Consider the following 45,535-nt stretch of genomic DNA (forward strand, 5'->3'; position numbering starts at 1 on the left):
AAAAGTGACAGGAATATCATTATATCACATTCCTTATATTCTATCAATCATTATTTTTTCAATTATGATTGACTTCCGCGCTCCTTTTTAAAAGCGACTCTAATATAATATCACGTTGTGCATGATAAAACAAGAGAAAGTTTTTTCTAATTATTTGCTTATCCACTCTTTTAAAGAGCAACTTTGTTATTGTAACACCGTCGGTGTTCACTTGCAACAGATTTTTTTATTCTACAATAATCATTTGTACATCGTTCACATCGTTTTCCGATTTGAATTTAATCGCTCCCCCCATCATTGATCCATTAACGGGGTACCGTCAGGAAAACGCGGATTTACAACGTTAAGCGTACAATGTCAAATACTTTTTTCAAGTTTTAAGGCAACTCAAATTTCCGTTTATACAACTATCCATGCTCTGTCCCTACCGCTGATTTTCACTTCTTTCCCCTGTATATCCAGGATTTTTAGACTGTATATGCCTAATGACTCTCAGGTCAGTATCCTGGGCATAATACAGGTTATATGCATTTGAGAGGGGGATAGTATGAGGCTAAGAAATGGAGATTTTTATACAAATGTTTTTACCAATAAGTTATATAGGTTAAATGAAGATAAAGATAGCAGTTGGTACTTGAGTTTGAGTGATGAAGAAGGTTATCACGAAACAGAAAAGATATCAGGGCGTGATATGATTAGATTGGTAGAAGGTAGGTATAAAAAAAAATAAAAAAGCTACCCCATTCCTGTCATAGTACCAGTAATCAGATTTTTTTAGTGGAAAGTAGGTAAAACATGAAACAATATAAGATGTTCCAAGGAAAAAATCTCCTTTATGTCGAATATAGTAGATAAAGGGGATTATCCAATGAATAAAGTTGAGTTATTAAAAAAATTACTAAATAGTAGTCGAGGTAATTTGTTTTCACTAGAGATTCCTACTACAAAAGAAAATGAAAAAAAGATTCAAGAATTGGTTAGAGTATTAGAAACAGAAAAAAGAATTAAATTAAGAGAATATGTACAGAGAGAATACTCAGTTTACTTACATGGAATAATTAAGTATGCATCCGAATAATCGGATGCTTTTTTAATGGAGTGATTCACCATAGGATTCTTCAAGTTATACAGTAAGCCAAGATGGGCATAGAATTTTTATGAGATTTTAGAAATTGTGAACCTTCATAACCCATAGAGCCAATAAATCCCTTGGGCATCTATTTTCTTAAATTAACCCGCTTCGTTAGTCGAATAAGAAAAAGGATCGCTGCAGCAATGCCCGTTGTTCAACTCCTGCACCCGTTAGCCATCCATGAAGCGCAAAAATCAGCGCTTCACCACAGAGAATGAAAATGGTATGGAAGGGTCAATACTGATACAGACCTTAATCCAGTCAACCAATTCATAGACTTATTCATTACGCTCTACTCTTTTTTTTAACGATTGAGCAGGGTCTTCTTAAATATTGTCATCCATTAGGCAGTTGGCAAGCCATCCCGATCCACGAGGACCCCTCCATTTACTTTTTATAACACAAAAAGAGAAATAATTTACATAAGAAAAAAACCAAAATTAGATGAAAGGGGGTTGACTAAATCATCCTAATCGAATTAACGATTTCTTTATGTTGCTATTTCATTCCTGCATATCTCTCGTGTCCTTCTATAAAGTGAACCCAGCCAAAAAGGTGTTTATGTTTTACTTCATTAAAAAAGCATCAATTTATTCGGATGCATAGTGAAATAGTTGTTTAAGCTAATCAACATCAAGGACTATCCTAAAAATCCACTAAATTAAATACAGTAATACCGCAAAGAAATGAGCTGTTGAACCGGCAATCACGAAAATGTGCCATACAACATGATGATACCTAAAACCTCTCCAAACATAAAAAACGGATCCTAATGTATAGAAAGTACCACCTGATACTAAAAGGATTATTCCTTCTGGTTGGATTGCCCGTGTAATGGGGTCCCAAACAATTACAATGAGCCAGCCCATGATGACATATAGAATTGTAGATGTTACTAAAAATTTTTTAACAAAGAAGCACTTAAGGACTGTACCAATAATCGCCAATCCCCATACCACTCCAAATAAAGTCCAACATTCCCATCCTTTTATCACTATAAACAAATAGGGGGTATAGGATCCTGCAATAAAAAAGTAAATGGCGGAATAATCAAGAATTTCAAAAATATCTTTTGCTTTACCAGGTGGAGGTGCATGTACTAGTGTAGAACAAATATATAGATGTAACATGGTTGTTCCTGAAAACTAACGATTTGCTATGCATTTCCATGAAAAGAGGATAAAGTAATTAATATAACCAATACTGTAACACTTAAGAGTGCAGCTATCCCATGGCTATTCGTATTCGCATTCTCTTCGCTTGGAGAATGTATGAGTGTTTACCAAAAAACATATTCCTTATTAAAGAACTTTAAAGTCAGAAGCATTTTTAGGTCACATTAAAAAAGCACTCATCCAACCCTTTTGTTTAACAAATCATTTGCCTGATTTTCAGTGATCCCTCTAATTATGCCCAATTCACTAATGAAAATCTTCCGTGCGCTGTCTAGCATTTGCTTTTCGCTTGAATTAAGAGCTTTCTTTTTGTGTAAGCGCATTAAATCACGTACAACTTCTGCACCCTCTTGAATATTGCCTGTTCTCAACTTTTCCGTATTAATCTTGTATCTTTCTTTCATTGAAAGAGTTGTATCCGTTTGACCATATTGAAAAACGTCCAATACTTGTTCAAGTGTAAGTACATCTGCAACTAAGCGAATGCGTGATTTTAGCACTTTGTCAATAGGAATCATTACTTGCATTCCCATAATCGGCATTTTTATCATATAATACCTATGTTTCTCACCTAGAATTTCCTTTTCTTCTATTGCTTCAATAACACCTGCTCCTTGCATTGGATAAACAATGGAATCACCCACATGAAACATCTAGAACACCTCCAAATTTTAATCCTTCTTAAGGATAACACACATGCTATTTTTTGAAAAAATTATATTATAACATCAATCAATAGTTAATATCAATATTTTTGTTGTAGGAAATTATAATTATTTTGGAACCATTAAAGAAGTATCTTCTTCAACTTAAGCCCCCTTTCAAGGATTGTACTCAACTAAGAAAAATGCTATCCATTTATTGGGTAGTATTTTCTTAGTTCAAGTGAAAAAGAACGGCTTTTCAGCAACTCTAATTAGAAGAATTAGGAGATTCCCTAATTGTATGTTACACTTTGTTTACCATTTGATTTACTGTTTTCATGTCCCCTACTCATTCGTGAGTGGGGGTTTTTTGTTTTTTAAGAAAAATAAAAAACAGACTCTAATATTAGAGCCTGTTTAATGGATTCTATAATTAAGCTTTGTGTACGTTAGATGCTTGAGGTCCACGTTGACCTTTTTCAACGTCAAAAGTCACTTCTTGACCTTCTTCTAATGTTTTGTACCCTTCGCCTTGAATCGCTGAGAAATGAACGAATACGTCTTCTCCACCTTCACGTTCGATGAATCCGAAGCCTTTTTCGCCGTTAAACCATTTTACTTTACCTTTTTCCATTTTTGTTGCCTCCTAGTGTGTAAACACACACAATGTATTACTATCCTTGCTCTCAGTGATCATCAAGACGAAAAGTTAAAACTTATAATCCTTTACACCGAACAAAAATAATTCAATATTTATAATAACATTTTTTTGTAAGTATTTGCAAGGAACCCTAATTCTTTAACTATAGCACCCGTTACTTTTAATAAGCTATAATGGTTTCCAATTAGGATCTTTCACATCATTTTCATTAGGCTTTCTTACAAACTCAATACATCTTTCCTCGCAAGCTCCAAATAAAATATAGTTCTTCTGTGCTTGCCTTAAAGATGGGATATTGGCACCACCATCATAATCAGTGTCATCATATTGAACCCCATCATCTTCCCAAAAACAGATACTGCATATATCATAAGTTCCAGGAGGTTCTTCATCTAATGTTTTATATCCGCAACAAGGACAAGAATATTTCATATTATCACCCCAATAATAGCATACCTCTTATTCAACTCTTCTGCCATTTAGTTCAAGAAAAAAGCTGCCATTTTATTAGCAGCCAGCTTCGTTATTATTCTATTTCATCTTGAACTATCTCCAAAAGAAAATCACCACAATCATCAGCAATCACTTCAAATGGTTGCTCACCCCAGTCCACTCCTAAGTAAACCGAAACAACTGCTGGTTCCTTTTCATCATTAAGATTATTAAAATCCAAACAATATACATCATCCATACTAGATAAATAATAAGAAATTTATCCGGTAAACCAGTTTCCTTTCTATCAGTCAAAGTATACCAAATTGTGTCTGGAACGGAAGAATTTTCAAAGTCATCTTGAAGAACGCCATATATTTCTTGCGAACCGAAATTCCCTGCCCCGCGATGCGTTTGCTTTACACGATTTTGGCCTTTTACGAGAAAAGTCTGTTATGGCGCATTGCAATTTCTTAAGTGATGATGATGCGGATTTATTTGTGGAAACAGGCACTGCGGTTTGCCATTGCCCTATTTCCAATGCCTATTTTGCGAACAGCGTCATTCCGATTGCTCATTTACATTCAAAAGGGGTTGAGATTGGTCTTGGGTCCGATATTTCTGGAGACTTTTCACCAAGCATTTTCGACAATTCCCGGCAGGCAGTAATATCATCGAGAATGTTGGAAGATGGTGTGAGGACAGGGCTTCCTGCAGAAGAACGCGGTGTGCCTGATTCACGGATTACGATTAACCATGCGTTCTATTTGGCTACGGCTAGCGGCGGTGAAAGTTTGAGTTTACCTATTGGCCGCATAGAAGAAAACTATGCTTGGGATGTTCAAAGCATTGATACTACATTGCCTACTGCAAAGCTGCCGATTTATGATGCCAAGGAAGATTTACATGATGATTTTCAAAAAATCATGTATTTGTCTCGGCCAGAAAACATTCGTGAGGTCTGGGTGCAAGGGGAAAGGGTTCATTCGGGATAAATGTGCTAGATTCGCGGATAAACTCCTCAGAAACGCGGATAAAGTAAAACTTTACACTTCGCAAAGTCTTTTTAGGAATAACAGTCGTTAATAACAACGAAAGCTGCTTCATTTTTCTTATTTTTTCAAAAGTAAAACCCTACTTCATGTTTATTTAATAAACGATTAACAGGTTCATAACATCTATGTCATAATCTATTAACATTATACCTCTATAGTATAGAGTAGTGGGGATAGCATGCGTGGCTATCATAGTATTAGGCGTAGGTGGAGCCGATACTTGCGAGCGGGTCGAAAAGGATTTTAAAAACTAAAATAAAAATATATGAATAAATGTATATGAAAAGAACAGGCAGACTGACCATTTCAGGTGTCAATCGCCTGTTCTTTGTTAATTCTCTCTAACATCTCATCTGATGTTTTAATTCCGCAACTTCACCCGGTAATGCCGCATTGACTTGGGAATTCCTTTTAACTCCAATGTCCCATTATAAATTAAATGCCTAATCCTATACTCTAAAAAAGAATCACTGATTACCCCATCAAGCTTGCCATAGATTTCGGCAATTATCATACCTGGCCTAATGAAATCTTTCGTTTCATGCTTGCTATGTAGTTCTTCTATCGTATTAATAATAATATCATCATAATAATCTTCCGCGACGCTTACAATTCTCCCATTTTCCCATACTCGAAGAACTTCTTTAGATTGTGCCAGCTGTTCCCACTCTATTTGATAGTGGAGCCGCTCGTCACAAGATAACGGTTTCGCCATTTTATTTTCATTAAATAGAACACTTAATTGATCTGGATGAAGCCAAGCCGAATGGGTTACAGATTGTTCTTCACCTTGAAAATGGTCAACCGCATTGATAAGAATAATATCGTTTTCTTTATTACGTAAAAGGTACAATATAAACCAAAGCCCCGTTTGCTCGTCAGCATTATTTGCAGTCCAAAGATAAATAGGAACTTCCCTCTGTATATCCTCTATTTCTAATAGCGTTTTGTTAAAATTGTTTTCTAGTACATAATCATCCATTTCAAAATTGATATTTTCATTTAACCACTCAAAACGATGGTCCTGTCCTTTTTGACAATCAAGGTTCCACACGGGGCCGATTGAAAAAAATCCTTGGAAACTGATTACCTTCCTAGGTCTGTCCAAACCCACTCTTAATGCACCCGCTGTAGATTCGGAAGAAACCAGATGAATTGAACCGCTTTGGATAGATTGCTGCAATTTTCGTTGTTTCTGAATGAGCTCATTAATTTTTCCAACCATGATATTTAATGGGTCCTGTTGAATAGAATAACCACGTTCAACTAGTGGTGTACATGTTTCATGATTAAAGGCTTCAAATTCAACTGGGCGATTAAGCTCATATGTTTCCCATTCACCACACTCCGATAGCTCCGACATTGTAACATAATCATCCGTTAAAATTTTATAAACAAAGACAATATGAGGTTCATTGAAAAAATAGATAAATGGATAATTTTCTTTTATTACCACGACATCCATCCCCTCCTTACAATTATGCTTCGTTCTCTCCTTTTTAAAATCCTGCCCTATATACAAAATTCCCAAGAGTTCTTCTTCATGTAAAGCACCTGTCAATAACAACCATTTAACTTTTCATTATGATATACTTTAGAAAGTGTATTTTTAGAAAGGAGTAAATAAATGGAATTAACAAAATCAAAGGCACAGACGAAATCAAAATCGAAATCGTCTTATATATTTTTACTCGTTATCGGGATCATTCTTGTTGCTTTTAATTTGCGGCCGGCGATTACCTCCGTTGGGCCATTAATTGCCATGATTCAAAAAGATGTCGGGCTTGCCCATTGGAGCGCTGGCCTTTTAATGAGTCTGCCATTAGTCGTATTTGCAGTCATGTCACCGATTGTTCCGAAGGTAGCCAATCGATTTTCAAACGAAAAGACTTTGCTCATTGGAATGGTTTCCCTTTTAATCGGGATTAGTATTCGGGTGATCCCCGTGACGTTTTTTCTCTTCGCCGGAACCCTGTTAGCCGGGATGGGAATAGCGATTGGAAATGTGCTCTTGCCAGCTGTTGCAAAGGATAAGTTTCCGGAAAAATTCGGACTGATGACAAGTGTTTATTCCACTTCCATGGGTTTCGTTGCATCATTAGCATCCGGAGTAAGTGTCCCATTGGCAACAGGATTAAACCTTGGCTGGCAGGGAGCTTTAATTGTTTGGGGAATTCCATCGGTTGTGGCCATCTTGGTTTGGAGCTTTCTTGCCCGATTAAATCAGAGAAGTCAGAATACCGTTAGAAAAGTAACCCCAAGTTCAAATCAAATCTGGCGTTCAAAACTCGCCTGGCAAATTGCCATTTTTATGGGATTTCAATCCTTCTTATTTTATGTAACGATTTCTTGGCTGCCTGAGATCCTGCATAGTCACGGCATAAGTGTGGAAACAGCAGGCTGGCTTTTGTCATTTACCCAAATCGTGGGATTACCGTCCAGTTTCTTTATCCCTGTTATGGCAGGACGGTTTCGTTCACAAGTTGGGATTTCCTTCGGGTTAAGTCTTTGTGCTTTAGGAGGATTTACAGGATTGCTCTTAGGCTCATCCTATCCCATTTTAATCATCAGTATCATTCTAATCGGTATTGCCTTGGGAGGATGTTTTCCATTAGCCCTTAGCTATATTGGGCTTCGTGCCCGGAGTGCCGCTCAAGCCGCTGATTTATCGGGGATGGCACAATCAACCGGCTATATTTTGGCCGCAATCGGACCATTATTTATTGGTTATTTATTTGACCAGACCCATATGTGGACCATTCCATTGATTACTCTTATCATCGTTTCGATCATTCAAATGATTTTTGGAATGCTATCAGGCCGTAATCGGTATGTATAAGGGCAAATCTTATTATAAGTAAATTTTTATAAAAAAAATGTAAAAGGTATCTCCTTTTTATTTGGGGATACCTTTTAATCATTATAAATTGAAACTGGTCCCTTACCTCATTCTTCTTTATAAAATCGCTCACCGGTTTCCGGGTTAAAGTAAACAACTAATCTTTTATTTGTGGTTGGATCAATCGAGACTTCATTTGTCCGGACGAAACCTTTAGGAACTTGTTGTCCATGCTTCGTTTTAAAGCGGCGGTCCCAGATAAACCAGGAACCGATGATTAAAATAATAAGAATGACGAGTTGGATACCGTAATAACCCAAAATCCATTTCATCGTCTATTCCTTTTCCGCAATAACAGCTGTTCCATAAGCAACAATTTCACTCATATTTTGACCGATTTCACCAGAGTCAAAACGCATCATAATAATAGCGTTTGCCCCCATCGCCTGAGCGTTTTTCACCATGCGGTCCATTGCCTGCTTTCTGGCATCTTCCAGCATTTCTGTATACTGATTAATTTCTCCACCTACGAGCCCTTTTAGAGACGCAACGATATCCTTACCAATCCCTCTTGCCCTTACGGTTAAGCCAAATACCGGACCTACTACTTCTGTAATTCTATGATTCGCAATATTTTCGGTTGTTACGATGACCATATGAAATCCGCTCCCTTATTAAAATTAGTCCTACAAGATTATTTTACTTTGCTAAGTATAGAAAATGCCATTACTTTTACAATGTCTTGGTAAATTTATCCTAAACGAGGAAAGTTACCCCATTATTTATAGGCAAAAGGCTTGTTAAATATTAGAAATTATTTCCTTATAATGAAGTTAGGAAAATAATATCCTTCTTAGTGAATATGGATGGAGAAATTTTATGGATAATGAGATCTCAAAATAGTTCTTGTAACTAAGGGTATTAGCTATAATCCCTATAATCTCCCTCCTGTTAAAGATCCTTATATATATCATGGAGAACGGCGCTTGTAATCTCTTTATTCTTAAGGAAAAATCTAATCAATTTTTTTAATACAAGATAAATCCTTCTCAAACATCACCATATCCAATGCTCTTATCCCATTTTCATAAATGGGGGTGGGATACTTTTTAAAGAAATCCTTTTTTATTTCAACCATTCTAAACCCAACTTTTTGATAAAAAGCAATGTTGGCTATACTGGAATTGGCGGTTCCGACTAACATTTTCTTCATTCCCTTTGATCGGTATTTTTTAATAGCCTCCATAACAACTTGTTTACCAATCCCGCTTCCTCGGAATTCTTCAACGATCGCAATATTCTTAAGTTCGACCATATCATTTGCATGAAATATAAATAAGGTAACCCCAACAGGAATTCCATCCCAGCAAATTACGAACATCTCACCATCATAAATATACTCCTTAACCGCCTCTTCGCTCTCATCAGCTAAAATAAGATAATCGAAATATAGGATTCTTTTTTCTTGTCCAACTGGCTCTAGTGCAACACTTTTCATGGGTTCCTCCATATAAGCAGATTTACTCTTCCTCATTTATCTATAAAATTGACTACTTAAAATCAATTGACGGACATTAATTAGCAGAGACCATTCCCTCTGTTCCTTGTTATTAATTTTAAAATTTCTTGATCTATCCTTCCACTTTTCTGATCCATCCATTTGTTTATCAACTCCCCAATATCTATATACAGATAAAAGCTAAAAAGAGACAGGGTCAAAAAAGATTTTTTTGAAAAAGCTCTTTCTTCAAAGCTTTGTTGTTGTTTGCATTAATATCTTAAAAATTTTCGAGAACAGCAGAGTTTTTTCTCTGTTGTAATCTATGAAGTAATCTATGTAGTAATCTCTGGTATTGCTTGTATCATACCGAACTCCTCTATTGCTCATCCACAAACGATGCGCAGCCCATATTGAGCTTAGGATTGGTTCATTTTTCACCTTAAAAGACAGAGTGGTCTATCCATCTACTCAAATTGGCTTGTTGCAGTTGCTCACAGGCCTTTCACTCTTCCTATTTAAGAATGGTATCATAATAATTGAAAAATGATTTGGAGGGTTAGAATGAAAAAACTAGTAAAAGTCGTTGCCGCTATTATTGAAAATGAGCAGGGTGAAATCTTATGTGCTCTTCGTTCCCCCGAAATGTCCACCCCCAATATGTGGGAGCTTCCAGGTGGGAAGGTGGAAGTAAACGAGGAAATTAGTACCGCATTAAAAAGAGAAATAGACGAGGAATTGGATTGCAGAATTGAAACAGCAAAAGAAGTTTTTAATGACAGCACCCATGAATATGAAACAATTATCGTAAATCTGCTATCGATTAAGTGCAAAGTTGTGGAGGGGTCCCCTGCACCAAGAGAGCATTCCAAACTCATTTGGCTGAAAAGAGAAAATTTAAATTCACTGAAATGGGCACCTGCTGATATTCCCGCCGTACAGCAATTGATCCATGAAAAATAGTCTTCTTGTATTCGAAGACTATTTTTCATATTAAATGCCCTTTAACTAAACGTTTAATTAGTATATGCTAATTCGGGCAAAATCCTTATTCTATAGGATTAGCTGCTTTTAACCAAACGATTGATTAGAATATCCTAATCCTTCCTAATCCTCCGCGGCCGTTTAACTAGTTCCCCGCCACAATTCGGGCAATTGCTGCTCATCTCTTCCGTACAAACTGGACAAAAGGTACATTCATAACTGCAGATATAGGCTTCACCGTCCTGCCGTAGTGATTGATTGCATTTTTCACAGATACTCTTCATTTCTAACGCCACGACTTATCCCCCTAATTGTACAAGGTTAAGAAACCTTGACCATGATACATTTTGGCCGGTAACAACAACCGCTACCTTATGCCCCTTTATCTCCGTTCCCAATTGCTTCAAAGCTGCAAACCCTGCTGCCCCTGAAGGTTCAACAATATATTGATGCTTCAACATCGATTTCATTGCATCCACAATCTCTTCATCGGTAACAGTTAGAATTCCATCAATATGTTCATGGATTATCGGAAACGTAATTGTCTCCAGCTCAATCGGCCCGCTCAGTCCTTCTGCAATCGAAGGCTGTAAATCGACCGGAACGGCTTTACCATTTTGATGCCATACAGCAAATGTTGGGCTATTCTTGGGTTGAACACCCAAAATCTTTATCTTTGGATTTACTGACTTAAGAGCAATGCACAAACCGGCAGTGAGACCACCGCCGCCCAAACAGGTAATCACGGTATCAACATCGGTTAGATCTTTTAAAATCTCTAAACCAATCGTCCCTCCCGCTTCAATCATGCTCCGGTTATTGTAAGCCGAAAGGAAAGTATAACCAGTTTCTTTGGCAGCTTTTAAAGCCGACAACCTTGCTTCTTCAATCGAATCAAAGTAAGTAATCGAGGCACCATAGCTTTCCAGTACTTTTACTTTGCTCTCATCTGCATCAAACGGTAAATACACAAACGCGGGAACGTTTAACTGACTAGCAGAATAGGCCAATCCAATTCCATGATTGCCGGCTGATGGGGCAATCACTCCACGTTCACGCTGATTTTTTTCCATAGTTAATAGCTTATTTAAGGCTCCCCTCGCCTTAAAACTCCCGGTTATCTGGAGGTTTTCCAGCTTTAAATGAATATCTGAATCATATAAACGGCTCAGTTCCCCAGTGTATTCCAATGGCGTATGGCGGATGTAAGGTTTAATCCGCCCGTGAGCCTGGATAATATCCTGTAAGGTAATATGTTCAGAATGCATAACGGTCAGCTCCCTTGGTAATAACGTTATGAACATTCTACTCCTTTACGTAATCCCAGAGATAATACCGTTAAGTTATAGAGTCATAACCTTTCGTTATGACCCTAGTTTTCATTTAAACATTGAAATGAAATGTAATACACTATAAATACCAATACCTAACAAGGATTTGATCGAATGTTTAAACTTGCCCAACTTCATTACTTTGTTACCACAGTAGAAGCCGGTAGTGTGACCCAAGCAGCTAAAACTCTCTTTATCTCGCAGCCTGCCCTCTCAAAACAATTATCCTTACTTGAAAAAGAACTAAATTGTGAGTTGTTCCAGCGGAAAACGACGGGCATCGAGCTCACGAAGGCAGGCAAATTTTTTTATGATAAGGCCGGTGTCATCATGAGAGAGGCAGAAAGTCTGGCCAAATCTATGGAAGCTTTCTCCCAGAAAGACAAAATAAAAATTGGGGCACTTCCCAGTATCGGAAGCTATTTTCTGCCTAGCGTCATCAGTAAAATCGGTCCTTCCTTTAAGGTGGAGTTAACTATTAAAGGCACTACACAGGAATTAATTGACCTATTGGAATCCGATGTTATCGATTTTGCCTATGTTCAAGACACTAGTAATCTTAAAAGTAATATAAAGTGTAAGACACTATTCTCGGAGCCATACGATGCTATCCTCCCTCTATCACAGACCAATGAATCAACTATTACTCTGGCAGATTTTCTACAGCAGAACTTGATTCTACAAAAACAACCGTGTGATATCCGCGTATACTTTGAGAAATATTGCAGTCAACAGAACTTGAATCCTAATGTATCCATTGATCTGGAAGCCAATGAATCCATTATCCCTTTTGTCAGCAAAGGAATTGGTTCATCTATCTTACCAAGGATGGTGACCAGCCAAGTCCAAGACCATTCAACTAAAATCGTTCTGCTTGAAGAGGAGAAACTAAAAAGGCGTGTGGATTTTTTATATAAGCCGATGTTAAAAGAGATTGCGTTGGTACTGATAGCTTACTCGCTTGAATCTTACAGCATTTAACTAAATGAATCCGTTAGTAAATACCAATTATTCCAACTACTATTATAATATTTTCTCCTAAAAAAACACGAATTAAAAGAGGGATAATGAAATGATAAAAGGTTTATATGAAGCTCATTTACCTGTTAGTAATTTACAACAATCAATTGATTTTTATCAAACATTAGGTCTAAAACTTTATAAAAGATATGATAATGTTGCTTTCTTTTGGATTGAGGAAGGGAAAAGTTGGATTGGATTATGGGAAGGTCCAGAATCAAAAATTCCTTATCATGTATCGTTGAGACATATAGCATTTTATGTTGATTTAGAAGATATAAAGCAAGCCAAGAATTGGTTAGAGGAACGCGGAATTAAGGTAAAGGCGGAATTTGGTATAGAACCAAAAGAACCTACTGTTGTTCCTAACCAGGCTCACGCAATGATTTACTTTGATGACCCCGATGGGAATAGTTTAGAGTTTATTACAAAATTACCGAAAGAAATTGACCAATCGCAAAAAATATATTTAAGTGAGTGGGAGAAGTTCTATTCATAACTCTCTTCAACTACTATTGATTAAATAATCCTTTTTTCATATGGAAAATATTTAAATTGAACCATATTCAAACTAAATTATAATTTCAATTTTTGATACTAGCGAATTTTTATAAAAAAGCCGACAACCCAGAAAAACTCCTATGTTATTATTAGATATATTATTTAATAAGGTAAAAATAAAATAGGAAAAACAAGAAAAAGAAATCAAAACGCAAACAAAAGGAAGCTTCGGCAGTGTAGAATTCACTGCTCTAAATGTAATCACAGGTTTGAAGCCCCTTGGGAAACCATCTGGGATATCCAGGAGCTCACTCATGGATATGTGGGCGATCATTTGTACAGTACATATATTAGCTGCGAAAAATGCGGTGAAATTTGTACAGGTGAAGAAAATGAGGAAGTACACAAGCCCATTGGATCCATCACCGATGATGACCTACCATTCTAAATCTATCAGGCAGTATTGGTAATCATTTAACACTCCATGACGGCATCATGTTGGATACATCACTTTATAGGAGGAGGAACTATCCATGTACGTTCACCGTGACTTTCCTGAATTTTCATGGTCTAATTCACGGCATAAAACATTCCTGGAATGTTCGCGAAAATATTTCCACCAATACTATGAATCACATAATGGCTGGTTATATGAAGCGCCGGAAGAAAATAAGTCCGCATACCGGCTTAAAAATATCAAAAACCTTCCCATCCTCTTGGGAGATTTAATCCACAAAGCGATTGATTGGCAGCTTAAAAATTTCCTTAATGGCAAAAGCCTGTTTACGGAAGATGAAATGACCGTTTTGGTCACGCGAAGTCTAAATAAAGCCTACCTGGATTCAACCAAGCATCGACAACACTGGTTCCATAAGCCAAAAAGGTACCAAATGCTCAACGAAATCTATTATGGAAACGGGCTTAGCAAAGATGCCATTGCCGCTACAAAAATGAAGCTCGAGCTGTGCGTGAAAAACTTTTTTACCAGCAAGACCTACCAGGATATTCTGACAAAACTGGAGATGCAGGTGCTGCATTCGGAGGATTTTCAAACATTTGAGGCCAATGGTGTCGAGGTGTTCGTTGTATTGGACTTTGTTTACAAAGATGTAAGTCAGGAAAAATGGATTGTCGTTGACTGGAAAACAGGGAAAGAATCCGAGGATGACCGTAAACAGCTCGCCTTTTATGCTCTTTTTCTATCAAAACAACACAATATCCCGATTGAGGATATCATCCTTCGCAATGAATATTTGCTTTCGGGCAAATGCCAGGAATATAAATTAACCGAGTTTGAAATCGAGTCTGCTCAAGAATTAATGAATGATAGTATCTATCATATGTTGAAATACCTTGAAGACCCTGTGAAAAATAAGCCGCTAAGTATTGAGCAGTTTGGAATGAACCCTTCGAAAAAGTGTCAGAACTGTAATTTTAGGGAGAAATGTTTGGTTACTCATAATTCAATTGAAAAAGCCTAAACCAGATGGAACAAATTCCTCCATGGTTCAGGCTTTTTTGTTATGTAAAATAAAGATTTGTTTTTTATCCTGGAATAATGATCTCCACTTTCCCTTCCTGATTGATAATTTCAACCGCCTCGTCCGCAAACAAATAAGGAGTATCAAATCGATCCTGTTTCTTGATTTCCAAATAACTATTATTAGTAGTCAGAACAGGAAAAACCGCGTTCGTTTTCTTGAATAGATTTTGAGTAACCTCAATTTCCGCCATTAAAATAATTTGTTTATTGGAAACAGAGAAAAATAGTTTACCAATTTCACTTTCGTTTTCATCCAAGATTTTGATCTGCTGGAGGATGGAAATCAGGCAGGTGACAAAGTCGTTTACATTCTCGATAGCTAAACCAGGTAACTGGACCTCCGCAAAAGCTTTATTCAGTCCGGTTTTGATTTCCTTAAAGGAAAACACATCTTCGATTCGGATCGCTGCTTTTGTTTTTCCGATATTTTCAAACTTCTTTCTTGTTTCAAAAAGGTATTCCTTGATATGGCCGGTATAATGCTCCCGCTGCACAGCCAAATCTGTCACTTCCTGAATCCAGCGAATCTCTTTACTGCGGTTTCGGATCAATAACAAAAACGCATATACATCCTTTTCATCAAATGTATGATTGACTAGCTTCTCATAATAATAGTTCAATAACAATTGTTCTTTTTTATCCATTGGTTTGCTCCTAGAAGAATTATTTCTATCCTATTGTAAACTTATCCTTTTAAAAGGACAAACCTTCTAATGAACTAGATAAATAGGAAAAACTGAGAAAGAGTTGGGGGACGATTATTTAAGGAATCCCCCAAAGAAATTAATCTTAAGAACCTATTCCTTTACTGCACTGGTTCCAACACATCGTTTTTTAGATGGGCAGAAGCTGCTTTTTTTGTTATCAGACTAACAATCACTAGAACTACGACATTCACAAATAAGGCGATGATTCCGTCGTTCAAGTCTTTAATGGCTTGAGGGAGATGCGGGAATAGCTCACCAATTTTTATATTCCCTAAGTCCATAAAAGACACTAATATACCGCCTATGATAATTCCAGCAAACGCCCCCTGTTTCGTCACATAATTCTTTTTCATCAAGCTGGCAAAAAACGCAGGTGCGAGTTGGGTAATAAAATTGTAAGCAATGATAGCGATACTAAAAAGGCTATTTCCACCTTTAAAAGTCAAGTAAACGGCCACGAGAGAAATAAACGGAACAAGATACTTTACTAGCTTTGCAATCTGATTGTCCGCTGTCGCTGGAGCGAATACCTGATAGATATTTTTGGTAAACAAAGTTGAAATGGTCATCAATAGCAAAGAACTTGGTACTAAAGCAGCTAACACACCGGCTCCGCCAATCAGCCCGACAAACCATGGGTCAAATGCCTGTTTGGAAAACTTGAGTAAGATTAAATCGCCTGCACTGCCTTTTAATCCTGGCGTCTGCAAGATGGCAGCAAATCCTACAAAAAAGGCAAACAACAAAATCAATTGGTAGATGGGCATAAGGGCTGCATTTTTTCTTAATGCCTTTTCGCTGGAGGCAGCAAAAACGGGAGAAAACCCATGGGGCCACATATAGAATCCAATGGAACTTAAGATAACGGTCGAGATATACCACGATACGCTCATTCCGTGTTCCGGAAGTACAGGAAAATTTGGTTTTGCCTGATTAATCGCCTCGAACATTGGTTGAATCCCGCCGTAATAATGAAGAGGGAAATAAACTCCTAAAAATACAACAATGCCAAGAATGAGTATATCTTTTAGAATCGATGTCAGGGCCGAACCATGAATACCGGAAATCATTACAAAAATGGTTACACCAAGGGCTCCAATCCAAATGGCTGCTTTAGAAGAGATAACCCCATAGGAAGTGGCCGCCACAATATAGCCTAATCCTTTGAATTGGAGAACTAAGTAACAAGTACACGCGACAATCCCAATCACAGCAACAAGGACTCCAAGATACGGACTTTGATATTTTTTTACAAAGAAGTCAGATTGGGATACTAATCGGTGTTGCTTCGCATACCTCCATATGGCAGGAAACACAAAGTAGGAGATTACCGTAGCCAGGCAGCCGTATGTGACGATACTAAAAATAGAACCCCCGTCCCGGTAAGCAGAACCGCTTGCTCCTAAAAAGGTAAAGGTCGTATACATTTCACCGGCTGATAAAAGGAAAATCAATAGGGTTCCCATTCCGCGTCCTCCTACCGACCACTGTTCCAAGTTCATCTCCTTCCCTTTTTTTGCCCAAATTCCAATGGCAACAGAAATGACGAAAAATGACAGGATGAAAAGTACGGCAATATTCATTTCGCATCTCCCTCCCGATTAGCAGGATCAAAAATATAGATAATTCCCAGTATTGCTGTCGTTAAAAAAGACCAGAGTACAATCCAAAAGTGAAAGAACGGCATCCCTAGAACATAGGGAGTCATTCGATTTGTAAATAAAGCTCCTAAAACAAGGCCGAGAAACGGGATTACAGCAAGCCAATAAATCGATTTCATCCTCTCATCTCCCTAATATGTTTGATTTAATAGTTTCAGTGTTCCGTGAACCAATAGCTTCGTTCCATCATCTAAAGCTTGTTCGTCGATTGTAAATTTGGGGTGATGATGAGGATAAATGATCCCTTTTTCTTCATTACCGGCCCCAATGGAAACATAAGATCCCGGTACTACATTTTGATAGGCAGAAAAGTCCTCACTTGCCATCATCGGCTTGACCTGCTCCCGGCTTTCTTCTCCAAAAACTTCGCATACTGTTTCGTCTATTACTCGAGTAACTTCCTCATCATTGATAACAGGAGCATAACCGAACTGATAATTGAATTGATAGGCAGCTCCATGTGCCTCCGTAATTCCCTCGACAATGCGTTCAATAAAGTTCGGAATTTTCTCCCGCATTTCCGGGTTAAAGCTTCGAACAGACCCCCCAATTGTTACCGTGCTTGGAATTACATTAATCGCACTTCCAGCATGAAACTGGGTTACTGAAATTACTGAAGTTTCCTGGGGATCCTGATACCTTGAAACAATATGCTGAAGATTCGTTACCACTTGAGCTCCAATCGCAATCGGATCAATCGTTTGATCAGGTTGTGAGGCATGTCCTCCCTTCCCTAAAACGGTAATTTTAAACGTATCTGCCCCGGCCATCATCGGACCATAACTCAAACCAATTTTCCCTAAAGGAAGGGTAGAGACCAGATGGGCACCAAGGATTAAATCCACTCCGTCAAGGACACCTGCGTTCACCATTTCTTGGGCACCACCGGGCGGCAGTTCTTCGGCATGCTGAAATAAAAAGCGAACCTCCCCGCTTATTTGGTCCTTTAATTTTGTCAGAATCTTTGCTGCACCAAGCAGCATGGCCGTATGCCCGTCATGCCCGCAAGCATGCATGACACCTGAATTTTGTGAGACAAACGCGAAGTCATTCTCTTCTTCAATTGGAAGCGCATCCATATCTGCCCGCAGTGCAATCACTTTTCCTGGATGCTGACCAATCAACCGTGCCATCACACTGGTTTTTGTCGGACGTGAAATTTCCAAATCACCAAAAGATTGCAGTGTTTCATAAACAAATTGGGCTGTTTTTACTTCCTGAAAAGATAGCTCCGGATACCTATGTAAATGTCTCCGCCAGCTAATCACTTCCTCTTTAACCTCTAAAAATAAATCATCCATTGTTATCATTGGGAACACCTCCATAAACCTCCTTTTTGATTTTATTTTTGGTTAGTTTAAGGAAAAAATTCCTTAAATAAAGTATATAGGTTTATAAGGTGAGTTTCAATAGTTTTTCGAATTTTATGAATATGGGAATCTTTGCTAAAAAAGCCAAAATAAATAAGCACCCATTAGCATGGATGCTTATAGCAATCGATATATTTTACTTGGCCTTCCCCTTGTAGCATAGGCCTCTTGGCCAACGCATTGCGCCAACTCCACTTCACACATATCCGTTACAATCCGGCGCACATTACGCTCTGTCATCTCAAGATGTGCCGCTAAATCCTTGGTTGTAAAATCACGCCACCCCATTTTTTGAATGAGGGCAACAATTTTCTTATATGTTTTTACACTGATATTAGCTTTTTTTAATTTTTCAATAAGGATTTCATTTTGGGAACGGCTTTCAAATTGCAATTCATTGTTTTGGCCGGGCGATTCGACAATTTTTCCATCATCTTGAACCATGACAATTTCACGCTTTTTCATTTCCTTTGAATGTTGAATGGCCCGAAACGCATTGATTTCTGCAGCGTAGGCAGTTTCACCGAAACCAATTCCCACCGCAACAGTTGTTTCAGCTTCAAAAGCCAATTTTTGAATGGTTTCTTCAAGCGCTGCGATTTCTCGTTCAATGGCGCCGCGGGAGCTAAAAATCATGTATCTGCCATTTCCCTTTTCTGAAAAAGAACCATTTATTTTTTCGCCCAGTTGGATCAACATTTCTTTCAGTCTGAGCTCTAAGTATTGTAAATGATAAGGAGTCTTCATTTCCTCTGCTACCCTGTTAAAATATTCTACTTCGATGATTTCAACGCCAATCTGGGTATCTTTAAAATACGAGGTTTTTACTTTTTCGGCAAGAATTCTAAGGGTTTGACGTATCTCCATATAGGTCATTGACATTCGGTAGGCGGGAATTCCCTTTTCCCTTAACGCTTCACATACGGATGGGAAACAGGTTAAAGCTCCTTCTGTTTTTCCTTTATTCCATAAATCCAGGTGAAATTGCAACAATTCGTCGGTATCAACATCCAACTCAAACTCTTTTGTATAAACTTTTGGCTGTTTTATACTTAGCTGAGATAAAGCTTCTTCGCTTACATTGTTTACCGTCATCGTATCGATACTAAGCCTGGCAATCATTTTCCCTTGTTCATGAATCAATTCTAAAAAGGCTTTAAAAAAGCCTGATTCCGTTGCAGGAACATAGACCATGATTTTATCTGTACCCAATGTTTTTTTCGCAATTTCATAGGGGAGTGGTCCTGAAAAAAGCCATGCATGTACGTGAAAATGATGTTCTTTTACAATTTTCTCTACTTCATTTACTTCTTCATAGGGGAAAGCGATGAAGTCCAATTCCTGCATATATTCTTTAGCCAAATCTAAAATCTGTTTGATAGAAGTTTCCAGGCCGACTAATCCAATTTTAAACATTGCGTATTCCGACTTCCTTTATGATCTGTAATCAATTCCATTCCTTGTTACATTCAATTTCAAAATATACAAAAAGTACCTGCCCCAACATTATACCAGTTAGAGGCAGGTACTATAAATCAGCATTATTGAGATTTGGCTATTTTTTAATAGGGAGATCTTGCACCCAAGTATCTCGTTTTCCAATACGATACTGTCATGTCGGAGATGACAACACCTTGGTCTGCTGCACTAATGAATTTATTGTTGCCTAAGTAGATACCAACATGTGATGGTCCTGCTTTGTAGGTTTCAAAAAAGACTAGGTCCCCTACGCTTGGCGAACTAACTGGTGTTGTTGCACTCCATTGTGTACCGGTTGTTCTAGGCAATGAAATTCCTACATTATTAAATACGTATTTCGTGAAACCACTGCAATCAAAACCACTAGGAGTATTTCCTCCCCAGCTGTATGGTGTGCCAATGTATTTTTGGGCCTCTGCAATTACTTCTTGGACCTTTGATGCAGAATTAACAGCAGGTTTTTGGGTAACCTCTGCTTGTGGTTTCTCTACTGGTTTTTGAGCTACATTTGTTTGTGGTTTTTCAACTGGTTTTTGGACCGCATTTGTTTCGGACTTTTGGACAGTTGAAGTCGATGGTGCTGCCGGTTTTTCAGCTTCTTTTGAATAAGTTTTCGCCTCGGATTTTTGCTTCACGGTTGAACTGGACTTAACTGCTGGTTTTTCTGCCACTTTTGTCTCTGAAGATACGGCACGTTTTTCAGCAGTTGCTGATTCGGATTTTGCCACTACACTTTTAATGATCTCTAATCTGTTCACTGCCGCTTTCGCTTTGGTTTGGGCAGTTTTCCTAGTTGGAATTGCAGAAACTTTGTACGAAGCAGTTGTTGATTTGGCACCACTCACATGTAAGGTCTGTCCTACATGAATGCAGTCTGATGCTAAGTGGTTGTTATTTTTAAGCTGTGAAACGGATACATTAAAACGAGCCCCAATCTCAGATAACGTGTCCCCTTTTTGGACCACATATTTTTGGTTAACAAAAGTTGTCCGAGCAGAAACTTGAGTACTAGTTTTTGAATTTGGTAATTTTAATTGCTGGCCAATTCGAATCAAATCGGATGATAGGCCATTTAAGCTTTTAATTTCACTAACAGTTGTTCCATTAGCTCTGGCTAGCTTCCATAGACTATCACCAGGTTTTACAGTATATGATAGTGATAATTTTTGATTTACATATATTTTATCGCTTGAAAGATCGTTCCATTCTTTTATGCGATTGATCGAAACATTTTGTAAATGAGAGATTTTCCAAAGACTATCGCCAGGATGAACCTTGTATGTATTTTCTTGTGCACTGGCAGTGGCTCCAAATGCAGTAAGTACAAGCCCGGCCGTTGCAGCTGCTGTTACTAGATTTTTTTTCAACTATAGCACTCCTTCTTTTCATTATTAATACATAGATATATTAATGAAAAGTAAGTAAATGCACATCCACACAAAGTGGTAATATAGTAAATTTATAGGATATATGGTTGTGTAAACGCTTTCTATTACAAACTATAGAAATAGCGGTAAATATTATCACATCGGGGTTTTACCGCTATTTTCCCCATCTGTAACTTGACCGCCGTAACATATTTGTAAACAATATTTAATCTGTTAGAATATTTTTTCATAAATACTATTAGCCTAGTAAGAAAGAACTGATGTTGATGTGAGATAGATATTTTGGCCTGTTTTTAGATGATTCGGATGCCTAGCCCGTTATCCAACTGGATTTAGCTTTTCAATCAACTTCATCACTAACGGGCTTGTCCCATCTGGTAATTCTTGTATCGGAAAGAATCCAGCATCAAGCGATTCCGTTCCATCCACTTTGATGTTGCTGCTTTTAATATCATTTGAAGTATATACAATCGTGACCGGATAGAATTCATCCCCATTTTCGAGTTTTCTGAAATACTGCTTTCCAGAAAAAACATCCATCAGCTCAAGCCGGCCAACTTCGACTCCTGTTTCTTCAAATACTTCCCTTCTTCCCGCATCTTCCACAGACTCTCCCAATTCTAAAAGGCCGCCCGGAAGCGCCCAGATTCCCTCCGGGCGTTTTTGTAATAGAATTTCTCCTTGTTCATTGATAACGCCCACTACAGCACCAACTAAAATTACAGGGCGGGTGCCGATGACTTTTCGTAAATCTTCGATATAGCCCATCATAAACCTCCAAAAATAATTTGGTTCTATCATATCATTATTTGTTATAACTTGTGGCAGGACGTTTTAGTCTCCTGTATAATGGCTAACTAGAGTAGTAGACGGAATTTTGGAGAGAATTAAGATGAACCAGCAAAAGGGCTATACACGTTTTTTTACAAATAAATATTGGGTTATTGTGATTGCTGTTTTCTGTTCAGTTTTATGGGGGAGCGCTTTTCCAGTTTTAAAGGTCAGTTATGATGAGCTTGGAATGGCTGAGGACGATTTGTCCGCAAAAATTGTTTTTGCGGGGATCCGTTTCATGATGTCATCCTTATTGCTGCTAGCTTTCATGTTCTTCGTTGATCGAAAGGCGCTCAAAGTGAATCCGCGGCAATGGCCTGCCATAATTAGTTTAGGTCTGTTTACAACGAGTTTAAGTTATTTCTTTTTCTATAACGGATTGGCCCATACGTCAGGTATGAAGGCATCCATTTTAAACTCGAGCGGTGTATTTTTCGTTGTTTTTCTTGCGCATTTTGTTTATAAAGATGACCGCCTGGATTGGCGTAAGGTTCTTGGATTGATTACAGGGTTTGGGGGGATTGTGCTTTCCAACTGGGGACAGGATGCCTCTCTTAACTTTTCTTTTTTCGGAGAAGGGTTTATGCTGCTTTCCGGATTAGCCAGTACGTTCGGCACATTTTTATCCAAGCGCCTGTCTGCAAATCTTCATCCGTTTGCCTTAACCGGGTGGCAAATGTTCATTGGTTCTGCGATTATGCTCATGGTCGGAACTCCAAATCTGAAGCCCCATGCCATGACATTTACACCGAATGCCTGGCTGTTATTGGGGTATGCAGTATTTTTATCTGCGGCAGCTTTCGCGTTGTGGACCGCTTTGCTGAAGTATAACAAGGCAGGAGAGGTTTCTCTTTATAAGTTTGTCGTACCTGTTTCCGGTACTATTTTATCTGCTGTATTTCTCCCAGATGAACATATAACGCTTCATACAATTGTGGCGCTTATTCTTGTGGCCATAGGTTTAACGGCTGTGAATCAGAAGGGGAAAAAAGGTTTGTTTGGTTTTAAAAAATGGCGGCAAACTGAGGAGCAAGTATATAAGTAAGAAAAGCGTAAGCGCCTTGATCAGCCACGACAAGTGCTTTAAGTCCTGGCGGTGAAGTCGTTCTTTGACTTCATCGACAGGACCTAAGCAACCTAGGAAAAAAGCAGTTCATTTTTTCCTAGAGGGGCAGGACGCTTGCGCTGGACAATTCTCAAAGACGAAATTTTATAATTTCTTATCTAGTAAAATGGAGCTTGGGGCATATGCCAAGCTCCTTTTCGTTGTTAAACGGATAATTCTTTTATTTTATCAATCCAATCTTTGAAACTTGAAAATTCATTGGAATCGAATCCGAAGTGTTCCTTAATTTTTTTGATGGATTCACTCTCTTGATTATGAAACACACCGTCTGCATAGATTAGTTGAAACAGTTCAGTTAAGACGATATTTTTAGCCCGTTCCGATTTGAATTTCTTGAGAATTTCCTCCAAGGTGAGATCTTTTAATTGATATTCCTTAAGGTCCATTTCCTTTTGATATTTATTTAAAATAGAATCTTCAAATACCGATCGATTCCCGTCAATTGCGGCTATTAAGTTAGCTAATTCGAGAAAAGCTTCCCTTTCCTCCAGGGCAAGTTCTGCTAGGAACAATCCAGACATCTCCTTATATTCTTTGTTTAATTATACGATGGAAAAACGTAGTTGGTTTCAATTTTTTAGGGAAAAGGCCATTGGAACTTTTTCAAAGTAATGTGTTTCCAGTTTAATTTGGGTATAAAGGACGTTTGCAGCGTGCCTTACATTTGTCCGTTATCCGCCTTAATAGCCATGGAACGCCCAGGTTCTAAATTTCCTATCCAAAAAATACAATAGTTTTGGTCTTTATTATCGTATAGGAGGTCACACAATGAAAATCCAGCGCCTTGGCCATGCCATGTATGTCTTAAAGAGTAAGGAAGGGAAAAACTATTTGATTGATCCCTTCTTTGATTTAAATCCCGGTTTTCCCCTGCATTTAGATACCTCTGAGTTCTATCAATCTCTTGACTGCGTTTTCCTTACCCACGGTCATTTTGATCATACGAGCGGTCTGACTAAGATCGTTGAATATAAACCTGAAATTATGGTTGTTGCACAATATGATTTAGCTTTGATTCTTCTCCAGAAAGGGATTAAAAACGTACTGCCAATCAATTTAGGAGGTTCCGTTTCCTTCGAGGAAGTTACGGTAACAATGGTTCAAGCTAAACACACTTCTTCTTATAGCGAAACAGAGGGCATACCTGTGTACGCTGGAGAGGCAGCCGGATATATTTTTGATTTCAAAGATGACTATACTGTTTACCACTCGGGGGATACTGCGTTAATGTCTGATATGAAACTCATTCAAGACGTCTATCAACCTGAGATCGCCATATTATCCTCATCCGGGCATTTCACGATGGGACCGAGAGAAGCAGCCTATGCGGTGAAACATTTATTAGATGTTCACTATTGTATACCAAGCCATACCTTCCCAACCAAAGAAACTGCAGCTGCTCCCGATTCCTTAATCCAATTGCTAAATGCGTTTCCAGTGGTTGAATTTATGATTGACAAAGATAAAGAGTTAGAAAAGCTTTTAAAGGATTACCAAAAAACAGCCGTCATCTCCCTTGGCTATGGAGAAGAAAAGACATTTGAAAAATAAAAAAGAGTAATTCTGTAAAAATCGGGTGGTGACTAGGCACCACCCGATTTTTGTCGAATACATCCCATCCCCCAAAAAATACCTAATAGGTTTTAATCCCTTGTATGATAGAATTTAGAAAAAAGGTCGATAAGGAAAGCAGAGGGGGTCACGGGGATGGGAAAAGAAAAAATTTTGTCGATTTTAAAGAGAGAATTAGTGGTTGCTCTTGGCTGTACAGAGCCAGTTGCGATTGCTTTGGCTGCGGCAACAGCAAGAAGCCATACGAGCGGACAAATTGAAAAGATTCATGTGAATGCGAGCGGAAATATTATTAAGAATGCGAAATCGGTCGGAATTCCAGGTATGTCGGGTAAAGGTCTTGATTTTGCCGCGGCACTTGGTGCAGCAGCAGGAGATCCTGATAAGAAACTGGAAGTTCTCGATGGACTTACGGCAGAAGATGAGCGCTCTGCATTAAAACTGATTGAAGCCGGGAGAGTGACTACCGGTCAGGCGGTTACACCAAAAAGACTTTATATCGAGGTAACGTTACAAACAAACCAGCAGACTGCAAAAGTCGTTATTTCCGATAACCACAGTAATATCACCCTTATCGAGGTGGATGGAAAAGCGGTATTCCTTGGCGGGTGTGAAAATATCGGTATTCAAACGGTTGAAGAGGAATTAGAAGAACTCACCATTGATGAAATCTATGATTGGCTTCTAACTGCAGACCTTCATGACTTAGGTCTTGTAAAAAAGAGTATTGAATTAAATAGGCAAATTGGGATTGAAGGACTTACAGGAGAGTACGGACTGAATGTTGGAAGAACCATTAAGGAAAATGTGAAAAAAGGATATCTCTCTGATGATTTGGCTACTGCCGCGATGTCACTAGCCGCTGCTGGTTCTGATGCCAGGATGGCAGGCTCCATTCTTCCTGTGATGGCCAATACGGGAAGTGGCAATCAAGGGATTGCCGTCACCCTTCCAGTAGTTGCTGTTGCAGAAAAATTGAAGGTATCAGAGGAAAAAATGATTCGCGCCGTTGCCCTTAGCCATCTTATTACGATTCATATTAAATCAAAGTTTGGCCGTCTGTCCGCCTTATGCGGTGTCACCGCCGCCGGAATGGGAGCAAGTGCCGCGATTGTCTACCTGCTTGATGGCGGTCTTCCACAGATTAAAGCAGCGGTTCAAAACACGATTGGAAATGTCTCGGGAATGATCTGTGACGGGGCAAAAGCAGGCTGTGCGATGAAAGTCTCAACCTGTTCCAATGTTGCCGTTCAATCCGCCCTGCTCGCTTTAAACAACCGAGCAATCCAATCAACTGACGGCTTCATTCACGATGACGTAGAAAAAAGTATTGAAAGCTTCTGCAAACTCGGAAACGAAGGAACCCGGCAAACGGATCAACTCATCTTACAATTAATGCTTGAAAAATAAATCAATACGAAAAAGCCGGCTTCCAGGTCATAAAAACACCTTTTCTCGCCCATTTTAGGTTAGGACTAGGTGTTTTTATTTTTATACAGGCTCAAAAGTTCATACTTCTTAATATTGTGAATATATATAAATATGGTTTAAAACATTCTCACCGGAAAGGGGCATCTGAACTATGGATATTTGCATTTCGTGTGGAATGGAATTATCAATTTTGGAAAGGACTCGTGCTGAGTGCTGGGATTGCAGGGATACGACAACGGAGGCTTATACCGAAGAGGAGTAATGTTTGTCGTTATAGATGAGAAATACTAGAGAAAGCTGTCCTTATCTTGGGCGGCTTTTTCATATTGAACGGATAAATGTATTTTTATGATTATTAAGGTGAAAATATTGAAACCAAATTGGGCTTTTTTCGTATAACATATTGGCATCATACAAGGAATAGAATGTTTAAAAATTTTTCATAGATTGGAGAATTAAAATTGGGCTCTACTATTTTTCTTATTGGGCAATATGTTTTTGAAGCATACCATTGGCTGATCTTAATATCCATATTTGGTTCCTGGTTTCCTGCATTTCACTCATCAAAAATTGGTATGTGGATTCACAAACTGGTCGAACCATATTTAAGCTTTTTTAGAAGGTTTATCCCTCCGCTAGGTCCAATCGATTTTTCACCAATTATTGCATTATTTGCTTTTCGATATTTAAGTGGATTTGCTTTGGAAGGCCTTCGACATTCTTTGAATTTCATGGGTGTATAAGAATGCAAAAATCGGGTGGTGCCAGGCACCGCCCGATTTTTGACGAAATTATTTTATTGGCAATTTGCCCGTAGTTTTTATTTATATTCCCTTTGTATAATCATAATATTTTCCTCATGGCAGTTTTTTGTGAAATTCGAAGGAAAGGCCATTTCTTTCTCCAATGTATCCATTGCCTCTAAGTCCTCATTTTTCACAGCCTTAATTAATCTCTCAAGATAATCTTCTGCCAGGTGAATTCTTCGCTTGATTTCCTCTTGACTTGCCGTTGCTTGTCCGTGGCCGGGAACCAGAACAGAAACCTGATGCCACGCGATGATTCGCTCCGCCTTTCGAAGTGTTTCTTCATATGCTTTTACGCTGTCATAGATAAATGGCAGCTCAAAATCGGATAAATAATCACCGGCAATCCAAATGCCCAATGGCTCGATGACCGTGAATAACCCGTCATGAGTATGCCCCGGCGAGAGATAGAATGTAATCGTGGTATCCCCAATCACTAGCTGCTGCCCGTCTTCTTTGATGACAATGTCGACTTCCGGAAAAACAATCGGATATGGAGCTTGAATGTAATTTTCATTGTAAAATTGCTGAATCAATTCTACTTTTTGCTCTTTGTTAGGGTGCTCCTGCAGTCCTTTGCTTCCAATTACCTTTGCACCTGGGAAAGCCTTGTACCCCATTACATGGTCGAAATCACCATGTGTAAACAACAGGTACAGTTCCTTTTCTCCTTTAATTTGTGCTACATGACGCTTGATCTCCTCTATTTCATGCGGAAGCCAGTTTGGGTCTACTAAAAGAACAAAATCTTTTGCATCCACTACTGTACAGGTTGTTTGAAATAATGCACTTTGAAACACAGTTATGCATTCATTTTGAAATTGGATCATGCCTTCTCCTTCTTCCTAAGGGATTAATAATATTTTCCCCGTGCTCTTGCGGCTTTCTAAGTACTTATGTGCTTCTTGTCCATCCCTTAATGCAAACAGAGCCGGATCAGTTACCTTAACTTTCCCCTCTTCCATCCACCGGAATAGCTCGCCTGAACGTGTTATCCGTTCTTCACGGGATGTAAGTACATTCCATAAATCCCCGCCGGTTAACGTTTTGGACGTATCCATGAGCATTCTCGGATCAACTGGAGCAGGGTCTCCCCCTGCCATGCCGTAAAAAACGACCGTACCCCCTATACGAGTTGCTGTAAAGCTGTCTTGAAGCGTAGAGCCTACCGATTCATAGACCACATTCACACCTTTACCATTTGTTTCTTCAAGTACATGCCTCTTCCAATCATCCTTGTACAAGAAAACCTTTGTAGCACCAGCTTCTTTCGCTGCCGCTGCTTTTTCGTCTGATGAAGTAAGTCCAATTACCTTGCCGCCGAGCAGTTTTACAATTTGGACAAGGAGCTGTCCAACACCGCCAGCCGCTGCATGAACAAGAACAACATCATTCTTTTTTACCGCATAGCTGTCATGCGTTAGATAATGCGCAGTCAAGCCTTGCAGTAATACGGATGCAGCCTCAGTAAATGAGATTGTTTCCGGCAATATAATCGCCTTTTCAATTGGAACAGCTGCGAGCTCTGCATTCGCATATGGGACATCAGCAAACGCAATACGGTCACCTATCCTGATACCTCGGACATTGGCTCCCATTTCTTCGACAATTCCAGCCCCTTCATAGCCTAAAATATAGGGAGGCTCGCCTGCGAGATGATAATTTCCTTTTCTTCTATAGATATCCGCATAGTTTAATCCAATCGCTTGCATTCGAACCAAAATTTCATCTGGACCGATAACGGGAGCAGCAACTTCCCCATACTCGAGGACTTCAGGTCCTCCAAATTTTCTAAACATAAGTGCTTTCAAGTGAAAAACCTCATTCTAAATAAATTTTATGATACCACTTAATTTAATAAAATTGATTCGACAAAAGCAACCAAATAAAGTGGTCATGATTCCAATTCCTTCACTTCACGCATAAGACCAGCTTCCAATAAATATGATAACAATAATCGATCCTAAATAAAGGAGTGATAACAAATGGCTGTCTTTAATAAAATCGCGTTATTTTTTGTTGTTTTATATTCTGTCATCATCATTTTAAACACGTATTTAGGAGAAACTGAACGGATTCAATCGAATGTCATTTACTTCCTTATGAACGGATTTGCTTATATTGTAACAGCACTGGAAGTTGAAAAAGAAAAACAGATTTTAGAGGATGTTGAAGTTTAAATTATATCATCCATAGTAAAAGACACCTTCAAGAAGAAAGGTGTCCTTTACTATTACATTCGACTGTCCCAAAAACACTGTCCACCTGAGACATACAAAATAATAATTTTGTCCACGTGCAGTGCCTGTCACTTTTAAAATGACACTTTTTGTTTTAGAATCCTGTGAATCCGATTGATGGGGCTGTTGGTTCTTCCCATGATTTTTTTTGTTGTTTTTGTTGTGCGTTTTTTAGGTCTGCACATATCCGCGTTACATCCACAGTTTGGTCGTAATGCCATTCAAGCGCAATTGATGTATACAATTCATTCAGTTGAGCATAAGAAAACTCTTTTGTTGCTTCTACAACTTGTTGAATCTCTACCTCATCAAGAATTTGATCAATTTTTTTATTGATTAGATACTTATACCGGAGCTCCTTATTCGGCACCTTTATCTCGTATGCCCTGTCAAACCGACCTGAACGATTCATTAAGGCTGGGTCAATTTTTTCAGGATAATTCGTTGTACCGATCAAGAAAATCCCTTCCCTTGAGGTGGCACCATCCAAAACATTTAAAAAGACAGACCGGACATTGGATGGCATGGAGTCAATATCTTCAATCACCAATACCATTGGTGTCAGTTTTAACACAGATGTAAATACTTCTTTAATGGTATAACTTGAAGTGAATTCGGTAATCTGCCAATAGGCAACCGGCGCATGAATACTACTGGCAATTGATTTTACAAGCGTTGTCTTCCCGTTTCCGGGTTTACCATATAAGAGAATCCCTCTTTTATATGGAATATCATATGTTTTAAAAAAGGATCCGCTTTCCGAGAAAAATTGATCAATGGAGCGATAAATCTCCTTTTTTAACGATTCCTCTAAAAAAACATCCTCTCTGCTAACCATGCTAGTGATGCTTTCAATTTCTGTTTCTACCCCATCATCCGTATCCGTAAAAACAGTAACATAGTTTTTAATGTATTCTCTTTTTCTTTTAAGAACATATTGAAGAAAGGATACAAGACTGGCATCATTTTGGGCAAAAATAAAATCACGGTCTCTTTCCCCATCACTTTGAAAAATAACTACCCTCGACAACGCGACACCGTAAGCAGGATAGTAATATAGGCCATTGGTAATACGCGGTTTGATGATCAGTTCCATTGCCTTATCCGTATGGATGGATGAAATCGTTTTGGTTTCCCCTTCTTTATAAATGTAACTGATTAATTGTACCTCTTGAGATTTTTCTTTTAAGTCTTCCTCAAGGATATCCCAAATCTCGTTCGATGTATCTTCATCGGAATACAGTTGAAAATCAATGTCCAATTCATCAAAAAGTTTCTTTTGGATGGAAGAGATCATCTTGCCATAGTCATAATAATACGGCAGGTTTTTTCGTTCTATTTCATCTATTTCAAAAAGAAAGTTTTTATTTTTCATATAGTTCCCCTTTTCAAGTCTTTCAACTTATATTCTATCAGCTTTCCTTCGTTTCCTTTTAATTTTATTGCATCCCATCAATTGGTAAGTACCCCCATTTGATTCATATTAAATAAAAAATAATAAAGAGCGGTCCGAATTCTTTTGGACCGCTCTTTATATTAGTCTTTTAAATCATTGATTACTTCTTTCGCAGCCCTTTCCCCCGTTTCAACGGCGCCATTTAAAAAACCCTGGTGTTGAATGGAGGTATGTTCTCCGGCAAAGTAAATATTGCCTTCCCGTTCCCCTTCAATCCCGGCAAATTTCGTATACTGGCCAACCTTCCAAAACGAATAGGATCCTTTGGACCATTGATTACTCAGCCAATGGTCAAGAGTGGATAAACTATTCCAATTCATCACACTTCCGGGTAAAACAAGTTCAAGCTGGTCCAAGAATTTTTTTGTAAGCTCCCTAATTCGATCATCCGTTGATCCAACATGCTTAGCTGCGTTCTCCCCTCCTGTATAGTTTACAAGAATCCCGGCATCACCAAGCTGCGCACGCGTTGACTCGAATGTCTGCTGATAGCCCATATTGGCCAATGTTTCGCCGTTATTTCCAAGCTCACACCAGTACCGTTTGGCAAATTGGGCATGCAGCTTCGTGTTAACTCCCATCCCCAGTTCTTGAATCGCTATTTTTTTCAAGGGTTGAAATCTTGCATTCTTAAAATCTATATTCCTCAATATGTTAAAAGGAATACAAAGAATCACCTTATCCGCAAGAACCTCCCATTCATTTTCCTTATTTTTAAAAACAAGCCTTACCATCTCATTTTGTTCAATTTTTATCAGTTCGGAATTAAATCTAATTTGTCCATTTAGATTTTTAGCTAATAGCATGGGGAGCTGATCATTCCCGCCTCTGATATGATACCGTTCATCCGATTCTCCATACATGAAATACGAATGAGCAAATCCCAATAGATAAAGTAGATTTAATGCGCTTTGTAAATGAGCATCCGCCCCATATTCAATCGTATAAGCAATAGTCAATAATTGACCGAACCTTGAGCCGGTTCCACCGGGTACGGTTTCGTTAATATAATCGACAATGGACATATGATCAAGCTCGTACCCTCGCGTGGTATAATGATTATATCGAGTTGTCTCTCCTGCTTCTTTAAGGTCCTTTTGAAGTTTTGGATAAATTTCCATGAAATCATTTGCTGCTTCTTTATAGGTATATGGTTGTCCATCAAAAAAGTAAACGGGTTCCGTCCCTTTTGTTTCGGCTTCATATAAATCATCGATCTCTAATCCCAGTTCTTTCGCAAGCTCTTGAATCTCCTGGTGATTTGTATCAATTAGCTCTCCGCCTTGCTCTACGATTTGACCATCTTTGAAATAGCCTCTCCTTGTCCGGCAGCGGCCGCCAACTCGGTCCGTTGCCTCATAAATCATAGTTGATATCCCTGCCTGCTTTAGGCGGTAGGCACAAGTAAGCCCAGCCAACCCTGCTCCAATAATCACGATCCTTGGAGTACCATGATTTCCCTTACATTCATTCGAAGGCTGATCTTTTTCGCTATTTGAATGAATTTGAACACTTTTTGGGATCGTTGTTTCCTGCACAATAGCTTGTCCGTCATGAATCCGTTTTTCCATTTCAGCGTGAACCATCATATAGGCCTTCTTCATAAGTTTTGCCAGCGGTGTACGTGCCAAAGAAAACCCAACTCCTTTTAAACTTTACTACGATAATATCTTTTTACAAAATATGTAAGGGTGGTGGATTTGCTGTAGGCAAGCAGGTGGAAAAATTAAAATTTGGTTAAAAGTGGGTAATTTATTTCCTTTGACTTAACGAAAAAAGAGTGGAAATCCTCCATTTGGGGGATTTCCACTCTTTTTTGCTGGTTATAAAACGTTTAAGGTTTACTCAAATAACTTTACAAATTGCCCGTATCCCTCTTCCTCCAGGTTGTTTTTAGGAACAAACCTTAGGGCAGCAGAATTAATGCAATATCGTGCCCGATCTGGTCCCGGTCCATCATCAAAAACATGACCAAGATGAGAATCAGAAGTTTTACTACGAACCTCAATTCTTCTTAAACCGTGAGAGGTATCAAACTTTTCCTCCAGTTCATTCCTGCGTAATGGCTTCGTAAAGCTCGGCCAGCCGCAGCCTGCATCATATTTGTCAGTGGAGCTAAACAACGGTTCACCAGAAATAATATCTACATAAATTCCTTCTTCATCATGATTCCAAAATTCATTTTGGAACGGCGGCTCGGTTGCATTATTCCTTGTTACATCATATTGAAGCGGCGTTAGTTCCTTCCGCAGCTCCTCATCACTTTTACGGACCTTCCAGTTTTCACGGATGAAACGCACCCTCCCGGAGCCTTCCCGATAAAGATTATAGTGAAATGGGAAATTTTTATAATAATATTGATGCTTTTCCTCCGCCCTGTAAAAAGGCCCTGCCGGAAGGATTTCTGTTACAATCGGATTTTGAAAACGGCCGCTGGCAGCAAGCTCAGCTTTTGAAGCTTCTGCAAGTTCCCTTTGCTTTTCGTTATGATAAAAAATAGCCGTCCGATAGGAGGATCCCCGATCATTGAATTGCCCTTTTGCATCAGTCGGGTCGATTTGCTGCCAAAACAGCTCGAGCAGTTTTTCATAAGAAAAGACTGCAGGATCAAACGTAATTTGAACCGCCTCATAATGCCCTGTTGTATTCGAACAGACTTCTTGGTAGGTGGGATTCTCTGTATGTCCTCCCGTGTACCCCGAAACCACTTCCTTAATCCCCGGCTGCTCATCAAACGGCGAAACCATACACCAAAAACACCCGCCCGCAAACGTAGCCAACTCAAATTGATTCATCAATTCCATCACTCCTTTATCCACTTCATTTATGTGACCTTATTTTATACCAAGTTTACTATTACATCTAAAATTGCGACAAAAAACAGGATTGCAGTACAATCCTTATTACTTTAGCAATAATATTAATATTTATTTTTTAGTGGAAAGCTCACAAATACACTAGTCCCTTCGCCCTCTTTGCTTACAACACGAATTTTTCCAGTATGTGATCGAACAATCCAATCAGCTATCGAAAGTCCTAACCCAGATCCCTCTAAATGACGGGTCCTCGATTTATCACCACGATAGTAACGGTCAAAGATATAAGGAAGATCCCCTTTTGGTATCCCGATTCCAGTATCTGCTACCTCAACAGTAGCACGTGAATTTTTCACACCCGCCTTAATAGTAATCAAGCCGTTCTCCCCTGTATACTTAAGGGCATTGTCTAATAAAATAACAAACAGCTGTTTCAGCCTCTCTTTGTCCCCTATCATTTTGATTGGAGATATTTCATCCCTTATCTGTATATTCTTTCGACTAGCCAATGCTTTAAAATCTTTGATCACATGCTGAAGAATTTCATTCAACTGGACTGACTCTTGGATTAACTGAATCTGGTCGGTGTCGGAACGGGCTAATGTCAATAAATCAGAGGTCATTTTTGACATGTAGTGAATCTCTTGAATCGCCTGGTGAATGGTCTCGCTTTCCTGTTCAATTGTATAATCCGGATGACGAAATAAGTGTTCAAGATTTAATTTCATAACGGAAAGGGGTGTGCGCAGTTCATGAGAAGCATCTGCCACAAATCGCTGCTGTTTTTCCCAGGACCTTTTGATGGGAATTAAAGCCTTATTAGCTAAATAGAGCCCAGCTAGGACGGCAATGAACACACTTAATAATGACCCAAAGCCAATGACCACCAATAAATGATCCAGCATTTCATTTTCACGTCTTAGATTATAGACAATTTGAATACGCCGGACAGGGTAAAATTCCTTATCCTCCGGTTCAGACATCGTGATGACGCGATAGGATTCTGCTCCAATCGCAACCGTTTGAAGGCCTTTCTTTTTCAATAATGGTGAAAAATGAGCTGCATCCTTTGCAGAGAGCGTACTCTGCGGTATCACCTGGTAAAGTTTATTTCCTTTCTTCCATAATAGATAAACTAACCGATGGTTCTCCTCACGCTCCGGACTTAGTTCCTTGCCGAGTTTTTCCCTTTCATGCTGCAAGTGGTTTCGCTTTTCTAAAATAGTTTGGTCCACCTGATGATATAAACTATAATGGGTATAAAAATAAATAATGGCCCCGAATGCATTTTGAAGGATAAAAAACACAAGTGCATTCAGGATAACGAGCCTGCGTCTAGTTTTTTTAAACATTGCTCTGCCCTACTCCTTTAACATATACCCTACACCCCTTACGGTCCGAATTAACCGGTCCACCTCAAAAGGAGACAATTTTTTCCGTAAATAGTGGATATAAAGATCAACAATCGCCTCTGTCGTTTCACTATCTATTCCCCATACTCGTTGATAAATTTGATCGCGGGTTAAGATTTGCTCTTTATTTTGTATAAGGTAAAAAAGCAGTTCATATTCTTTAATCGTTAACTTTAGATCTGTTTCATTTATAAAACCCTCATGTTGGTTGGTGTCTAAGAGGATGGGGCCGTAGGTCATCTTTCCTTCAATTCCTATTTTCCCAGACCGGCGAAGCAAAGAGCGCACTCTTGCTAAAAATTCTTCGGTTGCGAAGGGTTTGACAATGTAATCATCTGCGCCATAGTCTAGGCCTTTTACTTTATCGGCAATTTGATCCTTGGCAGTGAGAAATAATGTGGGGGTTTTATGGCCTTCATTCCGCAACTTCCGCATTACCTCATATCCATCCATCATCGGCAGCATAATATCCAGTGTGATTAAATCATACTCACCAGTGGAAGCCATGAAATAGCCTTCTTCCCCGTTCTCAGCCTGGTCCACCTCGTAATTTTCTTCCTCTAATATTCTAGAAATAATCCTTCTTAAAGGTACATCATCTTCTACTACTAATACACGCATATATATCTGCCCACTCCCTAGCTTTTATCATGTATAGTTTGTCCAGATTATTTCAATATTTTAATCGCGAATCAAAGATTCTAGCTGGCTTTGTTTTTGTACCTTGATTCATAGACGTTCCCTTTGAAGAAAAGCGTTTATTCCAATAATTATAAAGATTCCCAGCAAATAAGCCGATAAACAAATACGTTAGTCCTCCGAAAAGGCCATATACAATAACGCCCGCTACGGCTGCCAGCACACCGAAAATCACTTGCTGCTTATATTTCGCCGGGGAGGTTGGCGGATCTGTAAGCATGAAAAAGGCAAAAAATAGGGCTGCATTAATAAATGGTGGACGAAGGGCATCCGCGGCATCTCCTTTATTCATTAATCCTAGTAAAAGCAGTAACAGAAAAAATGTTCCTAAAAAAGAAAATACCTGCGGGAATTTATTGACCCGTTCTGTTACCAAATACCCACCAATCAAGAGAAATACAATAGTCCAGACGGGAAGGTCCCCGAAAGCTCCCCACCAGCTTTGGCCGGTTTGAAAAATAAAAATGGATAGCAGTAATCCGAATGCCGCTGGATTAACGACTGGTTTCTTCTTATAAACTAATAGATGCTTTGACAAGATGGCAAGAACAGCCGTTCCGGCCACAACCATCCAAGTCGTTGTAAAACTTAAGATAAGTGAAATGATTAGAGCTGTTATCACGGTACTGTCCTTGCTGCTTCTTCTATCCAAAACCCTGCATAAGATATACTCTACAATGAACGATGCTCCAATTGCGACGATACTGTTTTCAATGCCCTGTATACTTTTAGACCCAATGGATGCGATAATAAGATAAAAGACCATGGCAGTCGTGACATAGCCCTTTGGTGTTTTGAGCCACTTTTTCCCTGACACTTAAATCCCTCCAACTTTATTAATCTCTAATTCTGATGTGATCAGCAGCCCTTTTAGAGCAAGCTGTTCGATTAACTGTTTCCCTTTTTTTACTCCAAGTAAGAATACAGCAGTTGAAAAAGCATCTGCCATCATCGCAAACGGTGCGATGACACTGCAGCTAATCCATTCATTCGGGGAGCATTTTGTTATCGGATTTACCAAATGATGCAAATCTGATTTGGATGGATTCCTTCGTTCATAGCTGCCAGATGTACAGATTGCTTCGTTTGATATTTCAATGGTTTCAATAATGGAATCTTTTTGATACGGATGCTGGATTCCGATTTTCCAGGCTTCTCCGTTCTCACCCACACCGGATGCAAACAAATCGCCCCCGGCATTAATGACGAATCCTGTGAATTCCTTTAATTCATTGGCAGCCAGGTCAATGGCAAACCCTTTTGCAACAGCGCCCAGGTCAATGACCAATGGCTTTTTTAAAGTTACTGTATGATTGAACGCATCCAGTTCGATATCATGATAAGAAACGGAATCGGCCGATTTACTATTCATCATCTGTCCAGAAATATAGTGGCGATTAAAACCATTCAGTTCCATCACCTTTCCTAAAGTTGGATCAAATAGACCCTTTGTTAATTTTGCCATTTCAATCGCAATAAAAAGCGGCTCAAATAGAAAAGGACTTATCTTCACAGGTACGCCGACACTCTGACAAACCTGCATCAGCTCACTCGAAGGGGTGAAACGGCTGCAAGCTTGTTCTACATGCTGAAATGCCTTAAAGGCACGGTCTATTTTTGCTTCAGTCTCTCTCTTCGATTTCGTGGAAACGACTTGTATGTCAACAAAGGTATCCATGTACAATTTCGTCTTTTTCATATATTAACCTACTTGGTTATGGGCTTGAGAAAGTGCATCCGCCACAGCATCTTCAAAAGCCTGTGTACTATAAGTTGCCCCAGAAACATTCTGCACTTGTGCACTTTGTTTTTGCACTACTTCATCAGGCAGACCTACGATGTCGCTTTCTGAATAATGCATGGCAAAATGGCTGATATCCACGTTGGTAATTTTGTCATTCTTGATCGTGACTGCTACATTAATAAATCCACGGCGATTCATCCCTGTACCCGTAAACGTCCCATTTTTATAGAATCTGTTAATTGGCTTGCTCTTTTGTCCGCTGACCTTTTCTTTAGATTGATTTATTGAAATATGCTTAGCTTGAACATTGGCTGCAATATGGTGTAATGGCTGATCAACAGAAGACTGTGACTCTGTAGTAACAAACCCCGCAGCATACACTGCTGCAACAGCTGTTGAACAAAGGACGACCCACTTCTTATCCATTTTCTTCATCTTAAAAACCTCCCTACTAAATTCCTCTATTCTCGGACAGTATAGATAGCCAATCTTAGAATTTTCTTAGAATCTATTTATTATCGACAAAATTCAGGTGGTGACAGGCACCTCCCGAATTTTGTCGATACAGTTTCCTCCTAAAATAGCTTGATTGAGAAGGAAAATTCTGATATATTTATAGGTAATAAAATATTTTCTTACTTCAAACCTTTTGAAGTGAGGATAGAGGCGCAAAGACCATTAGTACACAGTTGGAGGATAATGAGGTCCTGGGATAATTGTGGAAAGGGGAATTTGCCGAAGCTTTTAAGAATCTCATTTGTCTTAGGGCTGGTTCTGCTATTGAATAAATACAGAACTGTCATATAGGGAACTATATGGAGGGCTATCTTACGCACGGGAACTTGATTTTGTTTATGTTTCTATTGCAGCAGCGAGGCCTTCGTTGCTGCTTTTTTGCGTTGACTTGGAATGTCCTTAGCCACCTCTAATTTATCAAAAAATAATTTAAAGGGTGAGGAAAAATGAATTTTGGCCAAGTTTTAACCGCTATGGTTACACCGTTTGATCAAAATGGTGATGTTGATTTTAATGCGACGAGAACGTTAGTAAATTATTTAATTGAGAATGGCACAGATGGATTGGTAGTCGTTGGTACAACAGGAGAATCTCCTACCTTATCAACAGAGGAAAAGGTAGAATTTTTTAAATTTGTTGTAGATGTTGTAGGTGGTAGAATTCCGGTCATTGCCGGAACAGGTTCGAATAATACCAGGGCTTCGATCAGTTTAACAAAACAGGCTGAAGCAGCTGGTGTAGATGGAATTATGCTTGTAGCTCCATATTACAACAAGCCGTCACAAGAAGGTATGTATCAGCACTTTAAGACAATCGCTGAGTCCACATCATTACCAGTTATGCTTTATAATATCCCTGGGCGCAGCGTGGTGAACATGTCCGTTGAGACAATTGTCCGCCTCTCCCAGATTCCAAATATTGTAGCGATTAAAGAAGCAAGCGGCAATTTAGATGCCATGGCAGAAGTCATCAACCAAACACCAAGCGATTTCACTTTATACAGCGGTGATGATGGTTTAACAATTCCGGTCTTGGCCATCGGTGGTGCAGGAATTGTTTCCGTTGCCTCCCATATCATTGGAAATGAAATGCAAGAAATGATCAATCTCTTCAAAAACGGCAATGTCCAAGAAGCGGCTGCAGCCCATCGCAAACTGCTTCCAATCATGAAAGCACTATTTGCTGCACCAAACCCATCACCGGTGAAAGCAGCTTTAAACCTTAAAGGAATCAACGTCGGCGGCGTCCGCCTTCCAATGATTCCACTAACCGAAGAAGAAACAAGCGCACTACAAAGTGTTCTGCAACAGCTTGTATAATCGTAAGAAAAGCGCAAGCGCCTTGATCAGCCTCAGGCATAGCGTAAGACGAGCCGACGAGAAGGTTGCTCTTTAACCTTCTTGGCGGATCGGCTTACGACCTCGAGGGGCGTGGCTGCTTGCGCTAGACAATTCTCGAAGTCAAAAACTTCTTTCTTATCTATTAAAAAGGCTCTTTTCGTAAACTTTGTTGCTTTTGGACCTTAATAAGGGTCATTTACTAAGTTTCTAGGCAATTTTCGCAAATGTTCTTACGAAAAGTTGCCACGAAGCATTTAGTTATACGGGTTGATGAACTTATACGAAAAACAAGAATCTATGCGAAAATAGCCATTAAAAAAGAGAGGCACCTCCCAAAATAGGGATGGTGCCTCTCTTTTTGTATTGCCTGAGCTTTTCGACAAAATTCGGGAAGTGCCGGTCACTTACCGAATTTCGTCGAATCCCTCGACAACAATATCTTCAATTACACGATGCCGGCTTAGTTGGCCGGTACAGATAATTTCTCGTTCATTTTGTTTCTTCCTGACCATTTGGTTTACTTCAGCAAGCAAGAGACCGGAGAACAGCAGATAGGGGATAACAATCACACGCCCAGCGCTATTCTCCATAGCCGCTTCAAATCCTTCTGGCAATCTTGGTTCAGCTGCCGCTAAGTAGCAAACGGACACATGATTGGTTTGAAGCCGCTCTTTTATTCCACTGGCAATCATGGTAAACGCAGTATGAATGCTTGGGTCACTACTGCCCCTGCCGACAATTAACACTGCGTCCTGTGGAGTGACCTTCCCTGTCGCCTCTCTAACAAGTTCAGCAATCGCATTAAGAATTTCATCCTGCACACCAAACGGATTCCTAACATTCACACGGACCTCTGGATACTGTTCGCTTAATGCAGATAACACATTCGGAATATCTTCCTTAATATGGCCGGCAGCCAAAAGGAAAATCGGCACAACCGTCATTTCCGTTGCCCCTCTTTCCACACACCTCCGAAAACCTTCCTCGATGGAAGGCTCCGTCAATTCCAGGAAACTGACTTCCTGAATCGAAGTATCGACCCGTTCTATTACTCTATTCAGGAAGGACTTTACCTCTTCAGCCCCTTTTTTGGATCTTGTCCCATGGCCAATATAAAGAATCGCTTTCATGCTGACTGCTCCTTTTTGATTACCCTTGAACCACCGGTAAATGAGGCATGATTTCCTCTTCGAACCAGTTCAGTTTATCATGTAAACGGACAACCTCGCCAATCACAATCATGCTGGGATTAGCAATTTTTGCTTCCTTAACACGAGCTTCAATGGTCTCAAGGGTTCCAACCACTGTTCTTTGGTCACTTAATGTTCCCCAATGAACAAGGGCAATTGGTGTATCCGCGGATTTCCCGTTCTCCATCAACTGTTTAACAATTGTAGGCAGATGGGATACTCCCATATAAACGCAAATCGTATCAACTGCTTTGGCTAAATGGGCCCACTGATGCTCAGCTTCTTTATCGCCTGCGGCTTGGTGTCCGGTAATAAAAGCAAAGCTTTTACTTAATGTACGATGAGTTACGGGGATCCCTGCATAAGCGGAAGCTGCGATTCCGGATGTAATTCCCGGAACCACTTCAAACGGTACATGATGTTTCACGCACTCCTCAGCTTCTTCTCCACCACGTCCAAAAACGAAAGGGTCTCCTCCCTTTAAGCGGACAACTGTATAGCCCTTTTTGGCATATTTCACCAAAAAGTGATTAATCGTTTCCTGTTTCATTGTGTGATAATGCGGGAGTTTTCCGCAGTAAACCAGCTGCGCATCTGCTTTTGCAAGTTGAAGGAGCTCTGGATTTACTAACCGGTCATACAAAATCACATCAGCCTGCTGCAGGCAGCGTAATCCTTTTACTGTAATTAGATCTGGATCACCAGGACCCGCACCAACTAAATAGACTTTGCCAACCATGAAATCCAACATCCTTTCCCTATCCCTATTGTGTAAAACTTGCTGTAATTGATGATTCGCTGATAAAACCTTAAAATTCGCCGATAAATGGCTCAGATTCGCTGATAAACTCTTAGAATCCGCTAGAAGGATGTAAATTTACACCCTAACTCACCATTAGAAAATATTTTTCTCCCGTAAATAAGCAATAACCTGCTGAACAGCTTCCTCAACCGACAACAAATCAGAACGTAAAGTGATTTCCGGCTTTTCCGGAGCCTCATATGGGGAATCAATCCCCGTAAAATCTTTAATCTCGCCGCGGCGTGCCTTTGCATATAGCTGCTTTGGATCGCGCTGTTCGCAAACCTCAATCGGGCAATCAACGAAAACCTCGATGAATTCTCCTTCTTCAAATAACTCGCGAACCTGATCGCGGTCGGAGCGGAATGGCGAAATAAATGCGGTTGTAATGACCTTGCCGCTGTCAACAAATAGCTTTGCTACTTCTCCAATCCGGCGGATATTTTCCGTCCGGTCATGCTCTGAAAAACCTAAATCCTTATTTAAACCGTGGCGGATATTGTCCCCATCCAACACATACTCATTAATCCGTAAACGGTACAACTCATTCGATACCGCATTTGCAATCGTTGATTTCCCCGAACCGGAAAGACCTGTGAACCATAATGTACAGCTTCCATGGCCGTTCTGGGAACGGCGGTCATTTTTTGTAATTGTTGTTTCATGCCATGTGATATTCGTTGACTGTGTCACACTCAAGTCCCCCTTACACTTCAACCGTATCTTTTTCTTTCATTCCTTCAATTAAAACCTCTACAACTTCCTTGCGGCTGAAAGTAGATGGCGGAAGGACACCACTTCTTAACATCTCTCTTACTTTTGTTCCGGAAAGGATTACACGGTCCTCTTTGCCATGCGGGCAAGTTTTGTCGGACGCCATACCATCGCATTTTGTGCAATAGAAGCTATGCTCGAAAAATAATGGCTTAATTCCAAGCTCTTCTTCTGTAAAATTACTGAAGATATGCTGGGCATCATATGTTCCGTAGTAGTTGCCAACACCGGCATGGTCGCGGCCGACAATGAAATGTGTGCAGCCATAGTTTTTACGTGCAAGCGCATGGAAAATCGCTTCCCTTGGTCCGGCATAGCGCATTGCTGCAGGGTGAACGCCCAATTGAACACGCTCTTTTGGATAATAGTTATCTAGTAAAACGCGGTAGCTTTTTAGACGGACATCTGCAGGGACGTCATCAGACTTCGTTTGTCCAACAAGCGGATTTAGGAATAAGCCGTCAACTGTTTCAAGGGCTGCTTTTTGAATATACTCATGTGCACGGTGAACAGGATTTCTTGTTTGGAATCCAACAACTGTTTTCCAACCTTTTTCTTCGAATAAAGCGCGAGTTTCTTTTGGTTCAAACCATACGTCGCCAAATACACCTTTTTCCGGCTTTTTCACAAGCACAATCTCACCGGCAACATAAACTGGACCTCTTTCAAAAAGACGTTTTACGCCAGGGTGGGCTAACTCTTCGGTCTTATAAACATTTAGGGCTTCTTTATTCAAATCAGGTTCATATGTTTCAGAAACCTTGATTACTCCGTACACTTCGTTGTTTGATACAAGTTTAACTTCCTCTCCCACTACAAGTGTTTCTGCTACTTGATAGGAAACTGGAAGTGTGACTGGAATGGACCAAATGGTACCGTCAGCTAAGCGCATACGCTCAACGACAGATTCATAATCTGCTTTTCCAAGAAAACCGGTCAATGGGCTGAATACCCCAACGCCGATTAATTCTAAATCACTTAGAGCGACAGCATCAATTTCGATTTCTTTTTCTACTTTTGAAAAATCATAAGTTGGATCAAATGCTTGGATTAGTTTTCCTCCATGAGGCTTTGGTAAAAATGACATCAATAATCAACCTTTCATTATTTTTTGGCTCTGATAAACTTGGCTGTTGATTTCCACTCCAGGCACTTCGCTTTCCGTGGGCGGTCCGGGGAGCCTCCTCGTCGCTTCGCTCCTGCGGGGTCTCCCTTGCCCCGTATGCCCCACAGGAGTCTTCGTGCCTTCCGCTCCAATCAACATTATTTCAAAAATCACCATTGACATTTAAACAGTCTATTTTTTTGATATATTCGCTTGAGAAATCGCGCCCGATGATGCTGATCGTTTCATCAAGAACATTACACCTAAAACGGAAATCACTACACCCGCTATGGCAACAATGGAGTAACCATTTTTTTCAATCAATAACTGAATAATCGTATAGGAAAGCACCATCGACAAAACCGGAGAAACAATCCATACGGTTAAAAGCTGGACAACAATATCCTTTTTTAAAACGGCTTTCCCATGCTTGGCAAAACCAATTCCGATAATTGAAGATGTCGTGATTTGCGTTAACGGTACTGGTATCCCAAACATTGAAGCAATGGTGACAATGGTTGCACCCGTTCCAGAAATGACACAGCCTTCCTCAATTTTAAGGTTTGTAATCTTTTTCCCGTTTGTTTCAAGCACGCGATGTCCAAATAGGATCGCGCCTAACGCAACAGCTAACCCGCCCCAAAGAACGGCATCGCCTGTGGACATCAATTTTGCAGCAACGAGCGGCCCCACTGCATTCGCCACATTGTTCATTCCAGCTGAAAAAGCTTCAAACAATCCCATGAAGACAACAAGAACTGCTAGAACCGGTCCGGCTTTTGGTTTTTCAATGACCCGTTTGATAAATTTTATTTTTAAAAGGGTTGCCGCTAAAATGGCAATCACAAAAGCAGCAAACGGTGTCAGCAGCCAAAACATCGCAATCCATAGGAACTTACCGACAAATACGGATTGGTAAACCACCCCGGCTCCAACCACTGCCCCTACTGCAACCTCACTGGTCGAAAGCGGAATGCCAAAAATATTGGCTAAAAACAAAGATAACGCTGCTGATGCTAAAACAATTAAAGCAATCGCAACAGTAAACGTTTTGCTTGGAACAATTCCGCCGCCGATTGTTTTTACTACTTCTCCGCCGCCAAGCCAGGCTCCAAGAAAGACGACAATGGCACAAAGAATTAATGCGACCCGCTTTTTCACAACACCTGCCCCGTATGAAATTCCCATTGAGGCAGCCGCACCACTAGCTCCAATATTTACTGCAAAAAACAACCCGATGGTAATGGCAATGATTGTAAGCATCGAGATGACCTCCTTTCTCCCGCATTAATGTTCAAGTTACTTTGTGTGCAAACCACATTCGGTTTTCCCGCTGCCTACCCATCTTCCTGCACGGGAATCGCCATCGGCATCAACTGGCTGTGTACAAGGAAAACAGCCAATGCTTGGGTAATTGTGATCATGCAATTGATTGTAAGGAAGTTCTTTTTCGCGAATGTAGGCCCAAACCTCATCCCATGTCCAATGAATCAATGGGCAGATTTTAATATTTTCAAATTTTTCATCCTTGTTAAGGAACTGGGTATCCTTGCGTGTTGGCGACTGCTCTCTGCGAAGTCCGGAAATCCAAGCTTCTTTTGCTGTTAAAGTCTCTCTTAACGGGATGACTTTTCTGATTTGGCAACAAAGATTGGGGTCTTTTTTCCACAAAGCTGAACCGTACTGCTCTCTTTGTTCATCTAAATTCAAAGCAGGCTGTTTCCTTTCAATTTTTAAAGAAGGAAAACGGGCTTCGATTTTATCGATTACATCATATGTTTCCGGGAAGTGCAGGCCCGTATCTAAAAAAACAATATGGGCATCTGGTTTTACCTGTTGAATCAGGTCAATTAATACTATCGCTTCTGCTCCGAAACTCGAGGCATAGACGATTTTGTCATCGGAATAATTTTGGTAAGCCCATTCTAAGACAGCACGGGCCCCTTTTGTTTCATCATCTGTTTGAAAACTGTCAGAGATTTGATTCCAGTTTTCATAGGTCACAGCTTTCGTCATCTTGGAAAAACTCCTTCCTTTAAAAAACATTTTTTGCTTTAGCTCCGCCTTTTTCCTTTTTAAAGGCTCTTTTCGTAAACTTTGTTGCTTCTGGACCTTAATAAGGGTCAAATACTTAAGTTTCTAGGCAATTTTCGCAAATGTTCTTACGAAAAGATGCCACGAAGGGTTTTGTTATACGGGTTGATGAACTTATACGAAAAACAACAATCTATGCGAAAATAGTCTTTAATAAA

Annotated in this window: 48 protein-coding genes, 3 pseudogenes and 1 riboswitch; of the genes and pseudogenes, 15 read left to right on the forward strand and 36 right to left on the reverse strand. The window is 39.6% G+C overall.

Features of this window, described 5'->3' with window-relative positions:
• Window positions 1–547 precede the first annotated feature (547 nt).
• Both BIV60_RS00005 and BIV60_RS00010 read left to right on the forward strand, forming a co-directional pair.
• Window positions 548–730, forward strand: a complete 183-nt coding sequence (locus tag BIV60_RS00005; RefSeq protein WP_071353700.1) for a hypothetical protein — start codon at window positions 548–550, stop codon at window positions 728–730.
• 138 nt (window positions 731–868) lie between these two features.
• The gene (locus BIV60_RS00010; RefSeq protein WP_071353701.1) at window positions 869–1,078 is read left to right on the forward strand and encodes a hypothetical protein; all 210 of its coding nucleotides are present in this window, start codon (window positions 869–871) and stop codon (window positions 1,076–1,078) included.
• A 710-nt stretch (window positions 1,079–1,788) separates the two neighbouring features.
• Here BIV60_RS00010 and trhA read toward each other — a convergent pair.
• The 5 genes and pseudogenes from trhA to BIV60_RS29365 all read right to left on the reverse strand — a co-directional run bounded on the left by trhA (window position 1,789) and on the right by BIV60_RS29365 (window position 4,285).
• Window positions 1,789–2,418, reverse strand: a pseudogene (gene trhA / locus BIV60_RS00015) (PAQR family membrane homeostasis protein TrhA).
• A 65-nt stretch (window positions 2,419–2,483) separates the two neighbouring features.
• Window positions 2,484–2,960, reverse strand: coding sequence for a CarD family transcriptional regulator (locus tag BIV60_RS00020; protein ID WP_071353702.1), 477 nt, complete (start codon window positions 2,958–2,960; stop codon window positions 2,484–2,486).
• Window positions 2,961–3,384: 424 nt separating this feature from the next.
• Window positions 3,385–3,585 carry a cold-shock protein gene (locus BIV60_RS00025; RefSeq protein WP_071353703.1) on the reverse strand — a complete coding sequence of 67 codons (201 nt, stop codon included), beginning with the start codon at window positions 3,583–3,585 and terminating at the stop codon, window positions 3,385–3,387.
• 195 nt (window positions 3,586–3,780) lie between these two features.
• Window positions 3,781–4,044 carry a CPCC family cysteine-rich protein gene (locus BIV60_RS00030; RefSeq protein ID WP_071353704.1) on the reverse strand — a complete coding sequence of 88 codons (264 nt, stop codon included), beginning with the start codon at window positions 4,042–4,044 and terminating at the stop codon, window positions 3,781–3,783.
• Between the two features lie 94 nt (window positions 4,045–4,138).
• Window positions 4,139–4,285: a hypothetical protein gene (locus tag BIV60_RS29365; protein WP_177177187.1), complete on the reverse strand. Its 147-nt coding sequence runs from the start codon at window positions 4,283–4,285 to the stop codon at window positions 4,139–4,141.
• A 163-nt stretch (window positions 4,286–4,448) separates the two neighbouring features.
• On the opposite strand from BIV60_RS29365, the pseudogene BIV60_RS00035 reads away from it, so the two are divergent.
• Window positions 4,449–5,039: pseudogene (locus tag BIV60_RS00035) on the forward strand (amidohydrolase family protein); the annotation flags it as partial.
• A 421-nt stretch (window positions 5,040–5,460) separates the two neighbouring features.
• Here the strand turns inward: BIV60_RS00035 and BIV60_RS00040 are convergent.
• Window positions 5,461–6,564, reverse strand: coding sequence for a DUF1835 domain-containing protein (locus BIV60_RS00040; RefSeq protein WP_071353705.1), 1,104 nt, complete (start codon window positions 6,562–6,564; stop codon window positions 5,461–5,463).
• 162 nt (window positions 6,565–6,726) lie between these two features.
• Between BIV60_RS00040 and BIV60_RS00045 the strand changes: the two genes are divergently transcribed.
• Window positions 6,727–7,938: a CynX/NimT family MFS transporter gene (locus tag BIV60_RS00045; protein WP_071353706.1), complete on the forward strand. Its 1,212-nt coding sequence runs from the start codon at window positions 6,727–6,729 to the stop codon at window positions 7,936–7,938.
• A 107-nt stretch (window positions 7,939–8,045) separates the two neighbouring features.
• On the opposite strand, the gene BIV60_RS00050 is transcribed toward BIV60_RS00045, so the two are convergent.
• The 3 genes from BIV60_RS00050 to BIV60_RS00060 all read right to left on the reverse strand — a co-directional run bounded on the left by BIV60_RS00050 (window position 8,046) and on the right by BIV60_RS00060 (window position 9,436).
• The gene (locus BIV60_RS00050) at window positions 8,046–8,270 is read right to left on the reverse strand and encodes a hypothetical protein (protein WP_071353707.1); all 225 of its coding nucleotides are present in this window, start codon (window positions 8,268–8,270) and stop codon (window positions 8,046–8,048) included.
• A gap of 3 nt (window positions 8,271–8,273) precedes the next feature.
• Window positions 8,274–8,594 carry a YbjQ family protein gene (locus BIV60_RS00055; protein ID WP_071353708.1) on the reverse strand — a complete coding sequence of 107 codons (321 nt, stop codon included), beginning with the start codon at window positions 8,592–8,594 and terminating at the stop codon, window positions 8,274–8,276.
• Between the two features lie 359 nt (window positions 8,595–8,953).
• Window positions 8,954–9,436, reverse strand: a complete 483-nt coding sequence (locus tag BIV60_RS00060; protein WP_256218249.1) for a GNAT family N-acetyltransferase — start codon at window positions 9,434–9,436, stop codon at window positions 8,954–8,956.
• A gap of 564 nt (window positions 9,437–10,000) precedes the next feature.
• On the opposite strand from BIV60_RS00060, the gene BIV60_RS00065 reads away from it, so the two are divergent.
• The gene (locus BIV60_RS00065) at window positions 10,001–10,399 is read left to right on the forward strand and encodes a (deoxy)nucleoside triphosphate pyrophosphohydrolase (protein ID WP_071353710.1); all 399 of its coding nucleotides are present in this window, start codon (window positions 10,001–10,003) and stop codon (window positions 10,397–10,399) included.
• 134 nt (window positions 10,400–10,533) lie between these two features.
• On the opposite strand, the gene BIV60_RS27990 is transcribed toward BIV60_RS00065, so the two are convergent.
• Together BIV60_RS27990 and BIV60_RS00070 are read right to left on the reverse strand one after the other, a co-directional pair.
• A complete protein-coding gene (locus BIV60_RS27990) occupies window positions 10,534–10,716 on the reverse strand; it encodes a DUF1272 domain-containing protein (RefSeq protein WP_083402024.1) in 183 nt (60 codons plus the stop codon).
• A gap of 3 nt (window positions 10,717–10,719) precedes the next feature.
• The gene (locus BIV60_RS00070; RefSeq protein ID WP_071353711.1) at window positions 10,720–11,688 is read right to left on the reverse strand and encodes a threonine ammonia-lyase; all 969 of its coding nucleotides are present in this window, start codon (window positions 11,686–11,688) and stop codon (window positions 10,720–10,722) included.
• Between the two features lie 177 nt (window positions 11,689–11,865).
• On the opposite strand from BIV60_RS00070, the gene BIV60_RS00075 reads away from it, so the two are divergent.
• From BIV60_RS00075 to BIV60_RS00085, 4 genes are all read left to right on the forward strand, one after another.
• Complete coding sequence (locus BIV60_RS00075; RefSeq protein ID WP_071353712.1) at window positions 11,866–12,732, forward strand: LysR family transcriptional regulator; 867 nt, start codon at window positions 11,866–11,868, stop codon at window positions 12,730–12,732.
• A gap of 91 nt (window positions 12,733–12,823) precedes the next feature.
• Window positions 12,824–13,270, forward strand: coding sequence for a VOC family protein (locus BIV60_RS00080; RefSeq protein WP_071353713.1), 447 nt, complete (start codon window positions 12,824–12,826; stop codon window positions 13,268–13,270).
• 316 nt (window positions 13,271–13,586) lie between these two features.
• Window positions 13,587–13,742 (forward strand): hypothetical protein, encoded by a 156-nt coding sequence (locus tag BIV60_RS29370; protein WP_177177188.1) that lies wholly within the window; start codon window positions 13,587–13,589, stop codon window positions 13,740–13,742.
• A gap of 63 nt (window positions 13,743–13,805) precedes the next feature.
• Entirely contained in the window at window positions 13,806–14,753 is a 948-nt protein-coding gene (locus BIV60_RS00085) for a PD-(D/E)XK nuclease family protein (RefSeq protein WP_071353714.1), read from the forward strand.
• Window positions 14,754–14,817: 64 nt separating this feature from the next.
• On the opposite strand, the gene BIV60_RS00090 is transcribed toward BIV60_RS00085, so the two are convergent.
• The 7 genes from BIV60_RS00090 to BIV60_RS00120 form a co-directional block, all read right to left on the reverse strand.
• Window positions 14,818–15,459: a hypothetical protein gene (locus tag BIV60_RS00090; protein WP_071353715.1), complete on the reverse strand. Its 642-nt coding sequence runs from the start codon at window positions 15,457–15,459 to the stop codon at window positions 14,818–14,820.
• Between the two features lie 161 nt (window positions 15,460–15,620).
• Complete coding sequence (locus BIV60_RS00095) at window positions 15,621–17,105, reverse strand: sodium:solute symporter family protein (protein WP_071353716.1); 1,485 nt, start codon at window positions 17,103–17,105, stop codon at window positions 15,621–15,623.
• The gene (locus tag BIV60_RS00100) at window positions 17,102–17,302 is read right to left on the reverse strand and encodes a DUF3311 domain-containing protein (protein ID WP_071353717.1); all 201 of its coding nucleotides are present in this window, start codon (window positions 17,300–17,302) and stop codon (window positions 17,102–17,104) included. The genes BIV60_RS00095 and BIV60_RS00100 overlap by 4 nt, the downstream gene beginning before the upstream one ends.
• Before the next feature lie 12 nt (window positions 17,303–17,314).
• Window positions 17,315–18,493: a M20 family metallopeptidase gene (locus BIV60_RS00105; protein ID WP_305728399.1), complete on the reverse strand. Its 1,179-nt coding sequence runs from the start codon at window positions 18,491–18,493 to the stop codon at window positions 17,315–17,317.
• A 177-nt stretch (window positions 18,494–18,670) separates the two neighbouring features.
• Window positions 18,671–19,969, reverse strand: a complete 1,299-nt coding sequence (locus BIV60_RS00110) for a helix-turn-helix domain-containing protein (protein ID WP_071353718.1) — start codon at window positions 19,967–19,969, stop codon at window positions 18,671–18,673.
• A gap of 146 nt (window positions 19,970–20,115) precedes the next feature.
• Window positions 20,116–21,399 carry a C40 family peptidase gene (locus tag BIV60_RS00115; protein WP_071353719.1) on the reverse strand — a complete coding sequence of 428 codons (1,284 nt, stop codon included), beginning with the start codon at window positions 21,397–21,399 and terminating at the stop codon, window positions 20,116–20,118.
• Between the two features lie 339 nt (window positions 21,400–21,738).
• On the reverse strand, window positions 21,739–22,188 hold the full coding sequence (locus tag BIV60_RS00120; RefSeq protein WP_071353720.1) for an NUDIX hydrolase: 450 nt from the start codon (window positions 22,186–22,188) through the stop codon (window positions 21,739–21,741).
• A gap of 124 nt (window positions 22,189–22,312) precedes the next feature.
• On the opposite strand from BIV60_RS00120, the gene BIV60_RS00125 reads away from it, so the two are divergent.
• Window positions 22,313–23,299 carry a DMT family transporter gene (locus tag BIV60_RS00125; protein ID WP_071353721.1) on the forward strand — a complete coding sequence of 329 codons (987 nt, stop codon included), beginning with the start codon at window positions 22,313–22,315 and terminating at the stop codon, window positions 23,297–23,299.
• 224 nt (window positions 23,300–23,523) lie between these two features.
• Here the strand turns inward: BIV60_RS00125 and BIV60_RS00130 are convergent, their stop codons facing one another.
• Window positions 23,524–23,892 (reverse strand): TerB family tellurite resistance protein, encoded by a 369-nt coding sequence (locus BIV60_RS00130; protein WP_071353722.1) that lies wholly within the window; start codon window positions 23,890–23,892, stop codon window positions 23,524–23,526.
• Between the two features lie 256 nt (window positions 23,893–24,148).
• Here BIV60_RS00130 and BIV60_RS00135 point away from each other — a divergent pair, with 256 nt between their 5' ends.
• The 3 genes from BIV60_RS00135 to BIV60_RS00145 all read left to right on the forward strand — a co-directional run bounded on the left by BIV60_RS00135 (window position 24,149) and on the right by BIV60_RS00145 (window position 27,126).
• A complete protein-coding gene (locus BIV60_RS00135; protein WP_071353723.1) occupies window positions 24,149–24,931 on the forward strand; it encodes a metal-dependent hydrolase in 783 nt (260 codons plus the stop codon).
• A gap of 156 nt (window positions 24,932–25,087) precedes the next feature.
• Window positions 25,088–26,362: an L-cysteine desulfidase family protein gene (locus BIV60_RS00140; protein WP_071353724.1), complete on the forward strand. Its 1,275-nt coding sequence runs from the start codon at window positions 25,088–25,090 to the stop codon at window positions 26,360–26,362.
• A 482-nt stretch (window positions 26,363–26,844) separates the two neighbouring features.
• On the forward strand, window positions 26,845–27,126 hold the full coding sequence (locus BIV60_RS00145) for a YggT family protein (protein WP_071353725.1): 282 nt from the start codon (window positions 26,845–26,847) through the stop codon (window positions 27,124–27,126).
• Window positions 27,127–27,203: 77 nt separating this feature from the next.
• Here the strand turns inward: BIV60_RS00145 and BIV60_RS00150 are convergent, their stop codons facing one another.
• On the reverse strand, window positions 27,204–28,019 hold the full coding sequence (locus BIV60_RS00150; protein ID WP_071353726.1) for an MBL fold metallo-hydrolase: 816 nt from the start codon (window positions 28,017–28,019) through the stop codon (window positions 27,204–27,206).
• Between the two features lie 15 nt (window positions 28,020–28,034).
• Window positions 28,035–29,000 (reverse strand): quinone oxidoreductase family protein, encoded by a 966-nt coding sequence (locus BIV60_RS00155; protein ID WP_071353727.1) that lies wholly within the window; start codon window positions 28,998–29,000, stop codon window positions 28,035–28,037.
• A gap of 174 nt (window positions 29,001–29,174) precedes the next feature.
• On the opposite strand from BIV60_RS00155, the gene BIV60_RS00160 reads away from it, so the two are divergent.
• On the forward strand, window positions 29,175–29,369 hold the full coding sequence (locus BIV60_RS00160; protein ID WP_071353728.1) for a hypothetical protein: 195 nt from the start codon (window positions 29,175–29,177) through the stop codon (window positions 29,367–29,369).
• Between the two features lie 154 nt (window positions 29,370–29,523).
• Here the strand turns inward: BIV60_RS00160 and BIV60_RS00165 are convergent, their stop codons facing one another.
• The 9 genes and pseudogenes from BIV60_RS00165 to BIV60_RS00200 all read right to left on the reverse strand — a co-directional run bounded on the left by BIV60_RS00165 (window position 29,524) and on the right by BIV60_RS00200 (window position 37,982).
• Window positions 29,524–30,804 carry an AAA family ATPase gene (locus BIV60_RS00165; RefSeq protein ID WP_071353729.1) on the reverse strand — a complete coding sequence of 427 codons (1,281 nt, stop codon included), beginning with the start codon at window positions 30,802–30,804 and terminating at the stop codon, window positions 29,524–29,526.
• 161 nt (window positions 30,805–30,965) lie between these two features.
• Window positions 30,966–32,516: a flavin monoamine oxidase family protein gene (locus tag BIV60_RS00170; RefSeq protein ID WP_071353730.1), complete on the reverse strand. Its 1,551-nt coding sequence runs from the start codon at window positions 32,514–32,516 to the stop codon at window positions 30,966–30,968.
• A 210-nt stretch (window positions 32,517–32,726) separates the two neighbouring features.
• Window positions 32,727–33,185: a peptide-methionine (R)-S-oxide reductase MsrB gene (gene msrB, locus BIV60_RS30775; protein ID WP_371261494.1), complete on the reverse strand. Its 459-nt coding sequence runs from the start codon at window positions 33,183–33,185 to the stop codon at window positions 32,727–32,729.
• Window positions 33,162–33,680 (reverse strand): annotated as a pseudogene (msrA, locus tag BIV60_RS30780) (peptide-methionine (S)-S-oxide reductase MsrA); the annotation flags it as partial. The pseudogene msrA and the gene msrB, both read right to left, overlap by 24 nt.
• A 125-nt stretch (window positions 33,681–33,805) precedes the next feature.
• Window positions 33,806–35,053, reverse strand: coding sequence for a sensor histidine kinase (locus BIV60_RS00180; RefSeq protein WP_071353732.1), 1,248 nt, complete (start codon window positions 35,051–35,053; stop codon window positions 33,806–33,808).
• Window positions 35,054–35,062: 9 nt separating this feature from the next.
• Window positions 35,063–35,734, reverse strand: a complete 672-nt coding sequence (locus BIV60_RS00185) for a response regulator transcription factor (protein WP_071353733.1) — start codon at window positions 35,732–35,734, stop codon at window positions 35,063–35,065.
• 52 nt (window positions 35,735–35,786) lie between these two features.
• The gene (locus tag BIV60_RS00190) at window positions 35,787–36,629 is read right to left on the reverse strand and encodes an RnfABCDGE type electron transport complex subunit D (protein WP_083402028.1); all 843 of its coding nucleotides are present in this window, start codon (window positions 36,627–36,629) and stop codon (window positions 35,787–35,789) included.
• The gene (locus tag BIV60_RS00195; RefSeq protein WP_071353734.1) at window positions 36,630–37,511 is read right to left on the reverse strand and encodes an FAD:protein FMN transferase; all 882 of its coding nucleotides are present in this window, start codon (window positions 37,509–37,511) and stop codon (window positions 36,630–36,632) included.
• Between the two features lie 3 nt (window positions 37,512–37,514).
• The gene (locus BIV60_RS00200; protein WP_256218250.1) at window positions 37,515–37,982 is read right to left on the reverse strand and encodes an FMN-binding protein; all 468 of its coding nucleotides are present in this window, start codon (window positions 37,980–37,982) and stop codon (window positions 37,515–37,517) included.
• Window positions 37,983–38,209: 227 nt separating this feature from the next.
• A riboswitch (Lysine riboswitch) is annotated at window positions 38,210–38,390 on the forward strand.
• Between the two features lie 128 nt (window positions 38,391–38,518).
• On the opposite strand from BIV60_RS00200, the gene dapA reads away from it, so the two are divergent.
• Window positions 38,519–39,391, forward strand: coding sequence for a 4-hydroxy-tetrahydrodipicolinate synthase (gene dapA / locus BIV60_RS00205; RefSeq protein ID WP_071353736.1), 873 nt, complete (start codon window positions 38,519–38,521; stop codon window positions 39,389–39,391).
• A gap of 425 nt (window positions 39,392–39,816) precedes the next feature.
• On the opposite strand, the gene BIV60_RS00210 is transcribed toward dapA, so the two are convergent.
• The 6 genes from BIV60_RS00210 to BIV60_RS00235 form a co-directional block, all read right to left on the reverse strand.
• Window positions 39,817–40,542, reverse strand: a complete 726-nt coding sequence (locus BIV60_RS00210; RefSeq protein ID WP_071353737.1) for a sirohydrochlorin chelatase — start codon at window positions 40,540–40,542, stop codon at window positions 39,817–39,819.
• A 19-nt stretch (window positions 40,543–40,561) separates the two neighbouring features.
• Entirely contained in the window at window positions 40,562–41,341 is a 780-nt protein-coding gene (cobA, locus tag BIV60_RS00215) for a uroporphyrinogen-III C-methyltransferase (RefSeq protein WP_071353738.1), read from the reverse strand.
• Between the two features lie 156 nt (window positions 41,342–41,497).
• Window positions 41,498–42,097 carry an adenylyl-sulfate kinase gene (cysC, locus tag BIV60_RS00220; RefSeq protein WP_071353739.1) on the reverse strand — a complete coding sequence of 200 codons (600 nt, stop codon included), beginning with the start codon at window positions 42,095–42,097 and terminating at the stop codon, window positions 41,498–41,500.
• A gap of 13 nt (window positions 42,098–42,110) precedes the next feature.
• Window positions 42,111–43,265, reverse strand: coding sequence for a sulfate adenylyltransferase (sat, locus tag BIV60_RS00225; protein ID WP_071353740.1), 1,155 nt, complete (start codon window positions 43,263–43,265; stop codon window positions 42,111–42,113).
• Between the two features lie 210 nt (window positions 43,266–43,475).
• Window positions 43,476–44,546, reverse strand: coding sequence for a sulfate permease (locus BIV60_RS00230; RefSeq protein ID WP_071353741.1), 1,071 nt, complete (start codon window positions 44,544–44,546; stop codon window positions 43,476–43,478).
• Between the two features lie 36 nt (window positions 44,547–44,582).
• Window positions 44,583–45,299, reverse strand: coding sequence for a phosphoadenylyl-sulfate reductase (locus BIV60_RS00235; RefSeq protein WP_071353742.1), 717 nt, complete (start codon window positions 45,297–45,299; stop codon window positions 44,583–44,585).
• Window positions 45,300–45,535: the final 236 nt, after the last annotated feature.

The organism is Bacillus sp. MUM 116 (assembly GCF_001866655.1).
Taxonomy (GTDB): Bacteria; Bacillota; Bacilli; order Bacillales; family Cytobacillaceae; genus Neobacillus.

What these genes read in the sequence shown, in the direction of transcription:
- BIV60_RS00005 (WP_071353700.1), top strand. Translation starts at nt 548, where the DNA reads ATGAGGCTAAGAAATGGAGATTTTTATACAAATGTTTTTACCAATAAG.
- BIV60_RS00010 (WP_071353701.1), top strand. Translation starts at nt 869, where the DNA reads ATGAATAAAGTTGAGTTATTAAAAAAATTACTAAATAGTAGTCGAGGT.
- BIV60_RS00020 (WP_071353702.1), bottom strand. Translation starts at nt 2,960, where the DNA reads ATGTTTCATGTGGGTGATTCCATTGTTTATCCAATGCAAGGAGCAGGT.
- BIV60_RS00025 (WP_071353703.1), bottom strand. Translation starts at nt 3,585, where the DNA reads ATGGAAAAAGGTAAAGTAAAATGGTTTAACGGCGAAAAAGGCTTCGGA.
- BIV60_RS00030 (WP_071353704.1), bottom strand. Translation starts at nt 4,044, where the DNA reads ATGAAATATTCTTGTCCTTGTTGCGGATATAAAACATTAGATGAAGAA.
- BIV60_RS00040 (WP_071353705.1), bottom strand. Translation starts at nt 6,564, where the DNA reads ATGGATGTCGTGGTAATAAAAGAAAATTATCCATTTATCTATTTTTTC.
- BIV60_RS00045 (WP_071353706.1), top strand. Translation starts at nt 6,727, where the DNA reads ATGGAATTAACAAAATCAAAGGCACAGACGAAATCAAAATCGAAATCG.
- BIV60_RS00050 (WP_071353707.1), bottom strand. Translation starts at nt 8,270, where the DNA reads ATGAAATGGATTTTGGGTTATTACGGTATCCAACTCGTCATTCTTATT.
- BIV60_RS00055 (WP_071353708.1), bottom strand. Translation starts at nt 8,594, where the DNA reads ATGGTCATCGTAACAACCGAAAATATTGCGAATCATAGAATTACAGAA.
- BIV60_RS00060 (WP_256218249.1), bottom strand. Translation starts at nt 9,436, where the DNA reads ATGAAAAGTGTTGCACTAGAGCCAGTTGGACAAGAAAAAAGAATCCTA.
- BIV60_RS00065 (WP_071353710.1), top strand. Translation starts at nt 10,001, where the DNA reads ATGAAAAAACTAGTAAAAGTCGTTGCCGCTATTATTGAAAATGAGCAG.
- BIV60_RS00070 (WP_071353711.1), bottom strand. Translation starts at nt 11,688, where the DNA reads ATGCATTCTGAACATATTACCTTACAGGATATTATCCAGGCTCACGGG.
- BIV60_RS00075 (WP_071353712.1), top strand. Translation starts at nt 11,866, where the DNA reads ATGTTTAAACTTGCCCAACTTCATTACTTTGTTACCACAGTAGAAGCC.
- BIV60_RS00080 (WP_071353713.1), top strand. Translation starts at nt 12,824, where the DNA reads ATGATAAAAGGTTTATATGAAGCTCATTTACCTGTTAGTAATTTACAA.
- BIV60_RS29370 (WP_177177188.1), top strand. Translation starts at nt 13,587, where the DNA reads ATGGATATGTGGGCGATCATTTGTACAGTACATATATTAGCTGCGAAA.
- BIV60_RS00085 (WP_071353714.1), top strand. Translation starts at nt 13,806, where the DNA reads ATGTACGTTCACCGTGACTTTCCTGAATTTTCATGGTCTAATTCACGG.
- BIV60_RS00090 (WP_071353715.1), bottom strand. Translation starts at nt 15,459, where the DNA reads ATGGATAAAAAAGAACAATTGTTATTGAACTATTATTATGAGAAGCTA.
- BIV60_RS00095 (WP_071353716.1), bottom strand. Translation starts at nt 17,105, where the DNA reads ATGAATATTGCCGTACTTTTCATCCTGTCATTTTTCGTCATTTCTGTT.
- BIV60_RS00100 (WP_071353717.1), bottom strand. Translation starts at nt 17,302, where the DNA reads ATGAAATCGATTTATTGGCTTGCTGTAATCCCGTTTCTCGGCCTTGTT.
- BIV60_RS00105 (WP_305728399.1), bottom strand. Translation starts at nt 18,493, where the DNA reads ATGATAACAATGGATGATTTATTTTTAGAGGTTAAAGAGGAAGTGATT.
- BIV60_RS00110 (WP_071353718.1), bottom strand. Translation starts at nt 19,969, where the DNA reads ATGTTTAAAATTGGATTAGTCGGCCTGGAAACTTCTATCAAACAGATT.
- BIV60_RS00120 (WP_071353720.1), bottom strand. Translation starts at nt 22,188, where the DNA reads ATGGGCTATATCGAAGATTTACGAAAAGTCATCGGCACCCGCCCTGTA.
- BIV60_RS00125 (WP_071353721.1), top strand. Translation starts at nt 22,313, where the DNA reads ATGAACCAGCAAAAGGGCTATACACGTTTTTTTACAAATAAATATTGG.
- BIV60_RS00135 (WP_071353723.1), top strand. Translation starts at nt 24,149, where the DNA reads ATGAAAATCCAGCGCCTTGGCCATGCCATGTATGTCTTAAAGAGTAAG.
- BIV60_RS00140 (WP_071353724.1), top strand. Translation starts at nt 25,088, where the DNA reads ATGGGAAAAGAAAAAATTTTGTCGATTTTAAAGAGAGAATTAGTGGTT.
- BIV60_RS00150 (WP_071353726.1), bottom strand. Translation starts at nt 28,019, where the DNA reads ATGATCCAATTTCAAAATGAATGCATAACTGTGTTTCAAAGTGCATTA.
- BIV60_RS00160 (WP_071353728.1), top strand. Translation starts at nt 29,175, where the DNA reads ATGGCTGTCTTTAATAAAATCGCGTTATTTTTTGTTGTTTTATATTCT.
- BIV60_RS00165 (WP_071353729.1), bottom strand. Translation starts at nt 30,804, where the DNA reads ATGAAAAATAAAAACTTTCTTTTTGAAATAGATGAAATAGAACGAAAA.
- BIV60_RS00180 (WP_071353732.1), bottom strand. Translation starts at nt 35,053, where the DNA reads ATGTTTAAAAAAACTAGACGCAGGCTCGTTATCCTGAATGCACTTGTG.
- BIV60_RS00185 (WP_071353733.1), bottom strand. Translation starts at nt 35,734, where the DNA reads ATGCGTGTATTAGTAGTAGAAGATGATGTACCTTTAAGAAGGATTATT.
- BIV60_RS00195 (WP_071353734.1), bottom strand. Translation starts at nt 37,511, where the DNA reads ATGAAAAAGACGAAATTGTACATGGATACCTTTGTTGACATACAAGTC.
- BIV60_RS00200 (WP_256218250.1), bottom strand. Translation starts at nt 37,982, where the DNA reads ATGGATAAGAAGTGGGTCGTCCTTTGTTCAACAGCTGTTGCAGCAGTG.
- dapA (WP_071353736.1), top strand. Translation starts at nt 38,519, where the DNA reads ATGAATTTTGGCCAAGTTTTAACCGCTATGGTTACACCGTTTGATCAA.
- BIV60_RS00210 (WP_071353737.1), bottom strand. Translation starts at nt 40,542, where the DNA reads ATGAAAGCGATTCTTTATATTGGCCATGGGACAAGATCCAAAAAAGGG.
- cobA (WP_071353738.1), bottom strand. Translation starts at nt 41,341, where the DNA reads ATGGTTGGCAAAGTCTATTTAGTTGGTGCGGGTCCTGGTGATCCAGAT.
- sat (WP_071353740.1), bottom strand. Translation starts at nt 43,265, where the DNA reads ATGTCATTTTTACCAAAGCCTCATGGAGGAAAACTAATCCAAGCATTT.
- BIV60_RS00230 (WP_071353741.1), bottom strand. Translation starts at nt 44,546, where the DNA reads ATGCTTACAATCATTGCCATTACCATCGGGTTGTTTTTTGCAGTAAAT.
- BIV60_RS00235 (WP_071353742.1), bottom strand. Translation starts at nt 45,299, where the DNA reads ATGACGAAAGCTGTGACCTATGAAAACTGGAATCAAATCTCTGACAGT.